The 57,671-nt window shown below is 43.8% G+C and carries 50 protein-coding genes and 2 pseudogenes (1 of these 52 running past the window's edge); 27 read left to right on the forward strand and 25 right to left on the reverse strand.

All coding sequences use genetic code 11. The annotated features are described in order from the left end of the window. Positions 1–218, forward strand: a 218-nt coding sequence (locus tag LEP1GSC058_RS20280; RefSeq protein WP_198014384.1) for a DUF5360 family protein, incomplete at its 5' end; no start/stop codon positions are given. A 205-nt stretch (positions 219–423) separates the two neighbouring features. Here the strand turns inward: LEP1GSC058_RS20280 and LEP1GSC058_RS20285 are convergent. From LEP1GSC058_RS20285 to LEP1GSC058_RS06285, 7 genes and pseudogenes are all read right to left on the reverse strand, one after another. Beyond that, positions 424–1,177: pseudogene (locus LEP1GSC058_RS20285) on the reverse strand (transposase). A gap of 444 nt (positions 1,178–1,621) precedes the next feature. Continuing rightward, positions 1,622–1,927, reverse strand: a pseudogene (locus LEP1GSC058_RS20450) (transposase); the annotation flags it as partial. Between the two features lie 265 nt (positions 1,928–2,192). Next, positions 2,193–3,503 (reverse strand): UDP-glucose dehydrogenase family protein, encoded by a 1,311-nt coding sequence (locus tag LEP1GSC058_RS06265; protein ID WP_016548879.1) that lies wholly within the window; start codon positions 3,501–3,503, stop codon positions 2,193–2,195. Between the two features lie 46 nt (positions 3,504–3,549). Then, the gene (locus LEP1GSC058_RS06270; RefSeq protein ID WP_016548798.1) at positions 3,550–4,749 is read right to left on the reverse strand and encodes an ABC transporter ATP-binding protein; all 1,200 of its coding nucleotides are present in this window, start codon (positions 4,747–4,749) and stop codon (positions 3,550–3,552) included. Next, entirely contained in the window at positions 4,746–5,489 is a 744-nt protein-coding gene (locus LEP1GSC058_RS06275; protein WP_016548864.1) for an ABC transporter permease, read from the reverse strand. Before LEP1GSC058_RS06275 ends, LEP1GSC058_RS06270 begins: the two co-directional genes overlap by 4 nt. Positions 5,490–5,552: 63 nt before the next feature. Next, positions 5,553–6,230, reverse strand: coding sequence for a JAB domain-containing protein (locus LEP1GSC058_RS06280; protein WP_039948116.1), 678 nt, complete (start codon positions 6,228–6,230; stop codon positions 5,553–5,555). Beyond that, positions 6,227–6,451 carry an LIC12298 family protein gene (locus LEP1GSC058_RS06285; protein ID WP_016548862.1) on the reverse strand — a complete coding sequence of 75 codons (225 nt, stop codon included), beginning with the start codon at positions 6,449–6,451 and terminating at the stop codon, positions 6,227–6,229. Before LEP1GSC058_RS06285 ends, LEP1GSC058_RS06280 begins: the two co-directional genes overlap by 4 nt. A gap of 282 nt (positions 6,452–6,733) precedes the next feature. On the opposite strand from LEP1GSC058_RS06285, the gene LEP1GSC058_RS06290 reads away from it, so the two are divergent. Continuing rightward, positions 6,734–7,612, forward strand: a complete 879-nt coding sequence (locus tag LEP1GSC058_RS06290) for a P-loop NTPase family protein (protein WP_016548761.1) — start codon at positions 6,734–6,736, stop codon at positions 7,610–7,612. After that, positions 7,609–8,931, forward strand: a complete 1,323-nt coding sequence (locus LEP1GSC058_RS06295) for a hypothetical protein (RefSeq protein ID WP_016548763.1) — start codon at positions 7,609–7,611, stop codon at positions 8,929–8,931. The genes LEP1GSC058_RS06290 and LEP1GSC058_RS06295 overlap by 4 nt, the downstream gene beginning before the upstream one ends. Positions 8,932–8,951: 20 nt before the next feature. On the opposite strand, the gene pssA is transcribed toward LEP1GSC058_RS06295, so the two are convergent. The 9 genes from pssA to LEP1GSC058_RS06345 all read right to left on the reverse strand — a co-directional run bounded on the left by pssA (position 8,952) and on the right by LEP1GSC058_RS06345 (position 18,405). Beyond that, the gene (gene pssA / locus LEP1GSC058_RS06300) at positions 8,952–9,707 is read right to left on the reverse strand and encodes a CDP-diacylglycerol--serine O-phosphatidyltransferase (RefSeq protein WP_016548827.1); all 756 of its coding nucleotides are present in this window, start codon (positions 9,705–9,707) and stop codon (positions 8,952–8,954) included. Next, entirely contained in the window at positions 9,704–10,720 is a 1,017-nt protein-coding gene (tsaD, locus tag LEP1GSC058_RS20455) for a tRNA (adenosine(37)-N6)-threonylcarbamoyltransferase complex transferase subunit TsaD (protein ID WP_016548804.1), read from the reverse strand. Before tsaD ends, pssA begins: the two co-directional genes overlap by 4 nt. Positions 10,721–10,729: 9 nt before the next feature. After that, on the reverse strand, positions 10,730–12,100 hold the full coding sequence (locus LEP1GSC058_RS20460; protein WP_016548861.1) for a S41 family peptidase: 1,371 nt from the start codon (positions 12,098–12,100) through the stop codon (positions 10,730–10,732). Next, positions 12,090–12,392 (reverse strand): LA_1448 family UV-C exposure upregulated protein, encoded by a 303-nt coding sequence (locus LEP1GSC058_RS06315; protein WP_039948118.1) that lies wholly within the window; start codon positions 12,390–12,392, stop codon positions 12,090–12,092. Before LEP1GSC058_RS06315 ends, LEP1GSC058_RS20460 begins: the two co-directional genes overlap by 11 nt. A 57-nt stretch (positions 12,393–12,449) precedes the next feature. After that, a complete protein-coding gene (gene lexA, locus LEP1GSC058_RS06320; protein ID WP_010568852.1) occupies positions 12,450–13,058 on the reverse strand; it encodes a transcriptional repressor LexA in 609 nt (202 codons plus the stop codon). Between the two features lie 329 nt (positions 13,059–13,387). Continuing rightward, the gene (locus LEP1GSC058_RS06330; protein ID WP_016548850.1) at positions 13,388–14,566 is read right to left on the reverse strand and encodes an efflux RND transporter periplasmic adaptor subunit; all 1,179 of its coding nucleotides are present in this window, start codon (positions 14,564–14,566) and stop codon (positions 13,388–13,390) included. Beyond that, positions 14,563–16,014: a TolC family protein gene (locus LEP1GSC058_RS06335; protein ID WP_039948120.1), complete on the reverse strand. Its 1,452-nt coding sequence runs from the start codon at positions 16,012–16,014 to the stop codon at positions 14,563–14,565. Before LEP1GSC058_RS06335 ends, LEP1GSC058_RS06330 begins: the two co-directional genes overlap by 4 nt. Before the next feature lie 77 nt (positions 16,015–16,091). After that, positions 16,092–16,703: a hypothetical protein gene (locus tag LEP1GSC058_RS06340; protein ID WP_016548891.1), complete on the reverse strand. Its 612-nt coding sequence runs from the start codon at positions 16,701–16,703 to the stop codon at positions 16,092–16,094. A gap of 139 nt (positions 16,704–16,842) precedes the next feature. Then, positions 16,843–18,405, reverse strand: a complete 1,563-nt coding sequence (locus LEP1GSC058_RS06345; RefSeq protein ID WP_016548740.1) for a tetratricopeptide repeat protein — start codon at positions 18,403–18,405, stop codon at positions 16,843–16,845. 70 nt (positions 18,406–18,475) lie between these two features. On the opposite strand from LEP1GSC058_RS06345, the gene LEP1GSC058_RS19920 reads away from it, so the two are divergent. The 6 genes from LEP1GSC058_RS19920 (at position 18,476) to LEP1GSC058_RS06375 (ending at position 22,606) form a co-directional block, all read left to right on the forward strand. Beyond that, positions 18,476–19,000, forward strand: a complete 525-nt coding sequence (locus tag LEP1GSC058_RS19920) for a hypothetical protein (RefSeq protein ID WP_016548910.1) — start codon at positions 18,476–18,478, stop codon at positions 18,998–19,000. Beyond that, positions 18,997–19,662 (forward strand): ABC transporter ATP-binding protein, encoded by a 666-nt coding sequence (locus LEP1GSC058_RS06355; RefSeq protein ID WP_016548807.1) that lies wholly within the window; start codon positions 18,997–18,999, stop codon positions 19,660–19,662. Before LEP1GSC058_RS19920 ends, LEP1GSC058_RS06355 begins: the two co-directional genes overlap by 4 nt. After that, positions 19,659–20,564, forward strand: coding sequence for an ROK family protein (locus tag LEP1GSC058_RS06360; protein ID WP_016548882.1), 906 nt, complete (start codon positions 19,659–19,661; stop codon positions 20,562–20,564). The genes LEP1GSC058_RS06355 and LEP1GSC058_RS06360 overlap by 4 nt, the downstream gene beginning before the upstream one ends. Further along, entirely contained in the window at positions 20,561–20,911 is a 351-nt protein-coding gene (locus tag LEP1GSC058_RS06365; protein WP_016548782.1) for a histidine triad nucleotide-binding protein, read from the forward strand. The genes LEP1GSC058_RS06360 and LEP1GSC058_RS06365 overlap by 4 nt, the downstream gene beginning before the upstream one ends. Before the next feature lie 19 nt (positions 20,912–20,930). Further along, positions 20,931–21,899, forward strand: a complete 969-nt coding sequence (locus LEP1GSC058_RS06370) for a lysylphosphatidylglycerol synthase transmembrane domain-containing protein (protein ID WP_016548849.1) — start codon at positions 20,931–20,933, stop codon at positions 21,897–21,899. Between the two features lie 275 nt (positions 21,900–22,174). Beyond that, the gene (locus LEP1GSC058_RS06375) at positions 22,175–22,606 is read left to right on the forward strand and encodes an SRPBCC family protein (protein WP_016548840.1); all 432 of its coding nucleotides are present in this window, start codon (positions 22,175–22,177) and stop codon (positions 22,604–22,606) included. A 93-nt stretch (positions 22,607–22,699) separates the two neighbouring features. Here the strand turns inward: LEP1GSC058_RS06375 and LEP1GSC058_RS06380 are convergent, their stop codons facing one another. Continuing rightward, entirely contained in the window at positions 22,700–23,119 is a 420-nt protein-coding gene (locus LEP1GSC058_RS06380; protein WP_016548743.1) for an LA_2478/LA_2722/LA_4182 family protein, read from the reverse strand. Positions 23,120–23,260: 141 nt separating this feature from the next. Then, the gene (locus tag LEP1GSC058_RS06385; protein WP_016548899.1) at positions 23,261–24,715 is read right to left on the reverse strand and encodes an adenylate/guanylate cyclase domain-containing protein; all 1,455 of its coding nucleotides are present in this window, start codon (positions 24,713–24,715) and stop codon (positions 23,261–23,263) included. Positions 24,716–24,964: 249 nt separating this feature from the next. Between LEP1GSC058_RS06385 and LEP1GSC058_RS06390 the strand changes: the two genes are divergently transcribed. Further along, entirely contained in the window at positions 24,965–26,251 is a 1,287-nt protein-coding gene (locus LEP1GSC058_RS06390; protein WP_016548885.1) for a beta-ketoacyl-[acyl-carrier-protein] synthase family protein, read from the forward strand. An 8-nt stretch (positions 26,252–26,259) separates the two neighbouring features. After that, positions 26,260–26,811, forward strand: coding sequence for a SiaB family protein kinase (locus LEP1GSC058_RS06395; protein WP_016548834.1), 552 nt, complete (start codon positions 26,260–26,262; stop codon positions 26,809–26,811). A gap of 27 nt (positions 26,812–26,838) precedes the next feature. Here the strand turns inward: LEP1GSC058_RS06395 and LEP1GSC058_RS06400 are convergent, their stop codons facing one another. The 4 genes from LEP1GSC058_RS06400 to LEP1GSC058_RS06415 all read right to left on the reverse strand — a co-directional run bounded on the left by LEP1GSC058_RS06400 (position 26,839) and on the right by LEP1GSC058_RS06415 (position 30,006). Then, positions 26,839–27,603, reverse strand: coding sequence for a PP2C family protein-serine/threonine phosphatase (locus LEP1GSC058_RS06400; protein WP_016548779.1), 765 nt, complete (start codon positions 27,601–27,603; stop codon positions 26,839–26,841). A gap of 146 nt (positions 27,604–27,749) precedes the next feature. After that, on the reverse strand, positions 27,750–28,511 hold the full coding sequence (locus LEP1GSC058_RS06405; RefSeq protein WP_016548764.1) for a glucose 1-dehydrogenase: 762 nt from the start codon (positions 28,509–28,511) through the stop codon (positions 27,750–27,752). A gap of 170 nt (positions 28,512–28,681) precedes the next feature. After that, positions 28,682–29,566 (reverse strand): four helix bundle protein, encoded by an 885-nt coding sequence (locus LEP1GSC058_RS06410; protein ID WP_016548838.1) that lies wholly within the window; start codon positions 29,564–29,566, stop codon positions 28,682–28,684. Beyond that, a complete protein-coding gene (locus LEP1GSC058_RS06415; protein WP_016548745.1) occupies positions 29,563–30,006 on the reverse strand; it encodes an acyl-CoA thioesterase in 444 nt (147 codons plus the stop codon). The genes LEP1GSC058_RS06410 and LEP1GSC058_RS06415 overlap by 4 nt, the downstream gene beginning before the upstream one ends. Positions 30,007–30,324: 318 nt before the next feature. Here LEP1GSC058_RS06415 and LEP1GSC058_RS06425 point away from each other — a divergent pair, with 318 nt between their 5' ends. From LEP1GSC058_RS06425 to LEP1GSC058_RS06450, 6 genes are all read left to right on the forward strand, one after another. Beyond that, entirely contained in the window at positions 30,325–32,139 is a 1,815-nt protein-coding gene (locus LEP1GSC058_RS06425; RefSeq protein WP_039948122.1) for a CoA-transferase, read from the forward strand. Between the two features lie 71 nt (positions 32,140–32,210). Continuing rightward, complete coding sequence (locus tag LEP1GSC058_RS06430) at positions 32,211–33,188, forward strand: ketoacyl-ACP synthase III (protein ID WP_016548909.1); 978 nt, start codon at positions 32,211–32,213, stop codon at positions 33,186–33,188. 73 nt (positions 33,189–33,261) lie between these two features. Further along, positions 33,262–38,637 carry an AAA family ATPase gene (locus tag LEP1GSC058_RS06435; protein ID WP_016548852.1) on the forward strand — a complete coding sequence of 1,792 codons (5,376 nt, stop codon included), beginning with the start codon at positions 33,262–33,264 and terminating at the stop codon, positions 38,635–38,637. A 28-nt stretch (positions 38,638–38,665) separates the two neighbouring features. After that, positions 38,666–39,220, forward strand: a complete 555-nt coding sequence (locus tag LEP1GSC058_RS06440; protein WP_016548851.1) for a SiaB family protein kinase — start codon at positions 38,666–38,668, stop codon at positions 39,218–39,220. A gap of 2 nt (positions 39,221–39,222) precedes the next feature. Next, on the forward strand, positions 39,223–39,597 hold the full coding sequence (locus tag LEP1GSC058_RS06445; protein ID WP_016548906.1) for a DUF1987 domain-containing protein: 375 nt from the start codon (positions 39,223–39,225) through the stop codon (positions 39,595–39,597). A gap of 24 nt (positions 39,598–39,621) precedes the next feature. Further along, entirely contained in the window at positions 39,622–41,088 is a 1,467-nt protein-coding gene (locus LEP1GSC058_RS06450) for an adenylate/guanylate cyclase domain-containing protein (protein ID WP_016548855.1), read from the forward strand. An 18-nt stretch (positions 41,089–41,106) separates the two neighbouring features. Here LEP1GSC058_RS06450 and LEP1GSC058_RS06455 read toward each other — a convergent pair whose 3' ends face one another. Both LEP1GSC058_RS06455 and LEP1GSC058_RS06460 read right to left on the reverse strand, forming a co-directional pair. Then, a complete protein-coding gene (locus LEP1GSC058_RS06455; protein ID WP_016548878.1) occupies positions 41,107–41,565 on the reverse strand; it encodes a VOC family protein in 459 nt (152 codons plus the stop codon). Positions 41,566–41,734: 169 nt separating this feature from the next. Continuing rightward, positions 41,735–42,817 (reverse strand): endonuclease/exonuclease/phosphatase family protein, encoded by a 1,083-nt coding sequence (locus LEP1GSC058_RS06460; RefSeq protein ID WP_016548742.1) that lies wholly within the window; start codon positions 42,815–42,817, stop codon positions 41,735–41,737. Between the two features lie 167 nt (positions 42,818–42,984). On the opposite strand from LEP1GSC058_RS06460, the gene LEP1GSC058_RS06465 reads away from it, so the two are divergent. Both LEP1GSC058_RS06465 and LEP1GSC058_RS06470 read left to right on the forward strand, forming a co-directional pair. Further along, entirely contained in the window at positions 42,985–44,004 is a 1,020-nt protein-coding gene (locus LEP1GSC058_RS06465) for a hypothetical protein (RefSeq protein ID WP_016548829.1), read from the forward strand. Between the two features lie 250 nt (positions 44,005–44,254). Continuing rightward, positions 44,255–45,094, forward strand: coding sequence for an amidohydrolase family protein (locus LEP1GSC058_RS06470; protein ID WP_016548845.1), 840 nt, complete (start codon positions 44,255–44,257; stop codon positions 45,092–45,094). 201 nt (positions 45,095–45,295) lie between these two features. Here the strand turns inward: LEP1GSC058_RS06470 and LEP1GSC058_RS06475 are convergent, their stop codons facing one another. Beyond that, the gene (locus LEP1GSC058_RS06475; protein WP_016548814.1) at positions 45,296–46,177 is read right to left on the reverse strand and encodes an alpha/beta hydrolase; all 882 of its coding nucleotides are present in this window, start codon (positions 46,175–46,177) and stop codon (positions 45,296–45,298) included. Between the two features lie 398 nt (positions 46,178–46,575). On the opposite strand from LEP1GSC058_RS06475, the gene LEP1GSC058_RS06480 reads away from it, so the two are divergent. The 8 genes from LEP1GSC058_RS06480 to LEP1GSC058_RS06520 form a co-directional block, all read left to right on the forward strand. Further along, the gene (locus LEP1GSC058_RS06480; protein WP_016548781.1) at positions 46,576–47,961 is read left to right on the forward strand and encodes an MFS transporter; all 1,386 of its coding nucleotides are present in this window, start codon (positions 46,576–46,578) and stop codon (positions 47,959–47,961) included. Then, positions 47,961–48,674, forward strand: a complete 714-nt coding sequence (gene mtnC / locus LEP1GSC058_RS06485) for an acireductone synthase (protein ID WP_016548859.1) — start codon at positions 47,961–47,963, stop codon at positions 48,672–48,674. The genes LEP1GSC058_RS06480 and mtnC overlap by 1 nt, the downstream gene beginning before the upstream one ends. Before the next feature lie 44 nt (positions 48,675–48,718). Beyond that, positions 48,719–50,005 carry a tetratricopeptide repeat protein gene (locus tag LEP1GSC058_RS06490; RefSeq protein WP_039948123.1) on the forward strand — a complete coding sequence of 429 codons (1,287 nt, stop codon included), beginning with the start codon at positions 48,719–48,721 and terminating at the stop codon, positions 50,003–50,005. A 534-nt stretch (positions 50,006–50,539) separates the two neighbouring features. Then, positions 50,540–51,346 (forward strand): SGNH/GDSL hydrolase family protein, encoded by an 807-nt coding sequence (locus LEP1GSC058_RS06495; RefSeq protein ID WP_016548778.1) that lies wholly within the window; start codon positions 50,540–50,542, stop codon positions 51,344–51,346. Between the two features lie 187 nt (positions 51,347–51,533). Then, positions 51,534–52,415: an alpha/beta hydrolase family protein gene (locus LEP1GSC058_RS06505; RefSeq protein ID WP_039948142.1), complete on the forward strand. Its 882-nt coding sequence runs from the start codon at positions 51,534–51,536 to the stop codon at positions 52,413–52,415. A gap of 469 nt (positions 52,416–52,884) precedes the next feature. Further along, positions 52,885–54,444 (forward strand): SAM-dependent methyltransferase, encoded by a 1,560-nt coding sequence (locus tag LEP1GSC058_RS06510; protein ID WP_016548875.1) that lies wholly within the window; start codon positions 52,885–52,887, stop codon positions 54,442–54,444. A gap of 12 nt (positions 54,445–54,456) precedes the next feature. Beyond that, the gene (locus LEP1GSC058_RS06515) at positions 54,457–56,901 is read left to right on the forward strand and encodes a hypothetical protein (protein WP_016548830.1); all 2,445 of its coding nucleotides are present in this window, start codon (positions 54,457–54,459) and stop codon (positions 56,899–56,901) included. Between the two features lie 128 nt (positions 56,902–57,029). Continuing rightward, on the forward strand, positions 57,030–57,671 hold the beginning of the coding sequence (locus LEP1GSC058_RS06520; RefSeq protein WP_016548841.1) for a hypothetical protein. 1,878 nt of this gene lie beyond the right edge of the window; 642 of the gene's 2,520 nt are visible here — the first part of the coding sequence; its start codon is at positions 57,030–57,032; the stop codon falls past the right edge of the window.

Genomic DNA, 57,671 nt, shown 5'->3' on the forward strand with positions numbered 1-57,671 from the left:
TCTCGTTTACAGGATTAGGAAGTTTATACTTATTTAATAAACGAATTTCAGCTTGGAAAAATCTTGCGATCCTATCCTTAGGGTTCACGATCGCGTCCGGGGTCCAGGCCATTTCGTTTTGGGTTATCCGTGGAGATGTTTCGCTTCTGTGGTGGGCGCCCAATTTATATTTAATTCTTTATCCATTGCTCTACGTTCGATTCCTCTTAAAAAATTGAATTTCGGCCAGGACTCTTTTGGAACCGGAATTCCAAAAGTAATTTTTGCGTTTCCATGACTTACTTTTCAGGTGGTTCGATATTGAAAATCCCCACCCGTCTTGGGCGGGGGGCCTGTTGAAAAAGAGGCCTGGTTTGTCTGAAAATTCTTCTTCCTCTTTAAAGCGAATGGCAAAAAGAAGAAGGGACTGCCGTAGCAGATCGTTTAAATATACCGAAATCCGCAAATTTTTCCTATGTTGTGAGCGGAGCATCTTTCGGACCATTCAAGAGAAACTTTTTCCAATCCTTTTGTCATGAATCTATTTCCTGCACGAGATCCTTTCATTGCACCAAAGACGCCTTCAATCGAAGAAAACCGTTTGGCATAAATTTTTCTCGATTTCGGGTTTTGTAACTTTTTGCGCATTTCCATCGTGTAGAAATTATTCAGCTCGCTCGGATGGTAGTTTTCCTTGGACTTAAATGAATGTAGTTTCTTCTCAAGTTATTAGAATTCACCAAAATGGATTTAGATCGACCTTTTGTGCAGAAATGTTTCAACTTACAGCCGTTGCAACCCGTCGATCTGTAATCCGAATAACTGTATTGTCCATGAAGATACTTTTCGGATCGGAATTTAAGTGTTCTGCCCGATGGACAGACGAAGTTGTTGGCTTTCTTTTCATAGATAAATTTGATGAACGGAGGCCTTCGTTTGGAGAAATCGGTAACTTTTGGGATCTTCCCTGCTTGAAATAACCTTGTTACTTTTTGATCGGGACAATAAAGATCGAAGTCTTTTAATCTCTGGAAATTACTTTCGCTTGCATAACCGGCATCTAAGACATATTGAATTCTATTTAAATCTTGTTTTTCCGTATCTTAAGAATTCGTAGCAAGATTCGACTTTTCGTAATCATTTTCTTCCGCAAACTTAGTATCGGATTGTTCGTTTCCACACTGTGAGAAATGATCATGTTGGATTTGCAATCGACCGCCGCTTGAGCATTGTAACCTACCAGGAATACGTTTCCTTTTTTCTGTAGATCGCAATCTCTCTCATAGAGATGGACTCTACGACGGTCTTTGTGCTTTTTTAGGAATTTTACCGCATCCTGAAGCTTTTCTGCCTTTAGTTCTAATTCTTTTCTTTTGTCTCGAATTTGAGAACGATCCATATCGGCAGACTTTTCCCATTCTTGAAATTTGACCTTACTTACCTTTTCGATTTGTTCAAGTCTAAGCTCGAATTTTTCCAGGTCCCCTATATCATCGGGATTCGCATTCGCCTTTATCTTAGTGCCATCTATGGAAACGGTTTCAAAATCTATATAACCGCTTTCGTAACCGAGAAATACCGTTTGAGAAAATAGATCTTCGATTTCAGTTCTGTGAGTCTTTCTGAACTTTGAGATAAAACTATGATCCAGCTCTTCTCCATCCAGAAGATAGATCAATTCAGCTCTGAGTTTGGATAACCTACAGAGTTCCCGCATCGAGATATTGCCGATTAAAATGGGATAAAAAAGAGCCGAAATAACTTTCTTCGGTGAAATTGCAGGTCTTCCAGTCTCATCATTCTGGTAATTCTTTTCGAAATCTTCGAAATCTAACCGATCAATGACTTTCTTAAAACCGTGAATCGGATGTTCTTCCCCGAACAATTCCTTGAACTCTAAAACGTACATTCTAAGCTGATTCGGATCCGTATTCTTGAACTTTGCCATTCCGTAAATCTAGCAAGTTCCCTAAAATTGCATCCCTTTTTCAACAGGCTCGTGGGGGATGGCGGCGGTTTTACGGAGAAACCTGATATCAGAAATTATCCGAACTGTCGACTATTCTTTCGAAGAAAAATTCTGTTGGAGCTCACACAAAGAATTTCGAAACAAAATTGCTTGCGAAATAGGAGATTTTCTGATACTCCAACCCGGTACTTCCACCGGGCCGGCCCCCGCCCAGGAAGGGTGGGGATACCCGAATCCCGATCAATTAAACCGGTTGTTTCCCGATGGAAAAATACTGAAACCCTTCTTTTTTGAGGAGTGCAGGCCTGTACTGATTTCTTCCGTCAAAGATAACCGATTGTTTTAGCAGCTGCTTCATCCGAGGGAAGTCCGGTTCGCGAAATTCCCGCCATTCCGTCAAAAGTAGTAAAGCATCCGCTCCTTTTAGCGCCGAATACGCATCTTCAGAATATTCGATCTTACCCTTAAAATAATTTTCCGAAGTTTCTTTAGCGACAGGATCGAATGCTTGTATCTTTGCTCCTTCCGAATGTAACTTTAAAAGAAGTGGTATAGACGGAGCTTCTCTCATATCGTCAGTACCCGGCTTGAATGCAAGACCCCAGACCGCGAATGTCTTACCTTTAACTCCACCTTTTCCGAAGAAAGCTTCGATCTTTTCATACAATCGAACTTTTTGATCCTCGTTCACAGATTCGACTTCTTGAATAATTCTTAACGGTTTTCCATATTGTTCAGAGGTGCGAATCAGCGCCCTAACGTCTTTTGGGAAGCAAGAACCGCCGTAGCCGATACCTGCATATAAAAATTGGCGGCCAATTCGAGAATCTGTCCCCATTCCTTTTCGAACATCTTCGTAGTCCGCGCCGACCGATTCGCAGAGATTCGCGATCTCATTCGCAAACGAAATCTTTGTGGCAAGAAATGCGTTACATGCGTACTTAGTTAGCTCCGCTGAAACGGTCCCCATTCTCAAAATAGGATTCCCGTTCAATACGAAAGGAGCATACAATTGCGCGACCAGATCTCCTGCGCGATCATTATCCGATCCGATCACGACTCGTTCCGGTCGCATAAAATCGTCGATCGCCGCCCCTTCCTTTAAAAATTCGGGATTGGATACCACATCGTATTCGTATTTGGTATGCTTGCCGATAAACTCTTTTACCTTTGCGGCAGTACCGACCGGAACCGTAGATTTATCGACGATAACTTTGTATCCGTTAATCGATTTTCCGATTTCCTCTGCGACAGCAAAAACTGCAGAAAGATCGGCAGATCCGTCCGAAGATGTGGGAGTTCCTACCGCGATAAAAATCAGATCCGACTTTTCCACTCCCTCCTTTAGGGAAGTCGAAAATTCGAGTCTCTTTTCTTTCCAGGTGTTTTGAACAAGCTCGGATAAACCCGGTTCATAAATAGGGATAATACCGTTTTTAAGATCTTCGATCTTTTTGGCGTCCTTGTCCACGCAAATGACTTGGTTGCCGTATTCTGCAAAGCAAGCTCCTGCTACTAATCCGACGTAGCCGCTACCGATAACGCATACTTTCATACGAAGACCAAGTTAGGGAGCAAAGTCGAAGTGGGAAGGAATTTATCTATGAGTTCGGCCCTTTTTTCGTCTCGATTTCGACCGGAATCCAGGCGACTCCTTCGAACTTGGATATATCTAAACGCTCTAGCTCAAATTCTAAAATGCCGTCCTGCCATAGATATGATCCTTCTGCATGACTATCTCCGGAATGCAATGCGATCCCTAAGGAATATTTTCCTGCGGAAAAATTCAGAGGAAATTTGAACTTAGCATGAATCCATTCACCTGTGATAACGTCGAATAACTCGCTACCCAGATGAAAAGTATTCGTACCGAACGAACGAATACCCCGACTATCATCTATATGAAATCCCACCGTTAAGCGTTTCAAATCCTCCTTGAATTTAGCCGAAACGAGTAATTCGACATCCGCTCCCACGGGCAATAAGCCCGGATTAATTCGATTCCCGTGTGATAAGCGAATTTGGACGGATTCTAGGATCGATTCATGCGGGGTAAGCTGAGCCCCTTCTTCGGCGGACGAGGCGGCAATAATTTGCATATACTCTCTAAATCCGTGAATGGGATCCCCATCGTAAACTAACTTACCTTTTTCTAATATTAGAATTCTAGTACAGATGGATTTTAATAGCTCGAGATCATGGCTGACGATCAAGGTGAGGGTTCCTTCCTCGGAGAATTTTCGGAAACGACTTAAGCACTTCTGCTGAAAACTGGCATCGCCGACAGCGAGAGCTTCGTCCACGATTAAGATATCCGGGCGCTTTGCAGTCGCCAATGCAAAGCCTAATCTCATCGTCATTCCGGAGGAATAATTTTTTAACGGGTTCTTTTTGAATTCACTAAGTCCGGAAAAACGAAAAATCTCATCCATCGATGATGTCAATTCGGTCGGATCTAACCCCCAAACTAATCCATTATAGTAAAGATTTTCCTCCCCGGAAAGCTCCGGATTAAAACCGACACCTAATTCTAAAATCGATCGGACGGAGCCTTTCTTTTCTAATCTCCCGGAATCGGGATGGGACACGCCCGTTAATAGTTTCAAAAGGGTGGATTTGCCGGCACCGTTCCGACCGATAATCCCTAAAATTTCTCCCTTATTTGCTTCGAAAGAAATTCCATCGACAGCCTTAAATTTGATATCGGAGCCGAAATACCCGAATGTCAGTGCATTCCAAAGTCTATGCCAGGGACGACTATAACCGGAATAAATCTTAGTAATGCCTTCTACACGTATCAAAGGTGATCCAACACGACCTGATTTAATTTAGCGCGACTTAAAAAGAAAATTACGAAAAACAAAGCGAGGAAAGGTAGGAAATCCATGAAATTCGCTTTCGATTCGTAGTCGGACAATATAAAGGATCGAAAAAGCTCCAACGGAAAGAAAAACGGATTCCATATATTCAATTTTCCTAAAATCCCTGTCGACTGGTAAAGAACCGGCAATCCCCAAAAAAGAAATTGCGAACAAAGGCGAACTAAAGGGGAAATGTCCCTCAAAATAATATTGATCCTAGCGAAGTAATTGACGATGCAGGCAAGAAATAAGCCCGTCGCGAAGATTGCCAAGAATCCTGGCACTATGCCGGACCAATTTGCTTTCCCGAACCATAATAGGAAGATTATCACCGGCACGGCAGTAATCAGCCAATGCAATACATACTGAAAAAAAGGAATCCATAGGAAGATTTCCGGGCCCAGCGGCGATCGTTTAATCAAATGCCGGTTGTCGGTTAAAATTCCGGTCCCTCGAATCAGGTATTCTTGTAGGGGAATCCAAAAAAGTAAACCGCTCAGCACATAAGAAAAATAATCGATCGGATCTTCTCCGTTCGTACGAATTCCTATAAAATAAAATACGACGGTATAAATCAGAATCAAACTCAGATTTTGCAAAAACATCCAAGTTAATCCTAAAGCCGATCCTGCATATTGAAGAGCATAATCTCTTCTTACCAGAACGGATAGAATTCGCATGTTTCGAAAAAATTTGGATTGGGTCACCTAATACCTGAAGCCTGGAAAAGAAAACGAAAAGAGTTACTCTTCGTCTAGGCGAGTAGAATGTTTGCAAGAAAAGATCCCGTCAATTCCAAAAATCCAATGATCTAATAGGTTCACATCTAGTTCCGATAGAATGGAACTAAGGCGCGTATAGACATCCCAATCTTCCGGACTCGGATCGGAGGTCATTCCGGGGTGATTATGGGCGAGAATTGCTTCCGAGGCCTCGTCATTAAGAACAAGTCGAACTAAGTCACGTGGATGCACTCCGACTTCCTCTAAACTTCCTTTGGAAACAACTTCTGCGCGGAGTAGATTTCCTGCCGGGGAAATAGTGGCCAACACAAAGCATTCTCTTCGCATAGGAAGAAATAAGGTTCGCATGTATCTGGACAAGGATACTGGGTCGAAAATGGCGCCTTGTAAGGATTTGTATTTTAAACGCCTTGCCAGCTCTACAGCGGCCATTAATACGGAAGCTTTCGCGGCTCCAAGACCGCCTACTCGTAAGTTACGGGACACATCTATGGAAAGAAGCCCGCTCAGTCCTTTCGTAACTCTCAGAATCTCTCGGCTGAGATCCTCTATAGAACGATTACGATCCCCTTTCCCCAAAAGGACTGCAATCAATTCCCAATCATCTAAGGCATCCGCTTCATATCTGATGCGTGTCCTCGGATCAGGGAGAGTTCCGCTAAACCGATTCAGAATCAGATCTTTCTTAGATTCTTTTTACTCAGCTCGGAAAGTGTTTCCGAAAACCAATTCCCATCTTGAACGAGATCGCCTTGGAAGGATTCTTCCAAATAGTCCGCGAAGGTTTTTGAACCAGGCTCAATTGCTCGGCTCCTTTCCCTCCAGTCGAACCCGGCACCCGCTAAACCCTTACGGTTTCTTTCATATGTTCCAGTATCTTGTAGAGATCGAATCATCATACTTTCTCTCCCTGTCTAGTTAGACGACATAAATTAGGAAAAACACACCTATAATCTACTAAACGGATAGGTACATACTAAACTAAATTATAGTAGTCGTCAAGCGTTTACTAAAAATTTTCTATAGGGATCACAGCCTCGTAGAGCCGCTTCTCTTTCCTTATGAAAATAATTCTACGGAGAGGCCGGACAAATAAGGCTCCCAAAAGTTACGAAATTCAAAAAAAAGACATTCCTTAGAATTTTCCGCGTGCCGAACCCGATTTCCAACCCGTTCCTTTCGTGCGCCGACTCTTATATTTCGGAACCCTACTTCTACCGATCAGCGCTTCTCCGGCCCCTCCGCTTCCTATAGAATGGATTGCACGCTCTTGGAATCAAGAGGGGGAGATTTCACTCTTAGGTCGGAGCGAATCCGGAACCAAATCGACCCGAGGAATGTTAGCACAGGCGCCATTCTCGGCCGGATCGAAAGGACAGGTGCGTCTTCTCGGAATTTGGCTGAACTCTCGAGATTTAAATGCGTCTCAGCTTAGGTCGATTGATATCGGCTATCAATCTCCGGCTTTCGAATCGTTTCGATTAACGTTCCAAGTCGGCGGTTCCCGCGAAGTCTTGCATTCCGTTTTGGGACTTTCTCATCGATCAGGAAGTTTAGAATTCTTCCTTCGAAAAAGTTCCGAAGAAAAAGGATACGGCAGCATACTAAGAAGTAGCTCATCATCAAATACACGCGTAAGCCTGAGCATCGAGTTCACTCAAGAAAGAGAAAGAACTTCCGAAACAAGATTCACTATCGGCTTTGCCTGGAGTTGGGAGGGAATAACCGGCGATGTACTTCTCCGTGAAGAAAGCGGAGAGCTCGACGGAGCCGGATCCTTCGGAATTACAAAGGAACTATTTAAAAACCGGGAATCGAACGACAAGCCGCCAATCCCGGTCGTTAAATCCGAAAGCAAACGGCTTCCCGTGTCGCCCCTAACGGTCGATGAACTCGTAAAAGCGGGCTTTTCGATAACTGATTCGTTACAGCTTTCGAAATGGTCTCGTTCGGATGAACAAGCTTTTCGTGAAAAGATAAATTCTTTCAAGCCTGCGGAACGAAAGAAAATCTTTCGTTTACTCTTTCAAAAAAAGCAAAAATCGGACGGCCGGTATTGAAAGCCGTCATATTTTTATTATTCAGCATTGTTGCCATCGGACGGATTCAGGCCAAGGAAAATGATATGCCTATTCTTTCTTCAGGCGGCTCTTTTTCGACCTATGAGTCTCGTTTTTATAGAAAATCCCAGGATACAATCTGGCTTCGTGGAGATTTTTGCGGTTCTGCAAATATCTTCTCGCATCGAGAAAAGGAAAACTGCCTAAACTCGAAGATCTTTTTAGAAAAACGAAACGAGACTTTATTGGCATCCGTCGCATTCGAAACAAATCGATTTTATCTATCCTACGGAAATCGATTCAAGCCTTCGCGACATTTCTTTTTTTTACGAGAATCGTTCGAATTTTCCTCCTTCTGGTTTTTGGAACAGCCATCCGTTCGCTCTGCTTTTGCAGGAACCAATATCGGCGAATCTTTCTTAAGCCTGTATTACTCGGAACAAGGTGCATCAAAAAGACCTGGGATCTTCCTTAAACCGTTTCGCGATTATCTTGAGTTAGCATATTCTCCGGAATCGAAAGAGGGTTTTCTTTTGTTGGAATTCCCCTCTTACAAGGAAAGAGGATTACGGAAAAATCCGTTCGGATTACGTCTGGAGGCGTTCGGATCTAAGGAATATCCGTCCGGAATTTTTTCGCTCTATTGGCAAAATTACGAATCGGATCAGAGATTGCTTTTCTCGGGTTACCAGGGGAAATCATCGCAGTTATTCAGTTTGTCTTCTCCGGCGGACAATCGAGATCGAGCGCGACTTCTTAGGATCCTTTGGGAACCGGGGATTTACAATCGACTCGAGGCGGTACAGTTTGAACGATTCGCCAGTCCTCTTGAGAATGAAACCGGCATCACGAATTCCAAAGCAATTTGGGGAAGAGTCGCGTTTTTCCAAACCGGCTGGGGAGCAGTCCTGGCTCAAATTAGAACCTATAAATTCGAAAATTCTAATTTATGGACGAGCGGGAGAGGGTTGTACTACGGTTTCCAGAAAAAAGGCTGGAGGTGGGAAATAGGTCAGGAATGGAGAAGGAACGGAGATCGTCTATCGGAAGCGGCGATGCATTTAACCGTCTTCGAGAACTGGAAACTTCAATCTTCGCTTTTATTCGCAAAAGAAGGGAATAGACTTCCGGCTTTTGTGGAAGAATCGCTTACATCGGAAGAGACAGGTTTGCGCGTCGTAGATAAATCCGTTTATTTATTTTTACGGATCTATCATCCTTACTTCGCGATTACCCTTCGGCATTCTCGAGGGGGAGAAGCAAAGGGCGACGGCGTTAGCGCAAGATTTCAAATATTTCTACCTTTATTAGAAAAATAGAAATCGATAGTCGAGGGCAGCTAATCTAATTTTACACGAAAATCCTGCAGAACATGTATCATGAAGGTGATTAAGCCTGAGAATATATATAGAAAAATAAGACCGTAAATCAACCAAGGCCAACGGTTGAACCCTACGAAAACGAGCAAAATTACGGCGGCGAGAAGCATCAAAGCGGCCTTTCCGGGCGTTAACTTGGATCGGATCGCCACCTGCGGCTTACCATACCGAACGTTGGAAACCATCAATATGGCAATCAGTAGAAATAAGGGAATCGTAATCCAGTGGGGGATATGATCGCGATTAAGAAAGATAGGGAGGAATCCGATCGTCACCCCGGCGACAGGCGAAGGCAATCCGGTAAAAGAACTCGGATCGTGAGCGACATTGAATCTCGCAAGACGATAAGCTGCGCAAATCGGGAACACTGCGGCGAGGAGCATTCCGATGGGAAAGAGATCTTCTTTCCCGAATACATCGATTTTATATTCGCTTAATACCATATTATAAAAAAGGAATCCGGGTGCGATGCCGAAGGCGGTAAGATCGGCCAAACTATCCAGATCGGCTCCCAATTCGCTGGTGGCGTCCAGAGCGCGAGCTACCATACCGTCGAGCCCGTCGCATATAGCGGCTAATAATATAAAAAAGCCGCTTAAGATATAAGCCTGAGGACCGTTTCCGGTCGCTTCTGCCGCGATGAGAATGGACACAAATCCCATGGTTAAATTTCCGAGCGTGATCGTATTCGGGATCCAACTTAGCTTACGGTTCATACGTACGTCTCCTGTCTCACGGGACTAACCGTGAACTCCAAACTTTTAGAATAGCCTTTTTGAAATAGATAATAACCCAGAGCCGCTACCATCGCACCATTATCCGTGCAGTAGATCTTTTTCCGGGGAGAAAAAAATTCCAGGGAATTTTTTTCCGCTAGGTTCTCCAATCGAAGCCTCAGCGTAGTATTGGCCAAGACCCCCCCTGCAGCAAGAATCCTCTTGATTCCCGTAATTTCCACGGCTCGCTTGATATTGCGCTCCACTAATTCAAACGCGGTCTTTTGAAAATAGTGGCAGACTTTGGAAACGGGCAAGTCAGGTTGTTTAGCGATCAAATGCGCCACTGCCGTTTTCAAACCCGAAAAAGAAAAAGCGACTCGCGAATGTTCTAAATTCCGTAATAGAGGAGGAAGTAAATCCTTTTCACCTTTTTCAGGCCGATAGGAACAGGCATACTCCTCTATTATCGGTCCTCCAGGATACGGCAACCCAAGTAGCCCGGCGACCTTATCAAACGCCTCGCCTAACGCATCGTCCATCGTATCACCGATCGTCTCCATCCTACCGAATTCGGGAATACGATAAATTGCGGAGTTTCCACCGGAAAGAAGTAAGCCGAGACTTGGAAAAATCGGTTCCACGCCTTCCAATTGAAGGACCGCAAAATGAGCTTGTAAATGACAAAGAGGAATAATAGGGGTGTTATAAATCGCGTGAATACAACGCGCCAATTGCGCGCCGATCATTAAAGAACCGGTTAATCCCGGTGATCGAGTAACCGCAACATAATCCAGATCCTTAAGCTCAAGACCGGATTCTTCCAAGACTTCCGAAAGCAAAACGTTGATTTTTTCCAAATGCGCGCGAGAGGCTATTTCGGGGACAATTCCACGAAACGGTCTATGTAGATCGATCTGACTAAAAATTTTTAAGGACAAAAGCTCTTTTCCGTCCTTGACAATTCCTAGACTAGTTTCATCACAACTGCTTTCTATTCCGAGCCCGATCATCTAAGTAGATTAGGATTTTTTTTCCGAAAGTATTTCGATAGCCTTACGAAGTTGAGGATCCAATTCCAAATCCGTAGTAGTTCGTTCCTTTTCGGATTGAGTGCGATTCTTAAAAAGAATACGAGCCACGTCGGAGGAAAGCTTGATTCCCTGTTCTTTCAAAGCCTTTTCGAACGATTGGAAGTTTTGTTCGCTATAATCCGGAAATTTTAAGATTAACTGATCGAGGAGTTTTTTTTCTCCCATTTTACGAAGATAGAATCGATCGTCTTCGGTAGGTTCGATCGCCTTTACGACTATATCAGGTTGGATTCCTTTTCCATGTAAAGAGCGGCCAGACGGTGTGTAGTATTTTTGAACAGTCAGTTTTACCGCATTACCGTATGAAAGAGAATACACGAACTGAACCGAGCCCTTCCCGTACGAAGTTGTCCCCAAAATTTTCGCTCTCGCATGGTCCTGCATAGCTCCCGCAAAAATTTCGGATGCGGATGCGGAGCCTTCGTTTATCAGAACTACCATGGGAATTTTAGTGAACTTATCGGTGGAATTGGAAGATTTTGCGGTGTCCGCTAACTCTCCTCCCCTTCCCTTGACTGAAACGATATCCAGACCGGGAGGAAGAAAAAGATCCGAGAGCGCAGACGCGAGAGGCAAAAGACCGCCCGGGTTCATTCGCAAATCCACAATGAGTCCATCCGCTTTCTTATCCACAAGAGCTCTAAGCTGTTTCTTAAATTCATCCTGCGTGTTCTCGCCCATAAATTGATTTAAGCGAATATAACCCACTTTTTCTTTGTTAAAGAAGTGAGATCGAACGTAACGAATTTGAATATTCTCGCGAACTAACGTAAGTTGAATCGGCTCCTTTTGATTCTTGCGTTCCAACTTGATCGACACTGAGGAGCCGGGCTTACCTCTCATAAGTTTAATCCCTTCGGAATAACCTAGATTTGCAGTGCTTTTTCCATCGATCTCGACGATTCTATCTTGCGGTAATATTCCCGCGCGCATCGCAGGGGTATCTTCAATGGGAGAAACAACGACGATAGCGCCGTCTGCAAATGCGACTTCCATTCCGAGTCCGCCGAAACTTCCTCGAGTTTCTTCCTTCATTTGTCTATATTCTTCCTCGTCCAGGAAGGTAGAGTGAGGATCACCTAAGGAAGCGATAAGGCCTTTGATGGCCCCGATAAAAACTTTCTCTTCGTCAACGGGCTCTACGTACCCGTTTTGCACTAGTCCTAAGACTTCGTGAAATAATTGCAGGTATTTCTCGGAGGTTTCCGAGATCGCCTTAACCGGAGTCGGACGAAATAATAAGGCAAAGAGTAGGACCAGTACGACGCTAGCCCAAGCCAGCCTTTCTTTAATTTTCATAAGACTTGACCAGACTAGAATAAATCTGCGGTTTTTTGACTTTTAAAATCTCTAAAACAGCATCCGAATTAAGCATATAGCGTTCGCATGCGGTTAAGAAAATTTGTTTATCGTTCGGTATAGGTTTTTCGGATATGGACGATAACCTTTCGCCGAATCTTGCCTCGGCAAGATAATCCAGAACCAATTTTAATTCTGCATCTCCGATTTCTTTCTTAGGAGAAGCGCAAAATGCAAGTAGGAGAAAGAGGAGGGAAACCGCGAATTTGCGGTACGCTGACGGGGAATTCACTCTTTCAGAATTTTTTTCCCGTCAGAAGAAAGTGTCAACCAGGAATTCTTTCTTAAATCAATAGACCCGATAAAGTCCGATGAGTTTACCGATAATCACGGCCTTCTTAGTTTTAATGGGTTTGTATTTTGCATTTCTGGCTTCGAGGCGAACGTGATCCGCTTCCTTGTAATAAACTTTAAGCGTCGCCTCATCGTCAATTAGGGCCACTACGATCTCTCCATTACGAGCAATATCTCGCTTCTGGATAATCGCGATGTCTCCGTCGCTAATTCCTGCTTCAACCATGGAATCCCCTTGCACCTTTAGGGCGAAAGTCATTCCTTTGGAGGCGAGTTCTTCAGGAACCGGAATATAGGATTCGATATTTTCTTCGGCTAGAATCGGAAGCCCGGCCGCCACTCTCCCTATCAATGGAATACTAGGAGTCGGAACGTTAAGAGTCTCGAACGGACTCTGCCTCATCAATTCAATCGCTCTAGATTGATTTTTCGAAGTTTTTAAATATCCCTTCTTTTCAATCGCTTTAAGATGATCGTAAGCGCCTTTGGCGGTAATACCGAATTCGTCTCCAATTTCCCGGATTGTAGGAGGAAACCCACGTTCTTTGATTACGTTTGTGATAAAATGGAGTACTGCGAGTTGCTTTTCCGTCAAATCCTTCATGCTTAACAAGTTATTAGTGAATGGATGTTGTGCAAGTACTTTTTTGGGTTACGGTCGATTCAATCTATACGGGACAATTTTCGCGTCCCCCTTGGATGAAATCAGACTATCGATCGACTCGCCGGGGACTTCGAAAAAAAGGCCGCCGCCGCTTCCGAGTTAGGAAGGAAATAGCCAAGAATCACAAAAATGTTGCTTTGACCAACAAGATTCAAAAGAAAAAACCGCGGGAATTCCTACATAAATGAAAGAAAAACGATAACCGATTCGCCGAAAAAGGTAATTTAGGCAGCGATAGTCGGAAGAAAAACCTTCCTGATGGTTTTTAACTAATATTTGAGATACTCGCTTTTTAATACGAAAGAACCTTTTGAAACGACTTGTATTCCATCCTGTAATCCGCTTAAGATAATCACATCCTCGCCGATCGTATCTCCAGTAACGACGTCCAATGCCTCGAAAGTGCCGTCGTCATGATGAACGAATACTACCGACCTGCCTTCGATTTCATGAACCGCCTCCAATGGCAACATTTTTCGTTTACCTTCGCCCTTACTGACCACCAATCCGGCTACTTTGGCGGTAACCGTTTGTCCCGGTTTCAACTTACCTCCGCGATTCGATACCATGATTCTAATTTTGGCGGTTCGCTTAACACTGTCCAAAATCGCTCCGACGTAGGCGACTCTGCCTTGTATTTTGGTACTTTCTTCGTTTCCGAAGGGATAAATTGTGGCCTGTGCGCCCTCTCTCACACCTTCAAGATCTTTTTCATAAACATCTAAGAGGACCCAGAGATTATTTAAATTTGCCACCGTAAACAATTCCTCGTTCCTCGAAGTTTGTTGCCCGATAATCGCTTTTCTTTCGGTAACTTCTCCGTTGATCGGACTTCTTAAAACCAGATTGGAAGAGACGTAGACTCCTCGTTCGATTCCTTCTATTTCCGAAGGAGTCAATCCATAGTTCTCCAATTTAATACGAGTCGTTTCCACCTCTGTCTTTGCGGTCTTATACTGCATAGTGGCGAGTTCATATTCCTTAGCGGATGTGACTTTCATTTCAAAGAGCTCTTTAGCCCTATCGGCCTGGAGTTTTAAGGCTTCGAGAGAAGCTCTCGCTTTCACATAAGCGGCTTCCACCTCTCCTAACTGCACTGAGGAAAGAATCGCAAGAGGAGAACCTTGATTCACTCGATCTCCTTCTCGGACTAGAACTTTCTTAATCTTAGCCTCGACAGTGGAACCGACCCTTGCCATACTCTCAGGATCATACGTGATCCGACCCGGTAGGGCAAGTTCTTCGAATTGAGAAACTTCTTTTAGGCTGACAAACGTTAACGGATGTCGCTTTAAGATCTCTTCCGGCACGGAAAAAAAATTCCGCGACTCCGCCGTTATTTTTTTATCCGGCTTCTTTTTATAATATTGTTTGTAACCGTAAGCCGCTCCCGAGACGAGAACGATCATAAAAACCAGAAGTTTGTATCTTTGCAAAATAGCTTTCATCGCTCGTCTCCTTTGCTTTGAACGCTGGATTGAATATCGGAATTTTTTCCGGTCGCGGCCTTAAAAGCTTCTACGGCATTGAAATAGAGATAAAGAAGATCGTAATATTCCCGAAGGATAGTGAGATAATTTTTTTCGGCCTGAAGGAACGTCACTTGATCGGATGCGCCTCGCACGTACGCGATTCTCGATTTCTCTTCCAATTGTTTATTTTTTTGTAATAAATTAATCCGTTCGTATTTAGTAAGCAATTCTTCCCGAGCGAGTAATTCCTTTTTAGCCGCTTCTATTTCCGCGTCGACTTCCCTTTTTTTAGCGTCGAGTGCGAGTTCGAATTTGCGATATTCTTCCTTGGCCGCGAACACTTTTCCCTGCCCTCGGTCGTTGATAGGAATCGGAATAGTTGCGAACACGCCTCCGTAATTCTCGCCTCCTTTAATCCGCCATTCCCCACCCACCTGAAGCCAGCCTAAAGCCTCCTTTCTCTGGAGTTCGATATTCATCTTTTTTTCTTGAAGCCTTTGCTCCAAAGCGACGATATCCGGACGATCGCTCACTATGTATTCGTCCCGCAAACGGAGTCCTAATTCTTCCAGCGATCGAAATCGCATGGAATCCACTTTAAATGCGAAGACGCCTTCTTTCTCGGAAAGCCCGCTTAGAATCCGTAGATCTTTTTCGATCGATTGCCTACGCACGATCGCGTCCCTATAGTATTTCTCGACCTGGATTCTTTCCAGCTCCAACCTTTCGAATTCAAGCGGGGAAATATCGCCTTTCTGAACTCGAAATTTCGTAAGTTCCAATAAGTCGCTGTAATTCTCATAAAATTCCTTATTCGTATCTACGAGCAGTGTAAGGAAAACGAAGGCCCAATAATTTTGTCGAAGGCGCATCCGGAAGGCACGATCGAAGTTCTTAAAATCGGCGATAGAAGCTTCGAAAGATTTCTTTGCTACTCTAGTTCGAAGCGGAACCACACCATAAACGTCTAAATCCTGGTAAACGGCAGGAGCCGTCTCAGGACTGCCGCCCTGAGTATTCGGATTTCCCCCGATGAATTGTTGCTGGAATTGTAATATCGGATTTCGATACAGGGAAGCCGTGATCACGGCGCCTCTAGATATGCCCATATTTTGCCGTTCGGCAAGATACAGAGGATTATTGGAAACGGCGTATTCCGTTAAACGATCGATGTCCCAATCGATTAATCGAATCGAATTTCCTGCGGATATTGCGGGGTTCTCGGAAACGGAAACCGGATTAAACTTTGGAATCAAGATTCCTTTTTTTTCTTCGGAAGAAGTTTCGAACGGAATCGTTTCCGAGAAAAGGAGACTCGTCGAAATCGGCAAAAGAGAAAGAGTCGAAACCAGTGGAATACCGGCTCGATGTATAGCATTCAAGATGCGATTCTTATGTTGTATTAACAATGATTTGGATCGCATTCTCCGGCCTTATTTACTATTTCCGCATTTCCTATCGTTGCCCGCAAGTAGGTTTGTCTATGTCGTTCGCTAGATTTTTAGAATAGCCGATGAACGTACCATTTTCCCCGTAGCTTGCTAAAGTAAGGATTTATAAGTTCCGATTCCAACTTTCGATTTTCCTTAAATCGAAGTTTCACTTCGCAAGCGGAAGGAGTCTCGAAGTAAAAATCGACTTCGATTCCTTCCGAAGAAAGCAAGAGATCTCGGACCGTTCTGACGTTCGAATTTTTCTTCTCCCGCTCCAGCGCATCTCGATCGAAAAAATAGGTTCGGAAATAATTGTCCTCCGCGAAAAGTTCCTCGACCAGCCTCTTTCGACTCCAATGGCCTTTTATGTCCAGATAGATCCCTTCTTCCTCCGACACGAATTCCGGTAGAATGCTCAGATTCTTTTGAACGGTTCCTGCTATAAGTTTTCGCAAAATAGATAGAATTTCATCGCTATCTTTCGAGTATTCACCGGTATGACCTGCTACGAAAATTTTGGATTTTTCGACGGACGGAGAATGTTCAACGGAAGAGTTACGTAAAAGCGACTCCCTTGAGCAATTCAAGATTGCAATAATACCGATTAGCAACGCCGCAAAAAAAATGGAGCTCCGTTTGTAAGGCCCTCTGCGGTTTTGGATAAATCTGCCGATTTTCAAAGTACCGTTCTCCTTCATCCGATTTTAGAAACCTTCTTTGAAACCGAGAATAGTTATGTAAAAAATGAAATGCAACGATGGGACCGAATAAAGGAATGCTAAAAAATTAGAACCGATCCGCACTGCTGTAGTTCCCGGTTTAGACGGGGGTTTTCAAGGCTTTTTTCAGAAGTTCTTCCAGATCTTTCCCGTAGAGAACCGAGAGTCGTGAGGAATTATCCGCCAAGAAACGTCTCGCGCCGTCGGTAAATTCTGCGTCTCCGACGATGAAGGCCTTGTCCAAACTTAAATCCTTCACTTGACTCAGCGTATCTCTTAGAAAAATATCCGAGACTTTTGCGTCTTTCCATCTTCGGAATTTAAACAAGGCGCGGGTTTCCTTATCCGACTTGCTTAAGCCCATAAAGTTCAAGCCGTCTCCTTCCTTATTCGGGATCTCTCGACTAATCGTATAATTTAAGGCGAGTACTACTTTAACGCAGAGATTCTTGAATTCCACTCCCTTTAAGGCGCGGAAATGATCCAACGCACTGATACCGATCTTATTAATATCGGCGATGATTTTTCCGCCCTCTTCGTCAATGATCCCTTTGATATGAAACGACTTGGAGGATTTTAATCCCGAGATTTCATAATATCTTTCCACCGGAAAAAGTTCGGGGAAGAGTCGGCCTATCTCTTCGTCGGGTGTGTATCCGCTCTTCGCAGGTTTGCCCGCTTCAAGACGTTTTGTTTCCAATTGATACTTATAATTTGCCAACTCGATGATTCTATCGTCGTCGACCCTTTCCGACTCGGCCTCGATGAGATACTCGCTGGCTTCTTCCAAACGACCCATTTTGACGGCGATTAAGGCGAAATGAAAATCGGAATCTATTAGTTCCTGTTTCCAGCCGTTATTTCTGGCGATCTCCATGCAAAGTCTAGAATGCTTAAGAGCCTCGTTCAAGTCTCCTTTCTGCAAAAACTCCAGCATAATGAATTGGAATAATGTGAATCTAACGTATTCGTCCGTAACTACATCGACTACCGAATTAGCGATCCTGATCGCTTCGTCGTGCTCGCCGGAACGGGCAAGAGTTAAGGAATACAAGAATCCCGCAACCGCCGAACTCGGTTCTTCGTCAAAGGCTTGCTTGAAGAAATGCTTCGCGTCCCCTTTTCTTAAGGTAGCGGCCACGACTCCCTTCGCGATAAAAAGGGCTGTCATTTTCACCTTATCGTCCGGAACACGTGAAAGAAATTTATCGGCAATCCCGAACTCTTTTTGACCCAGAGCCATAAAAGCTATCCGTATATTCGCCTCGAGATTTTCCGGATCCACCGAAAGGGTATCCACGTAATGAAAGACCGCTTCTTCGAATAAATCTTGTTGATAGTAAATATCCGCAATCCGGTTCGAAACCGCAACTTCCGAAATATCCTTATCATACGTCCCGATTTTCTTAATTTTCTCTAAATGCCTAGCCTCGTTGACGTGATCCCCTTCCATCGCGTAAATCTTAGCCATGATATAATGGGCTCTCACGTTCGAGGGATTCGCATCCAAAATATCTCGGATTAAAATTCGGGAATCCACATAATTTCCCATAGCAGCAAGGGCAAGAGCCTTTTCAAACGAGTCCTTCTTGGACTGGATCAAAAAGGACCCTGCTGCTACGATCAGGATGATTCCTGCTGCGATAAGAATTACAAAGATCATGTTTCGGAATTTCTATTATTTACCAAATAAATGTTGGATAAAATCAAACCTTTTCAGTATCGTGCTTTCGATGGGAAGAATCACCTACCTGCGGTTCGCTTTCTCCCTTTTCTTTCGGGACACAACGACAAGTCTGCTCCATATCTTCTTTTCCCTATTTTTTGCTTACAGTCTAGTTCTGAGTTTTTTTTCCATTCGGACCGACAAACTCTTATCCGATGTTTCTAGTATCGATCTCTTCCGGAATTCTCCCTACTTGGTTTTAACGCTTTCGAGCGTCGCTTTGATTTTTATGGCGATTGTTCGGACTTCCAGTCGATCGGGAGATACCGGCATTATGATGGCAGTAGGCGGAAATCGCTTCGGTTGCGTCCTATTGGAAACGATGGAACTCTGGATCATTCATTCTTTCGGCTTTCTATTCGCAAGCGTAGCCAGTATTTTTCAACCGCCGGGAAATCCAGCGTTAGTATCTCTCCTTGATTATGCCGGAGCCTACATTTATGAACTCGCCGTTCTAGGATTAGCCGGGGGTACAACCGCATTCATTCACACTCTCGTCGATCCGTACAAATCCATTCGGAGGGGCAAATGATCCTTCGGATCAACAATCTTTCCCGAACGTACGGTTCAATGAAAGCAGTTAATTCCGTTTCATTCGACGTAAACCAATCCGATTATGTCGCTATTGTCGGGCCCTCCGGTTCCGGAAAAACCACTCTACTCTCGATGATAACCGGAATGCTTACAAGCACCGAGGGAGAGATTTATTTTGATACTCTGAAACTATCCAGTATGAGCAAAGGGCAATTGGCCAATTTCCGAGCTCGCTATATAGGATTGATTTTTCAATTTTCCGAACTTGTCTCCCATTTGACGGTCGAGGAGAATATTCTCCTGCCTGCCTTATTGGTCGGAAAGTTCGGCGAACAAGAATATAAGGAAAAATGCGAATACCTTATTTCTAGCCTAAACTTGAATGCGATCCGTAATCAATTGCCGACACGCCTCTCGGGCGGACAAATTCAAATGACCGCCATCGCGAGAGCTTTGATAAACGAACCGGAAATTCTGCTGGCCGACGAACCTTCCGGAGATTTGGACCCGGAAAATAGCGAACTAGTGCGAAAATTGCTTTCGGACTTTAATTCAAGGGGCTTGACCGTACTTCTCGTCACCCACGATATGAATCTTGCCTTCGACGCAAAGACAATCTATGAAATGAGAGAAGGAAGCTTTACTCGAGTCGTGAAATGAAGTCCTTCCTCGGAGTGGACATCGGCGCACAAAGCGTCAAAGCATGTAGAACCGACGAGCACGGGACGCTCTTGTCACAATCCTCGATTTCCACGGGTGCTGACATTGACTCCGACTCCTTTCTCTCTTCATTAAAAACGATCATTCAAGAATTAATGGAGGAAGGGAATTCTCCGGTTTCCGGAATCGGACTGGGAAGCCCCGGCCCGCTCGATAAGGATGCGGGAATTCTTATATCTTCGGCTAACCTTCCAAAGCTAAAGAATGTTCCCATCGTTTCGTACTTAAAAGATTCTTTCGGAATACCGGTCTACTATGATAACGATGCGAATTGCGCAGCTCTCGGAGAATATTGGTACGGGGTAGGCAAAGGATCTCGGAACCTAGTCGTTATCACGTTAGGTACCGGCATCGGAGGGGGCTGGGTATATGAAGGTTCACTCTTTGACGGCTATAAGGGAAACAGTATGGAAGTCGGACACAACACGATACGTCCAGGCGGAACGCTCTGCGGCTGTGGGCATCGTGGATGCGCCGAAGCTTACTTCAGTACTAGCGGATTCTCTACTCGGTATCGGGAGCTTACCGGCAGAAATTTTAGCGATGCGAAGGAATTCTTCTCTTTAGTGAAAAAAGGAGAACAGGAGGCCAACTTGATTTTAGAAGAAGGCATTGAAATTCTATCCGAATTAATCCGAAATTTGATCCATATTTTGAATCCGGAATGCGTTGTTCTTTCGGGCGGTCTAGTTAAATCCTATTCTCTATTCGGAAAACAGCTTGAAAAGCGAGTTCGAGAAATCATCTTTCCGGTATTCAGAAACTATACCAGAATTCTCGCAGGAGGCTCGGTAACGGGCGCTTTAGGCGCTGCGAGCCTTTGCTTAGGACGGATCCCATGAACGAGCCGAATTGCCTTTTTTGCAGAATTATCCGAAAGGAAATTCCCTCAAAAATCGCCTATGAAGACGAAGAAATATTAGCTTTTCATGATGTTTCTCCCCAAGCTCCGATTCATGTACTGGTCATCCCAAAGAAGCATTTCGTATCCTTGGACGATATCGGACCGGAGGAAAAAAAACTAGCGGGAGAAATTCTTTTCCGAATTCGAGAAGTGGCCCGATCTCTTGGGCTGGAAAAGGACGGTTATCGTGTCGTAAACAACAAAGGTCCGCTTGGCGGTCAAACGGTGTTTCACCTGCACTTCCATCTATTGGGTGGTCGGCACATGACTTGGCCGCCCGGTTGAAATCCTCGGAGTATACGACTTGAAAAAATTCTTCATTGGAATCATCATTAGTGTTTTTGCCCTTGGCTTTCTATTCTGGAAGTTAGATCTTTCAGGTTTTTATAATATTCAAGAAAGATGGCAGCCGATATATCTAATTCCGTTCTTTATGGCCGTAATTTGGGGTTTATTTCTTTTTTCCTGGCGATGGTATCTACTTTTAGGAAAAAAAATCTCCTTCAAAACCTCGGTTTTATCGGCGTATATAGGCGTCGGAGCCAACCAATTTCTGCCGGCGAGAGGGGGAGATATCTTTCGACTCTATTTATGTAAAAAGGATTCGGATTCCAGTTACGGATCTTTGGTGAGCAGTCTTTTTCTAGAAAAGGTTTTGGATTTTGCGTTTATTTTCAGTGCGGGACTTGGCGCCTTCTTCTTACTCGGGATTCATCAGGATTTCGTTCGTTTCGTTTTACCCTTATTGGGAATTCTTTCGATCGTTTTCACTCTGATTTTTGTACGACTTTTTTATATAAAGCTTGCTCGATTCGGAGAAAACGTTTTCGCCAAATTCGGAAAAAGAAATTTCTTTCAGGATAAACTCACACCCCTAATCACAGAGCTTGGCGAGTTCTTAACTTTGAAAAACGCGGGAAAGCATGGCGCTTTAACTGCGGCAACTTGGTTAGTGGGTTACGGGATTCATTATACTCTGCTGCAGTATTTAGTCGGAATTCATCTCAGTCCGTTAGAAACGATTTTCATTATGTTTTGCGGTGCAGTGGGCGTCATGGTCCCTTCGGCGCCTTCCGGAGCGGGAGTTTATCACGCATCCATTACTTCCGGCTTCGTGTTGCTGGGGCGGGAAAGTTCGGAAGGATTAGTGTACGCCACGACCGTTCATCTCGGTCAAATGATGGCGTTAGGAATTATAACGGTAATTTTATATTCATACTGGTCGTTTACAGGCGGTAGCGATCGTTCAAAAGCCGATCCAAGAACGATCTAAGACTTTATCCGATCCGATCCTTAAAGATTGCGGCAATACTAAAGTATTTCAATCAGCTTTATTCCCGAAGATCAAGACCGGAATTCTAAATCTCAAGGCACAATTTTCGGATTCCGCGATTAGGAATTTTAAAACTAAATATGACAGCCTTTGTCAGGCCCGAAATTTTCGGCGGTCAACTTCATCTCTAAGAGATATTTCTTTTTACAAGATTGGGAATCTTTTCGTTTGCTTTTATCGGGCTTTCTTGTATACGAATCTTCTAAGAGACAATCATGAAAAACCAATTTACAGCTTCCGCAAGCGTCCAAATTCACGCGAGTCCCGCAAAAGTCTGGCAAGGACTAACAGATCCGAATTTAATTAAGAAGTATTTCTTCGGAACGGAAGCGATTTCCGATTGGAAGGTGGGAAGTCCTTTGCATTTTAAAGGGGTATGGGAAGGAAAGGAATATCTTGATAAAGGAACGATTTTGCAAGTCGTGCCCGAGAAATTGTTTCGTTACAATTATTTAAGTTCCTTCTCCAACATGGAAGATGTCCCCGAAAATTATGCCAATGTCACTTACGAACTTTCTCATCAGAACGGGGAAACCTCGCTCGTTGTAACACAAGACAATATACTTTCGGACGATGCTCGAAAGCATTCCGAGCAAAACTGGCTTTTTATCCTGAATGAATTAAAGAAACTTTTAGAAGGAGCCTAAGAGTTACAAAGAACAGTCCTTGATTCGACGAGGCAGATTCCTATGAAAAAGAATTTCACCGGAATCCACCCTAAAGTCTTACGAAGCTTTCGCTCAGTTTTTAGAAAACTTCTCCAAACCTTCGCAACCGGGAATCGTATGCTTTCCTTTTCCCTTATATAGATCACAATTCGATTTTTCGACAGCGTCGACGCAAGTTTCGAAAGCTGTTACCATATCAGGAGTGACTTCCTGCTTTTTCTCCTGACGTTCCTTTCTGGATTTTTCAAAGCTTTCTTTGAAATGAGCGATACAAGCTTCTTCGGATTGCATAAACGCAGGAATCATATTTCGATATTGAGCCGGTACCTTAGCGATCTCATCCTTAGTACATTCGATCGATTTCGAGCACATCGCTTTTTGAAATCTTGGAGCTAACTCCATTAATTTCTCCTCCGGTGATTTCGAGGACTTGCAATCTCCGAGGAAAGAAATACACAATGCGGATAATAGAGATAGGATTAAAAATCTCATCAAAATAATCTCCGGTAAATAAATTTCAGACAAACCTAACGGGAAGAGTTTGCCGGGAAATTCTTTTTCCTAAGAGCAATAAGAAATTTCTTTCGAATATCCGCTTTAATGGAGGATATCGGACAGTCGTTTAACGGTATGCTACGCGACTTTAGGAGAAAGTTTATGAACGACCGCCTTTTGCCCGACCCCTTTCAAGGAAGCTTCGGAGGTTTCCCAATTATACCCTTTTTCGTGCAGTAATTCGTTAACCCCGGGCGTGTTTAAAACCGAATTAGTCACCCAAATTTCTCCGGCTTTCGCTAAGCCTTGTACTCGAGCCGCTATATTCACGCTATGCCCGAAATAATCCAATCGCTCGTCGTTAATGACTGCGAGCGAAGGACCTTCGTTTAAACCGACTTTCAATCCGATTTCAAAATCCTTCGTATGAGATCCCTGGTTCATTTGATCGATCATCGTCATCATCTCTAACGAAGAAAGCAACCCTTCCAACGGAGAGGAAAAAGCCGCCATGATCGCGTCGCCCATCGTCTTTACGATCGCCCCGTTATGTTTTTTTACAGCATCCATTAGCAGGTGGAAATGCTCCTTAACCAAACGATAAGCGACCATGTCCCCCGCTTTATCGTACATTTCCGTCGATCCCCTTAAATCGGTAAACATGATCGTTAAACTTTTAACGTTCAGGTTTAAGTTCTGTCTTAATTGCTGAACGCGAAAAAGATCCCTAAAGGTTTGATTATTCAATAGATTCTTAGCAGTCAGAAATTTTTCTATTTTCGTCGGATGTTCTTTTATTATCGCCGAAATTCGATTCATACTTGGCGTTAAATGAATTCCTCCCGTTCTAGCGATAGTATTGTTCGTCACTTTAATATCGTATTTCCCTTTCGGAAGGTGCAATTCGGATGGAGTAAATCCGCCGGGAAGCAGATTTAGTTCGATCGAATTCGGTTTTTGTGATTCTTCCTTATCAAAATAAAGAAATACGGCAGAATTATTTTCCACGGAAGTAAATTGGTAAGCCTTAAGTTCTTCCGCATTTAAATTTATTACGGTCGACTCGTTTGGATCCAATCGAACTAGCCCGTGCATATTGGAACTAATGAATCGAAGCAGTTGCGGAGACTTTTGATAGTTGGCGGAAAAATGATACCGGTAATAGGATTCGATATCTTGCAGAGAGAGCGAGGTAACGTCTATACGTTTAACGGATGGATGAATCGAGAAAGTCACCTCGACTTGGTCGTCGAGTGTCGTAGGAACGTCTATATTACAGATATAACAATGAAAATATTCTTCGTCGATTTCATCCAACGATTTATGACTTGCAGTCACCCCCCCGCAAGCGGGACAAATCATATTATAAGCGATATCGAATAAACCGATTTTCGCTCCATGCAAAAAGAGGTCTAACGCGACATTCGGCTTGAAATCGGATTTCGAAGCGAATCGAAACGGGTTGATTCTAATCAAGTCCCAATCCCCCGCTTTGCGTAATACTCCTATAAACTTACCGATATCGGATTTGTTCAATGTGGGAAATCCTTCTAACGATTTCTCTTTTTGCTCTAAGTTAGCTTCCTGGAACATGAGATTCTCCTTTCAAAGAAACTTACAAATGAATGCGGCGCTTTTCGGACACGGATACAATTGTAACGAAAATAATTACAATTAGTTGGACGTTCGGTGAACGTATAGTTTGCGATAGAATCCGGAATTTTCTTCATTATGGGTGGCGAGAAAAGAATTTTTCCCTTTTTTTCCGTCGAAAAGTTGCAGGAATAATTTTTTTATTCCAATTTCGAGCAGATAAGCCATTCTTACGTCCCAACTCTTGATATGGAAAAGATTAAAAATGGAAAGAACTCGAGAGTCGTAGTCACCGGTATCGGAGTTATTCTCCCGAATACGTTCAGCGTTCCCGATTTTTGGACGAACATTTCCGAAGGAAAGTCCCAGCTTCAATTCATTACTCGGTTTCCCGTCGATGATTTTCCGGTAAAAGTAGCCGGAGAAATGAATACTTTCGATTGGAAGCGACACCTTCCAGATTTAAACGAAAAATACGCTAAAAATTATAACACGGAAACCTTTGCCTTAATGGCAGCGATGGAAGAGGCAAATAGAGACGCCAAAATCGAAAAAGGGACGTTAGATCCTTCTCGCGTAGGTTTTATAGACTCTTCTTCAAGAGCGTCTCTATCATGGTGGGATTTTGCCTGGCGAAAATACATAGAGGAAAAGGATCAAAGCATCTTTGACCGATATTCCGTGCTAACTTCGATGGCTTCCAACCCGACGAATCTGACCGCAATCAATTCCAATATTCAAGGTTTCGTAACCACCATCTCCGCCGCTTGCGTTGGCGGACATCACGCAATCAGCTTATGTTATCAGGCTATCCGAAAAGGACGTGCAGAAATCATGTATGCTGGCGGTCATGAGTTCCCGCTCTTGAAACCGTTGATGATGATGTACTCCGATCCTGTAAGTCGAGTTATGTCCTTAGAAAAGGAGGACCCAAAACGGGGTATCCGTCCTTACGATAAAAACCGGGACGGCTTTTTATTAGGCGAAGGTGCAGTCGTCCTCGTATTGGAAAGATTGGATCGCGCATTGAATAGGGGCGCAAAAATCTACGCGGAAGTCATAGGCACTTACAGCTATAACGAAGCCGATCACGCGATGAGAATGGATTTAACCGGTAAAAAGGCGGCAAACGGATTAAAGCATTTAATGAAAATTAGTAATATCCATTTAGGAGATATCGACTATTTTTGCGGCCATGGAACCGCTACTTATAATAACGATCTCGCGGAAAGCAGAGCGATCTCAATATTGTATGATGGAAAACCTAAATTCCACTGGGCGCCCGTCGGGTCCATTAAGCCGATTTTCGGACATACGTTCGGCGCGGCAGGGATCATAAACGTGGCCGCGACTTCCCTAATGCTAAAAAACCAAACCGTTTGTCCGACAATCAATTTAACGGATCCGGATCCGGAATGCGATCACGACCATGCCGCCGAAGGTCCCCGCAAAACGCGACTGAGGTACGCGATTTCTATGGCCTTTGCGATCGGCAGCCAATCTTCCTTTGTCAGCTTGGCCGCGCCCGATTTTTGAGGAAAAATATGCAACTGTCAAAACAATATAACATTCTAAGAAAGACCGGTGTTGCTTTACTTTATAAAGGTCCTTTTTCCGAAACGACGATCGCTTCCTTAAACGAGCTGCTAAAGGAAAAGCTTATCGGGGAAAAAAAACGAAATCGGATTCTCACGGTCTTCGTTGAGATGGCTCAGAACGTCGCCCATTATTCGCTGGAAAGGGATGAAAAAAGCGGAATCGGAATTTTAGTGTTGAGAAGAAAAGCTCACAATTGGGAATTGAACTGCGGGAACTCCATCAATCCCGAAAAAATATCGTATTTAAAGGAAAGACTGGAAGAAACCAAACATTTATCCCCTGAAGAATTAAAAGAAAAATATAATATTCAAATTCGCTCGGATAGACCGCAGGATAGCAAAGGTGCAGGATTAGGATTTTATGAAATAGCCAGGAAATCGGATCTTCCGCTAGTTTTTCAATTTGAAAAAGGGGAAGACGGAGGCGTCTTTTTCAGGTTAACGGCAAGATTCCTTTTGATCGATAAGGAAGAATTCTCAAAAGGCGATGGGATTTGATTTTTCCTCTTCGAAATTACGGGTCGTTTATAAACTATCCACTCGTATCACCAGAACGGTATGATTGTCGCGGGTCATTCCGAGATTAGCTTCCTCCGAGAGAATAGAGCAGATTTCCTTTAAATCGTCATGCTCCTTGATTACTTTTTCGATCGCATCGATATTTAAAACTTCCGTGAGACCGTCCGTGCATAGCAACAAATGATCTCCTGCGGAAAGCTTTCCCGTAAAATCGAAAAGATCCGCCTGCATATCCTTCGATCCGGCGCCGATGCAACTTGTCAAAAGATTTCTACCGATTCCTGTTCCCAATTCCTCGCCTATATTATGATCGACCGTGACTTTGCTTAAGCCTTCCTTATTCATATGATACAATCGACTGTCCCCTACGTTGAAAACCCAGGATTTCTTTTTGCCTAGAAGACAACCGACTAAAGTAGTTCCCATATTCGGCTTTCCGATGGATTGACCGTAAAAGTTAACTTCGGTATTGATTTTCCGAAGTAGATTTTTCCACCCTAACGAAGGTAACTCTTCCAATGGCTGAATGGCTCTTGCCATCCAGGACAATTTCTCCAGGGCGGTCCTGCTCGCAATTTCGCCGGCTTCATGTCCGCCTAAGCCGTCAGCTAAAGCGAATAGCGCGGGAGATTCGTCGGTATTCGCGTTTCGAACATTCACCAACCCCTCATGAACTTGACCGCATATAAGTTCCCCGTTTGCAAGAAACGAGTCTTCATTATGGGATCGAAAGTTTCCCTTATCCGTGATTGCGTAATAATGAATGTTCATTTTTAGAAAATAAGAATATAGCCTTTCGGTATTCTTCCGGATTATCGCTAAGATGACTAAGATTAGCTATTCTACAAGAAAAAAGAAATATTCTTTATCTTATAAGAAAATCATTCCTTGGCGGCAATCAGACGGTCGAGCGCGCTTTATTTAGCCGTATATCCGCCATCGACAGGTAGCGCCGCACCGGTAATAAACGAAGCTTCGTTGGAACAAAGCCAGATTGCCGCCTTCGCGACTTCTTCCGGTTCGGGGAGTCTATTTGCAGGATGTAACCGAGTGATTCTGCGTTCTGCCTCTGCAGGATCGGAAGAACTTCGAAAAAGGGCTTCCAACATTTCTGTGCGAATGAAACCGGGACAAACCGCGTTGACTCGAATGTTTTGTTCCGCATATTCTAGAGCGGCGGATTTGGTTAAGCCGATAATGCCGTGCTTTGCCGCGGAATAAGGTGCGACCTTCCAATCCGCTCCCACGATTCCAGCTATCGAAGATATATTCACAATCGCACCTTTTCCTCTCTTCAATAATAAAGGAATCTCGTACTTCATGCAAAGCCAAGCCCCTTTTAAGTTTACGTTTACGACCTTATCCCAGACTTTTTCAGGATAATCGTGAAGCGGTAGAGAGAGTCCGCCGACACCCGCATTGTTTACTGCAAAGTCCAATCCTCCGTAAACGGCTTCGGCCTTATCGATGAAATCTTTTACTTGAACGTCGCTGGACACATCGCACGGAAAAAATTTTGCCTCTCCGCCAGAACGACGAACTTCATCCTCCACTTTTTTTCCTTCTTCTTCGCGCCTTCCGCAAAATAAGACTTTGGCTCCTCGAGCGGCAAATTCCAAAACAAGAGATCTTCCGATCCCTGCGTTTCCGCCGGTGACTATTGCTATTTTATTTTTCATGTTTAATTGAATGAATCGAGCAGGCCGAATTGCCTTTGCGGGTGATTTTACCGAGTTGATTGAATACCATGAGATCCGGAAAGCGTCAACTAAAAACTTTAGGAATCACATAAGCGCGGTTCGAGTCTAGGAAACTCAACTAGAAGAAGCTTTAATTGAGCGGAGAAATTTTACTTAATCTTCCTAGCTTCCCCCGAGCGAACTCTATTTAAGTATTTCTTTAAGTGCGAATTGATTTCGACTAAATCGGTTAGTTCTTTCTTAGGATCGACTAGGCCCAAATCGGAAATAAGAACCAATAAATATCGAAGTTCCTCAAGATGAACTTTCGCCTTTAAAATATTACGAATCTTCTCGGAGCGGATTCTCGCTCCCCACGCGCCGGCAATTCGGATGGGCAATAAGGATGCGACGGATCGAATATGCTCGATCAATTTTGCCTCGATTTGAGGTTTCCAAATATCGCAAAGGTTAAATAATCGTAATACAAATTCGTGAGAAAGCTTCCAAACCTCCAGTTTACGGAAACCGATCTCTCCACCGTAAGAATCGGCTGCCTTTACGATGATGCCCCCCTCCCCTACATCGGGGCTTAATCGAGCAGGCACTTTACCGGTTTCGAATTTGTCCCGAAAAGCGATCGGAATCGGAATCACTTTTCTTTGCTCGTAATTGAAGAATAAAACCCGAATTTTAACTAGAGAGACTTTCTGTCTCCGGCGATCCTTGGATAGGCGAAAATACAAATCGAAAGACTTTTCTCCCATATTATCAAGAGAAACGTCGATGACGACCCGATCCTTGAAAAGCAATTCCCCTTGATAAAGAATCACCGCATTCGCGAATATAATGCTATTCCCGTGAATATCGGTTACCGAGTAGCCGAGAAATTGAAAGAATTGGAGATGAGCCTCCATAACCAGATCCAGCACGCTTGCGAACGAAACATGCAAATCTAGACTCAGATCGATTTTACGAATCGGAATCTCCGTCGAAAAAAAATACTTTTTCGGAAATTCCACCTCAGGTCCGTTCGAAGATTTGTCGGATTTCATTCGGCGAACCTGCTTCGAAAACCTTCCGGAATTTCTAACGTCTTACGCGAAACATAGTCGTAAAATACCAAGGAGATTTTAACCGTCGCAACCTCTTCCCAATTCGGCTTCTTAGTAACTTGGAAAACGAGATCGCAGGACTTCCTACCAAGATTGGAAACCGCGATCTCGAATTTTAGAGTATCACCTGCCTTCGCCTCGGATTTATAGTCGGCTTCCAACTTCGGGATAATGATATTCGCCCCAGCAATGCTCGCCTTTGACCAAGAATAATTCTCGAGAAACGCGTCAAAAGCTTCGTTAATTAAAGGAATTAATGTCTCGTAAGTTAGATGGGAAACGAATAATCCTCCCACGACGGTTGCACTCCGTGTATCGGATCTCCGAACCGGAATTTCGATCCGGTAGGCGAAGTTTGACGGAACGGGAATTTGGGACATTCTGCTTCTCTTGGGACGGGACGTCTTTTTACCTATCGGACTTCCCATTGCGATTCTTGAAATTTTGAAAGAATCGAAAAGCTTTAGAATAGACTTGCTCCCGAATCCCAAACGATCCCTGTTCGTTAGGCGGGATCAAAATAATATTTCCTGGGATCATATTTGCAAAAGTTAGGATCATAATTGGAACAGGATTTTTCACTGGATTTCCGAACGACTTCGTATGAATTTTCCTTTTTTTCCGTCGAAATAACATAAAATCTGTTGGGAGTTTGCCGTGATCCTTCCCACGGCTAAAACTTTCTACGCGATAGTGCAATGCTTAGAGAGTCGTACCATCCAGAACCAACAAGAATTCTTCCGGACCCGGATAGCCTCGTCCGCGAGTTCATTAAGCCTGGAATGTATCTCCATTTAGCTACGACAATGTCGCGTCCAAACGCGTTAATATATTCTTTAGCCCGTAACTTCAAAGGCAAAAATCCCGAGTTCACTATCAGTGTGGCCGGAATTCACTCTAGCGCTCATGCTCTTGCACTCTCCGGGATCGTGAAAAAAATCATCACGGGATTTGCGGGCGATAATTATCCAAAACCTAGCCCGAATTCTTTATATAAGGATTTGCTGGAAGGTAAACCGTTTGAATTAGAGCTCTGGTCCCTTCTGACGATCGTGCAAAGACTTATGGCTGGCGCAATGCATCTTCCCGGTTTCATTACGAATTCCTTAATCGGTTCGGATATGATCCTAGATAAATTGGGAACGAGCGCATTTCTTTACAACAAACCTACTCAGGGAAATCCATTCGGAGAAGCCGCAAAACACCACCTAACAAGCGAAAGTCGGGGGACCCGTGAGAAAGACCTGGTTTTCATCACGCCCTTAACACCCGATATAACCCTCGTACACGGCGTGGTCGCCGACGAGGACGGAAACATTGTCCTTTGTCCTCCTGCCGGCGAAGGGGCCTGGGGTGCATTAGCCGCGACAAAAGGTGTAGTTGCAACCGTGGAGAAAATTGTGCCGAGAGGCATGATTCCTCCGGAATTAGTGAGCATTCCCGGTGGAAAGGTTCTCGGATTGGCGATGGCAAAATATGGAGCGCATCCGCAATCCTTACGCGTTCATGGACTCCCGGATGTCCCCGCATTTGAAGGAATCGAAACCTACTTGGACGATTACGAATTTCAAGTGGAAGCAAACGAGTCTGCTGCGGTTCCAAGTAAAGCGGATCGCTGGTTCAAGCAGTTCGTCGATTTGCCGGGCGGACACGACGATTATCTGGAGGAGATCGGGGATGTCAAATTACGAAGACTGAAAATGATTCCTCCTGAGCACCACTTAACGCAACCGGAAGATCCTAAAACCGTAAATGATTCCGAACAGATGATCATTCTTGCGGCGAGAGCCATCGTCGAGAGAATAAAACAAAACGGATATAAGACGATTCTAGCGGGAATCGGCGCCGCTCATATGGCTGCATGGACTGCTTCAAAATTATTAGAGAAGGAAGGAGTTCGTATTCGAATTATTACGGAACTCGGATTTTATGGCATGCGTCCCTTTCGAGGCGACGTTTTTCTTTTTAGTCAGTTACACGCGAAACAATGTTCGATGTTATCCGACACGACCAATATTCTCGGAACGGTCGTACCGGATAATTGCTTAGGAGTGATCGGGGCAGCCGAAATAGATTGGTTTGGAAATATCAATTCCGTAATGGACGGCAAAGGTAAATTCTTGGTCGGTTCCGGCGGCGCGAACGATATCGTTTCTTCCGCCGACACTATCGTGGTCGCTAAAGCCAACCGGTACCGATTCGTTAGAAAAGTTAAACATATCACTTCTCCAGGGGAAAGAGTCGTGGAAGCAGTATGCCAGTTCGGCCGTTTCAAACGACCGGCTTTTTCCAACCATCCATTCGAACTTTCGTCCTGGATTCCGCCCGCCTCCGATGACGAAATGGAGGCTTTGGAAGCGGTGCTTAGGTATACGCTTTGGCTTCCTCCGGATGAAGATCTTAATATTTCTGAAGAACCTTCCATCAATTCGGAAGAACTTACGATACTTCGCGAATTAGATCCTGAAAGAATCTATACGGAGCAGTTTATGGTTTACACGCGTTTGCCTTAATTTTGCAGCTGTGTAGCAAAAGAATGGAATTATGACTGGAAATTTATTATTCAACGGGAGAACTTAGAAGAATGGTTACTAATAAAGTCCCCTCGTCCAATGGGGTCCGTATAACCGGCTTTGGACATTATCTGCCAGAAAGAGTGGTAACCAACCAAGAAATTCAGAGCAGGCTCAAATACCCGGAAATGCATCCTGCAGAAAAAGCGGTCATAGGAGATATCGGAGTAACAAAGAGACATAGAGCCTCCGAAACAGATACTGTGATGTTCATGGCGGCTAAAGTTGCCGAAATGGCACTGAAGGATGCCGGTAAAAAGCCTGAAGACGTGGATCTGTTTATTTTAGCCAACTGGACAGACCGCTATTTTCTTCCCGATCTTGCACCGCAAGCATCGGTATTAGCGGGAACCAAAAACGCTTTAGCTTTTGACATAAGTACAGCTTGCACCGGCTTCGTTCACGGCGTTCAAATGGCATCCGCCTATTTAGGAACAGGAAAATTTAAAACAGCATTAGTAATCGGTAGTGAACGTTTTTCGATACGGACTAGAATAGGCGGCTACGGAGAATTTACTGCCGGAGATGGCGCTGCGGGAGTGTTATTGGAGTTTACGGGAGAAAAAGAATTCGGAATTATTGATTCCTTTTTGAAAGACGATGGGGATCTTTCCGGCATTATTATTACGGGTCCGCCTCCACAAAGCTACGTGAAAAGTTTTCCGGAATTGGTCACGAAGGCAGCGGACTTGACCCTTTCAACGATGGATGATCTCCTACAACGAAACGGTTTGACGCCGGAGGATATCGACTGGGTCATCCCCCATCCGGGTACGGACGTCGTGGTGCAAAGTGTTCTTAAGAGAACTAAGTTTCCTAAGGAAAAAATTCTTATGAATTTTGACCGAGTCGGTAATACTTCAGCCGCGTCTATACCGATCGTTCTTTCAGAATTTTATCATAAAGGTACCTTCAAAAAAGGTGATCTTTTTTTAACTCCCGCGGTGGGCGGTGGTTTCTATTGGGGAGGGCTTCTTTTCCGACTTTAAGGGATTAGGGGAGAAGCAAATCATAGGGAATGGATTCCCTATGATAAGATAAAAGAAAGGTGAAGTTGAATAAATGATCGTTACTGGATTCGAACTACGAGAAAGACTTAACGCTGAATCCGCTTCGGAGGTGTACAAGGCGGTACGCAAAGAAGACGGAAAATCAATCATCATAAAATATCTCCCGGTGCTCGACGAACTGCACCCTTCCATCGTCAATCTACGAAACGAGTATGAAATTTTGGGCCTTCTCGACTCGGGAAAATTCGTAAAAGCGATAAAATTCGAAAAGCTCCAAGACGGATATGCGCTTTTCATGGATTATATACCGGGGGGTTCTCTAAAGCAGTACATAACCAAGAAGCCGCTCGCGCTTACCGAATTTTTTCCGATCGCAATCCAGCTCGCCGAAAGATTGGGCGAGATTCATGCCAAAAAAGTAATACATAAAGATCTTAAGCCGGAAAATATCATTTATAATCAAGAGGCTAAGGAAATTCGGATCATCGATTTCGGGATATCGACTCGATTGAATAAAGAGGAGACGTCTTGGTCTTCTCCTAATATTTTAGAAGGTTCGATTCATTATGTTTCTCCGGAACAAACCGGAAGAATGAATCGTTCAATGGATTATAGGAGCGATTTTTATTCTTTAGGCGTTTCTTTTTACGAAATGCTGACCGGAAAACTTCCGTTCGAAGGCGAGGATCTGTTACAATTAGTCCACTCTCATTTGCCTAAAAACCCGGTTCCGCCTAAACAGATTCGAACTGAAATCCCTACCGTCATTTCCAATATCGTAATGAAGCTTCTGGCAAAAACCGCCGAAGATCGTTATCAAACAGCTAGAGGCTTGCAAGCGGACCTGGAGAAAGTGTATTCTCTTTGGAAGGAAAACGCCGAAATACCCGATTTCCCTCTGGCTCAAAACGATTACTCTCAGGAATTCAAAGTTCCCCAAAAACTATACGGACGAGGAGAATACATAACCACTCTTCTCAATGAGTTTAAGGATGTTGCGGCGAACGGACGGACAAGAATGGTCCTTATCGGCGGCTATTCGGGCGTAGGAAAGTCCTCTTTGGTTCGAGAAATTAACAAACCGTTAACCGAATCAAAAGGGTATTTCGTTTCGGGAAAATTCGATCAGTACAATAGGAATCTCCCGTTTTCCGCCGTCATCCAAGTCTTTTCGAGCTTAGTCGAATTGATTTTAACCGAACCTCCTGAAAAAATCGAATCTTGGAAATCCAAGATTCGTAAATCGCTCGGAGCAAACGGAAAAGTAATAACGGACGTAATTCCCGAACTGGAGATAATCATCGGCAAACAGGAACCGATTCCGGAATTGGGACCCCAAGAAAATGCAAACCGTTTCTATGTAGTATTTCAAAATTTCATCAAAGTCTTTGCCGGATCGGAACACCCGCTTGCGATTTTCCTCGACGATATGCAATGGGCGGATACCGCTTCTCTGGAATTATTGAAAAACCTAATGGAAGACGTAACGGTAAATTACCTTTTCCTAATGTTAGCGTATAGAGACAACGAAGTTGACGACTCCCATCCTTTTCGAGTCCTAATTGACGCGTTGGATAAGGAGGGATTAGAGCCGCACAAGATCGTTTTACATCCGCTCCTTGTCTCGGACGTGAACGAACTGCTCTCGGATAGCTTACGCACACCGCGAGAGCAAACGAAAGAATTTGCGGAAATACTGCATGCTAAGACCGGCGGAAATCCGTTCTTTATCGGCGAACTCTTAAAGCAATTATCCAAGGAGGATGCAGTTTATTTCGACCTCCGATCCGGAAATACCGGCGAGGCTCGTTGGAAATGGGATCTCCCCAAAATTAAGAATACGAAAATATCCGATAACGTCGTCGAACTTTTGATCAACAGGATCCGGAAGTTGTCTCCCGTTGTTCAAGAAACTCTTAAAATGGCATCCTGTATCGGAAGTAATTTCGACTTATCGTTATTATCTAGAATTTTAGGTGGAAGCTTCAAGGAAACTCTAGCTTCTCTACAGGAATGTATAAATGAAGAGTTGATCGTTCCGATCGGGGAAAATTATCGAGTTGCCGAATCCTTTCAAGAAACGGCAGTCAATAAGGATAAAAACGAGCAGACTGCAAAAACCGTATTGTTCCGCTTCCAACATGACCGAGTGCAGCAGGCGGCGTACGAAATCATCGACGAGGAAAAGAAAAAGGAAATCCGCCTTAAAATTGGAAGATTCCTCTTGGAAGGCATCGAAGGAAAGCAGCTTGAAGATGCGATCTTTGATATCGTAAATCACCTCAATACTGGTTCTTCTCTTATCATTGATCCCGTTGAGAAAAAAAGATTAGCCGAACTTAATTTACTGGCCGGAAAAAAAGCAAAAAACTCGACCGCATACAAACCGGCATCCGTCTATATCGCAAAAGGCAGGGATCTCCTGTTTACCCTCCCTGAAGGAACACAAGGAGACGATAAACTTTGGGCGACTTACTATGACCTCTGTTATTCAATTCACAAAGAACTTGCGGAGACTCAGTATCTTACCGGTAACTTCGAGGATTCTCAGAAGACGATCGACCTGCTGCTCAAGCACGGCAAGACAGCGGTGGAAAAAGCGGAAACTTATAATCTTTTGATCATACAGTATTCTGCTCTGGGAAAATACGATCTGGCTCTCCCGACGATTATCAAAGCCCTGAAACCTCTGGGGGTCGATATTCCCGAAAAGGATTTTGATAAGGTTCTAACCGAAGAAATCGAAATCGCGAATAAAGCCTTGGAAGGAAAAACGATCGAGTCCTTATTGGAACTGCCGCTTATTCAACAACCCGAACAAATCATGGCAGTAAATTTACTCATCGGCGCCATTCCGACAGCGTATAATTTTGCCTTAGCATTGTTTCCAGTTATCTGTCTGAAAATGGTTAACCTTTTTCTAAAATACGGAAACCTTTCCGACCCTTACGGATATTCGGCCTACGGGATCGTTCTATCCTCGGGATTCCAGCAATATAGGAAAGGTTTTGAATTTGCCGAACTTGCCGTCAAGGTTAGCGAGAAGCATAAGAACCCGAGCGGAACTACGAAAGCGGCGAATATTTTAGCCAATTATACGACTCCTTTCGTAAAACACCTGAAAATTTCGGAAGAGATTAATCAAAAAGGCATTCAATCCAGTCTAGAGTCCGGAGAATTTTTGCATGGCGGATACTGCGCGATGAACGACGCAGTCAATGTGGTTTTGCAGTCCAAGAATATAGAATTAGCTAAAACTAAAGTAGACGCATTGCTCAAATTTTCCCGAAAGGTAAAAAATAACTTAGCTATCGATACGGTCCTAGGCGCCGCGCTTATCGTTTCCAATTTAAGAGGTAAAACGGCATCTCACCTGGAATTTTCCACCGAGGAGATGAACGAAGAGGAATTTTTAGAACTTTGTAATGCTCATCAAAGCCCGTTCCCGGTTTGCCTCTTTAAAATCATGAAATCCAAACTTCTGATGGCATACGGAGAATTTGCCGCAGCGTTAAAGGAACTCGACGAAGCGGAAGGGCTATTAGCATACATTTCGGGACAAATTTCGGTGGAAGAGCACGCGTATCTTCATGCTCTAGCGATGGCCGCAAATTATAAAGTTTCTTCCCAAGAACAAAAAGCGAAGTTTATGGAACGAATTAAAAAGAATTTGGCGAAGTTAAAGCTTCTCTCCGAAAGCGCACCCGAAAACTTCGAACATAAATATTTATTGGTGGAAGCGGAACTTTCTCGTTTGGAATATAAGAACTGGAAAGCCGCGAAAACGTACGAACTCGCGATTCAGTTGGCAAGTAGAAACGATTTTTCAAACGATGAAGCGCTTGCTTGCGAGTTCGCCGGGAGATTCTGGCTGGCAAAAGGCAGCGTTAAAATCTCTTCACAATACGTTAGCGACGCGTATCACCGATATGGAAAATGGGGAGCGATCAAAAAGCAGGAACTCCTTCGCGCGAAGCATCCCGAATTCCTTCGTGAGAAAAGTCGAGATACCTTCCGTACCACCTATACGATCGGCACGATGGGAACTCATACTGCCGCTGCAACGGAAGTTTACACCGGTCAGACCTTGGATTTCCAATCCATTCTCAAGAGTTCGACCGCCATTTCCGGCGAAATCAAACTTGAAGCCTTGTTGGATAAGCTAATGCAAATCTCCATAGAAAACGTGGGCGCGCAAAAAGGGATATTGATTCTTCGTAGAGACGGGAAGTTATCCGTCGAAGCCGAAGGAAGTATCTGGGACAATGAAGTCCGAGTTCTACAAGGCATACCGATTCAGGAAAGCAGAAATATTCCGATCAGCGTCATCTACTATGTGGAACGAACGAAAGAGGATTTGGTCCTAAAAAATGCGCATGGAGACGAAAAGTTCAACAAGGATCCGTATATTAGGGAACAGAAAACAAAGTCCGTCTTATGTTCTCCGATCATTAAACAGGGAGAATTAATCGGAATACTGTATTTGGAAAATAATCTTTCGGAAGCGGCTTTTACGTCGGACCGGCTACAGACGATTTCAATCCTCTCTTCTCAAGCGGCAATTTCCATCGATAATGCCCTACTCTATGCCAATTTGGAAGAAAAAGTCGCCGAGCGGACCAAAGAGTTAGCGAAAGCGAACGACGATTTAGCTTTAAAAAACCAGCATATTACCGATAGTATTACGTATTCTTTAAATATCCAGCAGGCGATTCTCCCGGCGCCCGAGGTGCTAAGCAAATCTCTGCCGGAGTATTTCGTTCTTTTCCGTCCTAAAGACATCGTTTCGGGAGATTTCTATTGGTTTTCCAAACAGGAAGATTCTATCTTCATTGCTGCCGTGGATTGCACGGGACACGGCGTTCCCGGGGCTCTCATGTCCATGATCGGAAATACCCTTTTAAACCAAATTATCAACGAGGCGGGGATATCCGATCCGGGAACGACTTTAGAATATCTGCATAGAAGCGTCCGACAAGCCCTTAAACAGGACACCGAACAAACCAATTCACGAGATGGGATGGATATATGTCTGTTGAAGATCGATAAAAACAATTTATACTTTGCCGGAGCAAAACGTCCTATTTTTATTGGAAAAGCGGGAATCCTGTCTGAAATTAAGGGAGATAGAGCTTCCATCGGCGGCAGGCAAAAAGAAGAAACGCGAAAATTTACAACACACTCCATTCCTTTGGAATCAGGGGTTCGTACGAGTGTTTATTTGACTACGGACGGCTTTCTGGATCAACCGAACCCGGACCGTCAAAAAATAGGGACAAAAGGATTCGTTAATTTTCTCGAAGGTATAGAACACCTCTCTTGCGAAGAACAAAAGGAAAGGCTAGAGTCCTTCCTGTTGGCGCACCAAGACAGCGAGGCGCAGCGGGACGACATAACACTGATCGGAGTAGTCCTGGATGGACAATAGGAGAAGTTTCTGAAAAAGGAAGATGCTAATGATGGACAATGAAGTCATAAATTTATTCAAAAGCTATAAGGATGCCAGCGAGTACAACCTGCTCGTGTCGTTCAAAGGCAGGCTGTCACAGGAGGTGCTCACGGAACTTGGTTCCATGATTCGGACCTCCTTGAGTTCCGAATCCAAGATTAAAAAAATCTTCGCAGTATTTATCGAACTCGCGCAGAATATGCTACATTATTCTGCGGAGCGCCAAGTGAACGAAGAGATGAAGGAAGCAGGTGTCGGGATTCTCATTGTGAGGGAAAATTCGGTTGGCTATCATGTTGGATCGGGAAATCTGGTCCAGAACGAGAAGCTCGAGTTCCTCTCGGAAAGGATCCAAAAGATCAACTCCATGAACAAGGATGAACTGAAGTCCTTTTACCAGCAACAGCTCAGGTCGGAAAGACCCGAGGATAGTAAGGGAGCCGGGGTTGGATTAATAGATATTGCGCGGAAGTCAGACGGACCCCTTGTTTTCCATTTCGACTCGGTGGACAACAAAAACTCTTTCTTTACTATCTCCGCATTCTTTACGAAGGAAAACTAAGAATGGAATCCTTACATATACAACAAACTAAAACTTCACCGGAAGTTATTCTAGACTCAACGAAAGGCGTTGCCGAGATCATAGGCGAATCTTACCCGGAAAACGCGATGGCCTTTTATAAGCCGGTTTTCGAATGGTTGACCGCGATGCAAGTAGCAGGAAAGCACATCCAATTTAGATTTCAGATGGATTATTTCAATACTAGCTCTTCGAAAGTGATCATGGACATTCTTGATAACCTTCAAAAATTTCATGAGAAGGGCGGAAAAGTCGAAGTGGAATGGCTATACAAAGAAGACGATGAGGATATGCAAGAGACCGGTGAAGAATTTTCTTCCGATCTTAGCCTTTCGTTCCGGATGAAGTCTTACAAATAGAGTCCCGGGCGGAACAATCCGGTAATGGAAAAAAACGACTCGCAAAAGGAAGTCAATACTTTCTTCGAACATGAGTATCAACTTCTGTCCGATGCTCAATCTTTCCTGAGTAATTCTTCCAGCAAAGAACAGGCAAAGGATAAGCTTCGAGCGCTCTCAAATTCGTACGAATCTCTGCTCAAACAATCTTCTAAGATTATGAGAATAGGAGATTCAACTCAGCATCGGTTGCTTAAAACTCAAGAAGAACTTACGAGTTCCAACTTAATGTTGGAAGCCGCCTATATGGACTTAAAGTTGGTCACCGAGGTCGGTAGAATCATCACTTCTTCACTCGAACCCAAAGTCATCATTCAATCGGTGTATGAAAACACCAAATCGATGGTTCCAATGGATATCCTCGCATTCGGAATTTACGAAGAGGATAGGCACGCAATCAAGTATAAGTTTTGCGTAATCGACGGAAGGTACACGCCCGCTCCTTCGGTCGACTCCCTTGATGAAGATAACCCCTCTTCATTTTGCTTTAAGGAAGGCTCCGAATTAATAACGCCGGATATCGATGAGGATTACCCTCAATATGTCGACGAAATCCGTAAACATTTCGGCGAAAATACCAGATCGGCGGTTTATCTCCCGCTAAAGGTCGAGGAACGGTTCATAGGAATACTTACCGTTCATAGTTATACGAAGAGCGCCTTCGCTTCGAACCAATTGAATATTCTTAGAACCCTGGCCAACTATGTTGCAATCGGCGTGGATAACGCGGACGCTTATCGCGCTCTTTCCAAACGAAACAGGGAATTGAAGGAATCGCTGGAGAAGATCGAAGTCTTGAATAGAGGCATCGAAGAAGAAAGGCAAAAGTCCGAAAATCTCCTACTCAATATCCTACCTCGCAGTATCGCGGATCGTTTAAAAAGAGGAGAAGGGGTTATAGCCGATTATTTCTCTTCCTCGACCGTGTTATTTGCGGACATCGTAGGGTTTTCGAAACTTACTACTAAAATCTCGACACCAACAAGACTGGTCGAGATTCTGAATCGAATCTTTACCGAATTCGACGTAATCGCGGATAAATACCAGCTCGAGAAAATTAAGACGATCGGCGACTGTTATATGATGGCGGGAGGTATCCCGGTTCCGGACGAAGACCATGCCAACAAAACGGCGGAAGCCGCTTTAGAGATGTTGGAACGATTGGAAAAACTGAAACCCGATTTGGAGTATGAATTCAATGTGCGTATCGGACTTCATACGGGCGAGGTCGTTGCAGGCGTGATCGGTAAAAACAAATTCGTATACGATCTTTGGGGAGATTCGGTGAATACCGCTTCGAGAATGGAATCGCACGGATCTACCGGCAGAATCCATGTCTCCGAATCCGTTTATCTGACTTTAAAGGATAAATATGATTTCGAAGACAGAGGGACCATCGAAGTGAAGGGAAAAGGCGCGATGCATACCTATTTTCTTTTAGGTAAGAAATAGGTCGAATCGTCCATTAAATTAACTTAATGCTGTAATTACGTCCGCCGGGGCTTGAACGAGTTCGATCAAAACCCCCTCCGCACAAAGGGGAAATTCTTCGTTTCCTTTCGGATGAATAAAAGTCACATCGTGACCGCCCGCTCCCTTTCGAATTCCACCGGGTGTAAAACGAACTCCCTGCGAAGTTAGCCATTCCACCGCCTTATGAATATCGTCCACCCAAAGCCCGATATGATTCAATTTCGGATCGTGAACTTTAGGACTTTTTGAAGGATCAACGGGTTCCATAATGTCCACTTCGACAGCATACGGACCTTTCCCCATTCTTAGAATATCTTCGTTTACATTTTCTTTTTCGCTACGATATGTTCCGGTGTTTTCCAGGCCGAGGATATCCACCCAGAAGTTCCTTAACTTATCCTTACTATCTCCACCGACGGCTACTTGCTGGATTCCGAGAATCTTAAACGGTCTCATAATAAACCTTTCTGTGTTTTTTCCTAATTTTCTTCTTAGAAATAGAATGGCAAATCATTTGAGGTACAGGTAAACGTTCGCACCTGCGGATAAAAATCAGTCTCGTGTTCCCGAAAAAATACGAAAATCGGCAAACTAAACTCACAAAACTACGTTCAATAGAATCCGATTATTCGATAAATCGAAAGACGGCTTCCAACGGAAAATGATCGCTAGCTTCGGCTGCATCTCCCGATCGAATCACGGAATAGAAAATCTTAACCAATCCTTTGGAAAAGAAAATATAGTCGATCGTTCTATCCGGTTTCGCAATCAAGGGATCGTTCGGATAGTAAGTGAAGAACTTTTCCCTATCGGGTCCGTTCAATTCTTCAACCGTTGCCGCAGGCGACCATCTATCAAAAAGAGGTTTTATCTCTTCGTCGTCGCTGTAATAGAACGCTCCATTCGGATGCAAAGAGGAACGCTTGAATTCCGGAGGAAGAAGATTAAAATCCCCCGCTAAAATCCAATCGGCCTTCTCTTCATCCAATCTGGATAGCAATCCTGCGAGAAAGTTTACTTGCTTTTGCATCGTGTCCGTTCCCATCGAAAACGCATCCAAATGGGTATTCAATGCCACGAATCGCCCGCCTCCCGCGATGGGTAGATCCACTTGTAAAACGGCTCTTTTTAATCGAAACTGATTACTAATCGGATCAAGCTCAGTGAGCGGTAGTTGATGGCGAAGTGCGGCGCCGATTTTGTACTTACTCAGAGTTACGAGTTTCATTCCGACGGATCCGAGAATTTTCGGATGTGGAACGAATCCCGCCTTCCAATAAAATGTTTCCGCGCGACAAGGATACAAATCGGAGAGCAATGGAAGGAGCCGTTCAGACTGATTTTCTCCATGAGTTCTTCGTGCTCCGTCATCTACTTCTTGAAGCAAAATAATATCCGGACTTTTTTCTAGAATTACGTTCGCTACTTTTTTAAGCGTAGATTGAATCTCCTCCGATGTCGGCGCGGTATCCGGTCCGGATTCATCCGGCACATCATACCAAAAGACCTTCTCCTTTCCCGCAAAATACTGGACATTCCAAGAAAATATCTTTAATTCTTTCGCCTTTTGCAACGTAGGCGGATTCGATTCGCAAATGACTTCCGCCTCCTCCACGGCTTTAGGATGGAATGTTGAAAAATAAACCACGATCAGCAACAAGGCGAATGCGATGAGCGCCGTGTATAAAGCATTTTTCAGGATTTTCAAGATCCCTCCTTGGGGCACAACATGAAGCGCCTATTCCTTTCGGTGAGGCATCCTTTCTAAATATCTAGCGGGTTTCGTCCACAATTTTCGAAACGGATTTTCACCTTCGCAGGCAGCCGTAAAGACTTTCCCTTTTTCGGGGGATTCGAGAGAATGGAACCGATCTCATGTACAAACTCACGATATCATCTTTTTTCTTAGTTTTAAGCCTATTTACCGCAACACTTTCGGCGGAAGAAGTTGAGCTACAGGTCACGTTAAAAAACGGTACGACAGGCGGCGTTGGATCCGCAGAGAAAATCAAACTATTCGCGCTGGAAAGACAGATGATTCCTCTATCCATCGGAGATATCGGTCCCGTTACGGGAAGTTTCCGCCTACCGAAAGTGGAGGCTCCGGATGGTCTGCCCATACTTTTGCAGGTAACATACGGAGGAGTGAATTATAATAAAATTGTTCCGCCGGTTCCGGTAATGAGAACGCAACCGCAGGAAGTCACAGTCTTCGAAAAGACCCAAGATCGCTCCCTGATCAAAGCAAAATCGCTGCTACAGATCACTAGATCGAAAGACTCGCTGATTATATTTAAGGTTTTCATACTACAGAATAATACGATTCCTCCACGAAGTTTCCAAAACGAATCGGACCCCATAGAAATCTTCACTCCTGCGGAAGCTTCCGACGTCTCCGCGCAACTTACGCAGGGAGCCGGTATGGGAATCCCGTTGCAGCTAAGACCCGGAAAGCAAGGTCTAGCGTTGGATCGTCCGATCCTTCCCGGTTCCTCTCAATTATATATTTCCTATTCCATTCCGGCAAACAATCTTGCGCCAGCCACATTCAAGGATAAGCTTCTATTCGAAAAAAATGATGGAGAACGGGTAGTGTTCGCAAAGCCGAAGGATATGGAGTTATCGTTCGGGGGAGCAAGGAACGTAAAGAAATTAGAAGCGGACGTACCCGAGGACGTAAAAGCTTATTCGATTTCATATTCCGCGCCACAACATGAAATAACGATTTCCGTCAAAGGAGGTCAAGCTGTGGAGACTTCCTTGGCCGACCAGGAAAGGGTTATCGAGAACGGTAAATTTTTCGTTTCAACGGAAAAGACGGCTTTAGGAGTGGTGGCGATATTAGGCCTCTTATTCACTCTCTCTTTCCTGTTTGTCTACCGCAAATTTGCATAGACGATCAAATAGAACGAATCCACTCTAGTTTGTGGGGATTGCAAACTATACATTTTAATGAACTAAAAAACGATTCTTCGTTAAACGACATGAAGTTTCCCAAAACCTGATTTTCCAATTCGATCATTTTTTCCGAAATACCTCCATTTCTTCCGGGAATTTTGCGATTTCGAAGATACATTTAGTTTGACATAAAACTAAATGTATCTATCATTCCGGTATGGAGGCGGACAATCAGTTCGATTAAACCATGAAAGAAAATCAATATAGAGGCCACATCATCGATGCATGGGCTCAACCGGCCTTGGTTTCAATGTATCAAAAACTGCCGGAAGTCGCAGCCCTATTCAAGCGCTCCGGTTCGGGGGGCTATGCCCGAAAAAATCTTTCGCCAAAAGACACCGTCGAACTCCTAGATGAAGCCGGAGTAGAGAAAGTACTATTACGGGCATGGTGTCGCCCAGGCCAGTGGGTTTGCACGAACGATCAAATTTATGAATACACGAATCGATTTCCCGACCGCTTTGTCGGAATCGCCGCCGTGGATCTGGCAAAACCGGTGGAAGCCGTCAAAGAATTGAGGCGCGCAATCAAAGACTTAGGTTTTAAAGGACTATTTGTTCTTCCGTGGCTTTGGCAACTCCCGCCCAATCATAAATTATACTATCCCCTTTATGTGGAATGTATAGAATTAGGAATTCCTTATTGTACGCAAGTTGGACAAACCGGTCCGCTGATGCCTTCCGAAACGGGAAGGCCTGTCCCGTATTTGGACGAGGTCGCCTTAACCTTCCCTACGTTGAAGATCGTAGGCGGTCATCTGGGTTTTCCCTGGACTGACGAGATGATCGGACTATGCATGAAACACGAGAACGTTTACATAGACACGTCCGCATACTTACCTTCTTATTATCCGAAACAATTGCTGGATTATATGAAAACATCCGGAAGAAGTAAGGTTTTATTCGGTACGAATTTTCCTCATCTAGAATTCAAAAAATGCGTAAATCAAGCGGCCGATTTGGATTTACCGGAGGCGTCCCTAAAGAGATTTTTTTATGCGAATGCTAAGAGAGTCTTTCAAATCTAAGAAAAAGGAAAGTTATTTTTTTAAGGAGAAATCAACGTCGATTAGTTGGATAAGTAATTTGGTTCGGTTTTCATCGTAGTCGGTACGAATTGCCATGCGCTCCGTGAAGCTTTCGGTAACGGTACCTCGGAACTTCATCTGACTTTCTTTTTGGTTATAGGTCGCTTTTGGGCCGATTTTTTTTTCGAAATTATGCCGGTCTTAATTTTTTTTTTGACCGGCCTTTTCGGGAACCAGTGAATCCAAAAATTCTTTAATGTCTTTTAACACCGTTTCCTTATCAGGGGAAAGCTCGTTCATTATCTCATGATAAAAGCCCGGATACGTTTTAATTCTCTTATTCTTATAGACTAAATGATTGTAAAACTCGAGACTTCCCGCCGGATCAGCGATCCTATCTCCGAGACCGTGTAAAATCAGAATCGGAGTCCTCAGGATGGCAGCTTTTTTATTGGCGATTGCGCCTTGCTGAAAGAGCTCATGTCCCATTGAAAAAGATATCTTTCCGTGAACAAGCGGATCCGCCGCGTAAGCGCTTACCACTTCCGGATCATGGCTAAGCAGGTTGATATCTAAATTTGCGTCTAGGGTGGTAGCGGGAGATAATTTGCGTAAAAAACCCGCTGCCGCAATTTGGAATTTCTGGAACGCATTAGCGGGAATCTTTAATGCAGGAGCCGAAGCTACGACTGCATGCAGATAATCCTGATTAATCCCTTCCAATGCGTAGCGAATTACGACGACTCCACCCATGGAATGACCCAAAAGTAAAATCTTATCCTTCTTTTCTCTACGGCGAACTTCCTGGACAAAATCGGCCAAATCATCCACGAATAATTCGAAGCTGTCAGCGTGACCCCTCTTGCCGTCCGATTTGCCGTGGCCTCGCATATCTAAACCGTAAAAACTTACGTCGCTATCTTTGAAATAATTTATTAGATTGCCGTATCTTCCGCTATGCTCCCCAAATCCATGGTTAAACACAAGTACCCTATTTGCATCGGGTTTAATCCAAGCCTGACAATAAAGTTTGGTATTGTCTCGGGAAGATTGGATATAGAATTCCTTATGTTGGTAGGCCATGTGTGAAGACTCCGAAGAAGGGGCGATTCCGATCGAAGCTATCGATACTTTAACAAAGGGTCAAGCCTTTATTGATAATAACAACGGTAACAAAGCCGATCGAATAGATTATCTAAAAATTAGATAAACAAAATCGGTGAAAGCGGTTCTAATTTCGAAGGATAGAGGATCATTCAGGTATGTCGCCTTCCCCCCTTCCGGTCGAAAGTATTCGTTGACGATTCGGATTCTCCATGTTACAGAGTTCAAGCTTGTAAACTTTACCATCGAATCCTCGGCAAGCAAACGGCTCCTCACTCCTTATCGGGATTTTTGAATCGGTTACTAATGAATAGCCGCCGAAAACAGTCGGATCACGAAATGTGCAGGATTAAATAATCAAAGGTTGGAGAAATCGGATGTCCCAGTCATCTTCCAAAAAAAGCTTATTACAATACATCGGGTTAAGCGAACTCGCCTCCTGCGGAGGTAACGCAGTTCTCGCCTTCTGGATGATTCTGGGGATGGCTTTTTTTCTTTTTGCCGACCAAAATCTAATCGCACCCAACCTTCGCAATATAGCGCGTTCGTTCGGAATAACCGAACAAAAGGAAATCGATTGGAAGATGGGGGGAGAAATTCCGATTTTCTTTTTCGTGTTAGGAGGATTAGTCTCCGTAAACATGGGCTACCTAACCCAAAGGTTTTCTCGGAAGGCCTTAGTGGTCGGAACAGTTTTGTTAGGTGAAATCCCTTGTCTACTTTCAGGATTCGCGCAGACTTATAATGAATTCTTGCTACTTAGAACTTTAACCGGCTTTGGGTTAGGTGGAAGTTTTCCTTTATTGTTCTCCATTTTAGGGGACTATTTTTCGGATAAGTACCGATCCATAGCCTCGGGTTATCTTTCGCTTGCTATGGGATTAGGAGTCGGCGTTGGTCAACTCTTCGGAGGCGTGATAGGCCAAGCGGATCTAGAGAACGGCTGGCGGATGAGTTTCATTTATATGGCGGCTCCCTCGTTTCTCTTTATGATCGTGTATGCCATTTTTTGTAATGAACCCGCTAGAGGCAGAACCGAGAAAGAATTCACAGAAATAACGAATATGACCAGCGAGGCGGATGTTCGTTTAACATGGAAGGATTTGAGAATATTATTTGCGAACAAGACCAATATCGGAATCTTTTTACAAGGAATTCCGGGATGCGTGCCCTGGGGAGTATTCTTTACGTTTTTAGCGGATTACTATGAGAACGATTATGGAATCCCGAAAGCTAGCGCCGCCGGTCTTATGACGTTCGCGGCGATCGGAATTTTCATAGGAACATTCTTAGGCGGAATCATCGGACAGAAACTTTATAATTGGAATAAACAATATATGCCGATCTTCTGCGCGGTTATGGTTTTATTGGGAACGGCGCCGAGCGTCTATCTGCTGCACGCTGGTTCGGAAGCCCTTCAACCCGCGTTTATTTTGATAAACTTAATTACCGGATTCATTATCGCAGTAACAGGACCAAACGTGCGAGCACTGATCCTGAACGTGAATACTCCCAAAAATAGAGCCGCAATGTTTTCACTCTATAATCTCACCGATGACCTGGGCAAAGGATTAGGACCTGCTATGGCGGCCATCATTCTCGGATTTGTCGCCGATCGATCGACCGCCTTTACCATCGCCGTTCTTTTTTGGATTCCTTGCGGTTTATTTTGGTGGATCATTTTAAAGAATTTCCGGCAGGACGAAGCGAATGTGCATAAAATCCTGTCCGAAGAAGCGCAAAGATTGCGGAGGACGGCTTAGTGTTTTTAGAAGATGCAAAAGTGTTTTTATTCGATATAGAAGGAACAACTACGCCTATCGAATTCGTTCATAAAGTTTTATTCCCTTACTCCGTACGAAATTTTCTCCCTTTCTTTCAAACCGTTTCTGTGGAAAAACGACTGATAGACGAATTGATCGTCGCCTCAAAGCAGGAATCGGAGTACGGAAAAACTGTAGATTCTCAACCCGAATCCTTGGCTGATTTTTGTACGTATCTCGTTTCTAAAGATAGAAAATTGGGAGCCTTGAAGGAAATTCAGGGCAGGATTTGGAAGCAAGGCTATGAAACGGGAGAACTCAAAAGTACGATCTTCCCGGACGTCCCGAAATTTTTACGACGCATTCAAAAGTCGGGAAAGGCGTCGGCAGTATATTCCTCCGGAAGCGTGGAAGCGCAAATTTTAATTTTTCAATATTGTGAGGCCGGGGACCTCACACCGAATTTTCGGGCGTATTTTGATACCGCTATGGGTGGCAAACGGGAGGCTGAAAGTTATCATCGTATAACCGAAAAGTTAGGAGTGGAACCTTCTAATGTGGTGTTCTTTACCGATATCAAGGAAGAAGCGGAAGCGGCTCAGGCAGCCGGATTGCATCCTTATATTTTAGAACGTCCGGGAAACAACGTTCAGAAAGAACATTCTTTCCCTGTTTTATCCTCTTTCGACGGCTTATTGTCCGAATTTGGCTAAATTCGAGACTAGGGAGATCCTTGGTTTCGACCGAAATTCGTAGTATGGCCGTCCTACGCGTTCTGATTCTTCTTATTATTTCCTATAATTTTTTTCCTCCGAAAATCCATGCTAAAGAAGTCATATACGCCTTCCGCGACCCCGGAATGCCCAAGAGTACAAAAAAAGACGATAAACCAAGAAAGGAGAAAATGATACTGATCGGAGAAACCATGATGTTCGATAAGGTAAAGCCGATCGAATATGAAGGTCAGTACAAGAATCTAGAATTAGGTTACGATATTCGTCCCGATATCGTAACAGTAAAAGTTCATTACGATCCCGGGATTCGGCCCGGTCAAATTCTCTATCTGATCGAAAAAGACTTCGATCATGAAACCTTTAAAGACGGGAATATCGTAGGGCAAATCGAAGTAAAATCCGTTTTTCAAACCGCGTTTATCGGAAAACAATTACGGGGAGTCGGATACTTAGGAATAGCAAAAGAAAAAGTACTATCCGTCGCCTACCCCTTATCGTCGGAACAAGCCGGTCCGGCATTAGTGGAACGTAAAAAGGGAGATTATCACTTTACGAGAAACGAGATCCCGGAAGCGATTCAAGCTTATCGGAAGGCAATTCGATTAGATCCGTCGTCTCCGACGGCTCATTATCGCCTGGGCCTACTTTATTTAAGCGAAGCCAATTCCGACTCTAAGGACTCTTCCTGTTCGGGAATTTTACCGATGAGCGCCGGCGCCGAGTTTGCATCCGCTTGGAAAAAAAGAGGACGATTCGATTCCGATCAGGATGCCGTCAGATTTACTCGGGAATATATTTCCTTTTTAAACTGTAAATCCGAACAGTCTCCAACCTTCGCGAAAGGTAGCGCCGTCCCCGAAGAATTGGATAGGGCGCAGGATGCCGCAAGAGTCGGTTTTGAGATTTCCAAATCGGATTATGAACTTCTAGTTCGGAGCGCCGAAACCTACTATAGATTCTATCTCGCATATTCTCCGAAGAAGCTTCCGCCTAGTATGCAAAATACCGAGGAGTCGGCAAAACTCAGAAAACGTCAGGACAAGGCCTGGGAAATCTCGGAAAGACTATTGAAGGAAGCCGGACTCGATAATATTACCGATTACCGGATTCATCGCTTAACAGGATTATTATACGCAAAACGGTTTTTAGAAATTTCAGGCGGATTGCAATCTGCTACCATCAGCCCGGAAGCAGGTTTCCTTCGAGCAAAGGCTTTAGAAGCAATCCAAGCGTATAAACAACACAAGCCTAAGACCGTAGTCGGTGATAAGGAAATCATTACTCTTGAAAAAGATTTAGGTGGAGTTTAATTTTTCTGGATTTGCTCTTCGAAAAATTTCACGAGCTAAATAGACTCCCGTTCAATATCAAAACATATTCGAAAAGTCGCAAAATCGATTTTGCGGAAGAGCTTTGACACTTACAAACTCCAGAATCACTTTAAAGTTTAGACTCAAGCCTAAATTCTATCTTCAATAACGTGATGAACTTCGGTCGGAAGTTCAATGATCACAATTTCTATTTAAATTTTTAATAATACGTTTGTGGCCGCAATTGATTCCCTGTCAATTCGCCGTTACTCCTCTGATTTTGCAGTTCACCCTAGCTGCCATTGACCTTTTATCCGAAAAATGTTACCTTCGTTTTAGCAGGTCGTCTAAATAAAAGAGATAAAAAATGTCGGAGGGTTGAATGCAAAAGAATAAGAACTCTTTTCTTTTCAAAGTAAGTGATCGAGTCGGGATGAGATCTGCAAATTTCCAAACAAACAAATTGGAGAGTCAGTCTAATTATCGTAGTTTTGCGAGTTTCATCGAGGTAGACAAGATTGAGGAGGTGCGATAATGAAACCTCGACAATCTATTCGAAGATATTTTTTTTCCGTTTTGATTTTTATCAATTTATTCGCGTGTCAAAACATCGCCTTTCAATATAACTTAAGTAACTCCAGTTCGAAAGCCGGAATTTCAGCTATGGATCCGGCTCATTCTCTTCTTCTCGCCGATTTGCTTCTCGATCAAATGGAATTAACGCCTGACGAATGCATGAGCACCTACATAACGATGAATCTGGATTGGCCGTTGCCCGATTATTATCCGAGAATTTCGTCTGACACTCGAGATTATGCGAATATTATCGGAATCGATTCCACAATGGATATATCCAGGCAATACAACGGTTTCTTAAATCCGAATCAATCTTTGTCCGTCGCCATTATCGGAAATACCGCTTGCGATGCGATTACTCAATTGGGTGCGATCAAAACGCCGAATCCTCAGAATTTCATCATTTCCACCGCTGATGCAAACGGAATTCTTCATGGGATAAATAACGATTACATAGTCTTTACCGTTAAACGATTGATTTCTAAAATTCGAGATCGCTGGCCGACAATTCGAATCGCAGTAATCGGAGTGCACCCTACTCGCAATGCGGCGATCAATACTCACAAAGGTTATACGAACTCACAAATTGCAGCTTACGTGCAAACTCTAAATAATGCCTGTTATTACGATCCGATGCCTTTGTTCGGAGTCGGCCCTGGGGAATCGGCTCCGACATCTTTGATGTTGGATACGGTTCATTACAATGCCGCAATTTCTTTCCAGATCAAAGATATATTACAAACCGTCTGCGGCATCTCTATTTGATTCAAAATAGGGATTCTTTACAGGATCCTTTATCGCAATTTCGGGACAAAATTCCCCATGCACGAAATAAGTTGACGTCGAAAAGAAGGTTCAAAGAATTAAAATCGAAGCGAGGCGTTAATCTAATCACGGAAATGAATCGGAGTCCGATTTGCGAATCAAACCTGCAAATGAAATAAAACAAAAAATGAACGATAAATATTCGAAAAATTTTGTAGGCAGCATCGAAATAAAAGTTAAAGACGAAACAAAGGACGTCTCCTTTCCGGCTTTAATCCATTATCCGACTCTAGAACCTTCAACTTTAACGGCCTTCGGTCCCTACACGATGGATGTCAGCCGCGAAGCGAGTATAACCGAAGGGCAGTTTCCTCTCGTCATAATTTCGCATGGTAACGGAGGGTCTCATCTTCTCTATCGAACGATCAGCACTTACTTAGCGAAGAACGGTTACGTAGTCGCTATGTTGGAACATTACGGAAATAACCGTAACGATAATATATTAGAAAATACGAATGAAAACCTCGTAAATCGGCCGACACACGTAAGTTTAACGATCGATGCCTTACTTTCCGAACGAAGGCTCGGTAAGAGTATACTCACGGATAGCATCGCTGTGATAGGACATTCGATGGGCGGCTACACCGCCTTAGCATTGGCCGGGGGTGTTCCTTGGACAAAACAAGGAGAAAAAATTGAAGTTCCTTCCGACTCAAGAGTTCAAGCTATCGTTTTAATGGCGCCAGGTGCAGGTTGGTTCATGAATTCCTTATCGAAAGTAACGGTCCCGATTCTTCTCTTAATCGCGGAACATGACCCAATTACTCCTCGCTGGAATGCGGAAGTTGTGTTAGATAGTGTTCCGGATAGATCGCTGGTTACATTTCGAATGATTGAAAATGCGGGACATTTCTCTTTCCTAAGTCCGTTCCCGACTGCGATGAAAAATCCCGGCTTTCCACCATCGACCGATCCGGCAGGATTCGATCGAGAACGGTTTCATAAGAATCTTCCGAACGATATATTAAACTTCCTGAATGATAAACTTAAAGTTAATCGTTCAGGATGAAAATTTGCGGCTGATTAGAGCGCGATATACTCGATCCGAATACTTCCGTAACTCCCTGAGAACTAAAAATTCGCATCAGCCGCGCAAACGATCCCGCATTTATCCCCTTAACGAGGGGAAAGGTGGACGCGAGGTACTTCGTTTGTAATTAGAGTCCGAGAGCATACTTCTCATCTGCCTCGCATCAACTTCCCTCGAAATCCAGGGAGCAAATCTATCCATTAGAAAAACTATCACCTTCCGAATTTCCGATATAATGGAAGATTTTTGCTACCCGTCCTTTTCACTGATTAAGAAAGCTAAGATCGGGAATCAGGATGATGGACAATGGAAAGTTCGTTTAACAGCAATACCGATAGACACAAAAGAAGGATTTTTAGACGAAATAAATAAAAATATTTACATTTATCCTTATTTACCGCATTGGTGACTCCACTGCGACCCGCTATCTGAAACGAAGTCGACCGAAATGGAAAAAGAGACATATACAATTCTCGAAAAAAATGTCCGTCTTTCGGAATCGAAGATATGGGGATACCAGCGAAACTATTTCGAACAAAGAGGACAGAAGGCTTGGTTAGACGGGGAGGTCCCCTTTTACGGAACTTCCAATTCTTTTGCTGCAAACACTCAAGCCGAGTTAGTGATTTCGTTACTAGATGATCTACCTACCCCGAAACGCAAAGTAAGAATTATTGAACTGGGTGCGGGCACCGGTAAATTCGCTCACCTATTCCTTAGCGCGTTAAAGCGGATCCGTCCTGAACTAATCGATAACGACGATCTCCTATATATCCTAACCGATTTTACGCGTTCTAATATTCGGGAATACCCTATACATCCCGCTCTCCGGCCGTGGTTCAAAAAAGGAATCTTAGATTCCGCATTATATGATCTCGAAAATCCCGAGGATATCCGTTTGCAATCAAACGGTTCGCCACTTTCGGAAGAGCCCGATTGTCTATACGTTATCATCGCAAACTACGTGTTCGACGGTGTTCCCCAGGATCTCTTTGAAATCGGAAACGATCGTCTTCACGAAGTCAGGGTTTTCACCACACATTCCGAATCTTTTTGGATCGAAGAGGATCCGTACAACCTGAGCAGGATCAAAATTCGGCTGGAAGAGAGAATTTGGAACGAGGAGCCTTATAAGGACCCGAGCTGGAATCAAATTCTGAGAGCTTATGGAACGGCAGGCAAAGATCTTCTTCTCTCTTTTCCTACGGCAGCGTTGCAATGCATAGCGACGCTTTCCGACCTATTTCGCGAAAGTATATTCTTTATTTGTGATAAAGGAATTTCCACGCTTGAAGATTTGACTCCGACTCGAGCGCAGGGCCCTGTGGAACATGGAAGCATCTCGACGCCCGTGAACTTCCATGCAATAGGCCGATGGGCAAGCAATAAAGGCTGGCAAGTCTGGGAAGACACGGAAGAGAGAGATTATTTGAGATTGAACGTTTATACTCCGCTCGGATCCAAATTAGTTAACTTTAACCGAGAATACGGAAGAATAAATCGGACACTTTCGTTGGATGATTACGTTTATCTTAGGAGAAGCTGGAACAAACTGACCGATAACGTCCCATTGCGCGAATTAATCTCTTGCTTAAAGATTAGCTGCTGGGATCCGACGGTTTTCCTAATGTTTTATGAGAAAATTATAAATCAGTTGGATACCGACCCGTTGGACGTCTCGCAAATCGAGGCGCTTAAACAAGGTCTTTCTCTCGTTCGACAAAGGAATTTCTTCGATACCGAAGAGGACCTATCATTTGCGCTCGGAACCGTCTACGGTAAGATCGGAGAATCTTCGGAGGCTGCCTCCGCTTATCGCGAATCTTTGGAGAGGTATGGAGATAATCTCCATACGAAATTCAATCTAGCCTTATGTCTGATCGACTCGGGAGAGCCCGATGAGGGAGTCAACCTTTTGAACGAGCTTCGCGCAAAGCACCCCGATCTTCCAATGCCCTCGCTGGCGCCGGTACGAAATGGAAACGAAAAGGGAAACGTTTTTCAATAAGGAAGATTACGAATGGCTACTTTCTTTCGCCCCTATTATATTGATGCAAACGATCAAAAGGTAATTTTAACGACCGATGAGTCGGTATTGCAGGCGGCAACGACTGCGCTTATCAATCAATTTCCGCAAATTGTTAGCGTGGCAGAAGCGATAATTCTCACACAGCTGATAACTCCGCTTGCACAGGGAAATTTATCGCCGCTCCCATTCTTACAATTAGCTTCTGCGGCATATTTATCGATTCAAGACGACGAAAACCTACCCGAAGGAGATATGACAACCAAGCTGACGTTAACTTTCTCCGGAGCCGATCAGGATCCTTGTATCATTACGATAACTGAAAGTTTACCGGATTCTATTTTAAGACTCGCTCAGCTAAAATACATTTTGACCCTCAGTGACCAGATAATGAATTTCTTTTCCTTCGAAGTTGTCGATTCGGCGGGGAAGAATCTCGTTTATGGACCTTCGCAAGACACGGTATTGGACTATTTGGTTATTTTCAATTTACTCAGCGCTTATAGCCTTTCGACCGATCCGAGCTTAATTAGGAAGATCGCGTCTCAAAATGTGAGATTCGCCGACGGTTTGAGACAATTTATCAATTTCTCCGATTTCAGCGGTGACGCGTCAAAATATACCATATTCAACATCACCAAAAACGGTGCGAACGTATTGTTTGTCGATCGAGCAAAACCGAGTAATTGGTATCCTGTCAGGCTCGAAAACAATTCGGTGATCGATCGAATCGATCTAATTGCGATAAAATCAGGCGCGCTGACTCAACAAGCACAGACCAAATTGAAAACCACGATCTTTTTCTCGAAAGGAAACGATTATTCGGCAGTATTAAACGCGATCGATTTTATCAATTCCAAAGACTTTTCCGTTAATAAAATACCGCCTCAGATCAGCGCGACTTCCGTTGACATTAGCCCTCTAACAAATCGAAGAGTTTACTATTTCAATTCTCAGGGAAACCTATCCGCCTATCTCGGGGAATATATACCGGAAACATCGGGTGGCGTCGGCGGAAGGGGAAGAGCGGATTCCCCGGACGAAAACGAATTCTTTTGGTCAGGAAATATCTTCACCGGCTATGCGATCGGATTGCCGATGAAGAATCATCTTAGATTCCTTAGTGCAAGCCTATCGGGATTTTTCACGACGAATACGCCGATTGAAAAACTTTTTACGCTAGGGAAATCGAAATCGACGTCTTCCATTGCTATAATCGCTTACCAAATCCTGGAAGAATTGGGCTATTATAAGAAACAAAACTTGGCAATTGCGAGAAAAAATTTACCCAAGGTTTATTCCAAGCCTCGAATTTTTGTGAATGCGCCTCCTCGAAAAAATTTCAAATATATCGAAGAGAATTCCAAGCGCCTTCCACTCCTCCGCAAGAAAATGAAAGGTCAGGTTGTTCTCGAAACGAAGGAGACGACAGGGTCCCCTCTAATGCATAGAGAATCGCAAGGGAGGGAAAATGCGGGATCCGTCATGAAAAAGTATTTATTCTCCACGAAATTCTCCGCAGGCATGCATGTAGACGGAGAAGATACGTTTTCAGCGAAGTACTCCGCATATTATAGCAAAAAGTATCCGAAGAAACCTTTTAAAGGTAATAGCTTAGCCGCAACCGAATTTACCGATTATGTGGCAAGTCAGGACGGAACGACGGCTGAAATTATTCAGAATTTTCCGACCGAGGTATCCTATCTAAAACAGAAAGAAAAGTATTACGAAGTCGTAACGGATCAGGAATGGTGCCATCTATTCGGCCATGGAGACGGAGGTCCGGATACCCCCGACAATTTCGTTTCCGGAAGCAAACATTGTAACACCGAACAACTGGCAATAGAAACCGGACAACGAAAAAGAAAGATCGACGGACTTACCGCTAAAATCACCGCGTATCTTCTCCCTGCCAGCAATATCTGGTATAACCCGGACGCGGACGCGAAAGACAATTATAAAAAGGATAATCTCCCTTTGGCCCACGTAATGCGATATAAAGTATACGGCGCTAAAAGAAAGAAGATATTCGATCACTGGTACGACGCTCAAGAACAAAGTTTTGATTATAATGAGTTCTTAATATTAGAAGAGTTTGTAGATCGAAAGACTTCTATCGGAGACGATGCGGGATTTTACGAATACAGAGGATCGCTTGTGGCAAGGTTCTTAGATCGACTGTTTAAAGACTGTAAGTCTTTCGATATCCCTTACGATGATGCCGCATATGAGCCGTTTCGCGATTTTCCTTCCGGATATAAGAACGCAAAATCCAGAAAAACCGACCGACAAAATACGCTGCTCCAATTTCTGCAAGGCGATGGAAAAACGGTTTTAGAGCAATTCAATTTCGACTCGAGTCTTTCCCTATTAACGAAAGACAGCCTTCCGCAGATAGTGCAGCTATTATTTTTGCAAATAATAGCTAAATCCTTTTAAACGTAAATGAAAAGCGAATTGATGATGGATAAAACACCTTTAAAGCATTTAATTCTTATTACGAACCATGGAAATTCCCTTCTTGGTTCGGAAAAGAAAACAACGAACGACCGGATTCGATAACCGACATGGCTTTTTCCGTATATCCTTATTATATCGACGCAAATTATTCCTCCGTTTATCTTTATGATGATGCGGACAAAATAACGACGGATTTTATGAACGCCTTTCCCGAGTTAGACGGCGTGGGAGGAATGAATGCGGCCAATATCAAAACGAATTTAATCCAGAAAATTGCAGCTAAATTCGTTCCTTCTTATTTTATCCAAATTGCATTAAACTATTATAAAAATACCAAAAATATAGACGACTTACCGGCAACAGACGATGCTACGAAACTGAATCTCGCCGCCTTTAATCCGGATGCAAATCCTTGTAAACTTACGATCGCTTCCGACGGAGCGAATCTTAACGAGTTAGAAGCAGCTCAGTTGGAATACATATTCGCGCTTACCGATCGATTAATGAATTTCTTCCTTTTTGAATTTTCTTTTGATGACGATCCGATCACGTATGGCAGTGTTGAAAATCAAATCCTCGGCAATCTTGCCATATTAAATTTAGGGAGCGCCTTTTCTTTAATTCAATTACCGAATCCTGAAATAGCTAATTTTAAGGATAGGTTAGCCGGATACCTCAACTTTTCGAATATAAAAGCCGTCGTCTTCGGCAACGAAACTCACCTGAATTTATTCAGCTCAGGCATCGAT

The organism is Leptospira fainei serovar Hurstbridge str. BUT 6, assembly GCF_000306235.2.
Classification (GTDB): domain Bacteria; phylum Spirochaetota; class Leptospiria; order Leptospirales; family Leptospiraceae; genus Leptospira_B; species Leptospira_B fainei.

Excerpts from the sequence above, each read along its gene's own strand:
- LEP1GSC058_RS06265 (WP_016548879.1), bottom strand. The coding sequence starts at position 3,503 with ATGAAAGTATGCGTTATCGGTAGCGGCTACGTCGGATTAGTAGCAGGA.
- LEP1GSC058_RS06275 (WP_016548864.1), bottom strand. The coding sequence starts at position 5,489 with ATGCGAATTCTATCCGTTCTGGTAAGAAGAGATTATGCTCTTCAATAT.
- LEP1GSC058_RS06285 (WP_016548862.1), bottom strand. The coding sequence starts at position 6,451 with ATGATGATTCGATCTCTACAAGATACTGGAACATATGAAAGAAACCGT.
- pssA (WP_016548827.1), bottom strand. The coding sequence starts at position 9,707 with ATGAACCGTAAGCTAAGTTGGATCCCGAATACGATCACGCTCGGAAAT.
- tsaD (WP_016548804.1), bottom strand. The coding sequence starts at position 10,720 with ATGATCGGGCTCGGAATAGAAAGCAGTTGTGATGAAACTAGTCTAGGA.
- LEP1GSC058_RS20460 (WP_016548861.1), bottom strand. The coding sequence starts at position 12,100 with ATGAAAATTAAAGAAAGGCTGGCTTGGGCTAGCGTCGTACTGGTCCTA.
- lexA (WP_010568852.1), bottom strand. The coding sequence starts at position 13,058 with ATGAAGGATTTGACGGAAAAGCAACTCGCAGTACTCCATTTTATCACA.
- LEP1GSC058_RS06330 (WP_016548850.1), bottom strand. The coding sequence starts at position 14,566 with ATGAAAGCTATTTTGCAAAGATACAAACTTCTGGTTTTTATGATCGTT.
- LEP1GSC058_RS06335 (WP_039948120.1), bottom strand. The coding sequence starts at position 16,014 with ATGCGATCCAAATCATTGTTAATACAACATAAGAATCGCATCTTGAAT.
- LEP1GSC058_RS06345 (WP_016548740.1), bottom strand. The coding sequence starts at position 18,405 with ATGATCTTTGTAATTCTTATCGCAGCAGGAATCATCCTGATCGTAGCA.
- LEP1GSC058_RS19920 (WP_016548910.1), top strand. The coding sequence starts at position 18,476 with ATGGGAAGAATCACCTACCTGCGGTTCGCTTTCTCCCTTTTCTTTCGG.
- LEP1GSC058_RS06355 (WP_016548807.1), top strand. The coding sequence starts at position 18,997 with ATGATCCTTCGGATCAACAATCTTTCCCGAACGTACGGTTCAATGAAA.
- LEP1GSC058_RS06360 (WP_016548882.1), top strand. The coding sequence starts at position 19,659 with ATGAAGTCCTTCCTCGGAGTGGACATCGGCGCACAAAGCGTCAAAGCA.
- LEP1GSC058_RS06365 (WP_016548782.1), top strand. The coding sequence starts at position 20,561 with ATGAACGAGCCGAATTGCCTTTTTTGCAGAATTATCCGAAAGGAAATT.
- LEP1GSC058_RS06375 (WP_016548840.1), top strand. The coding sequence starts at position 22,175 with ATGAAAAACCAATTTACAGCTTCCGCAAGCGTCCAAATTCACGCGAGT.
- LEP1GSC058_RS06380 (WP_016548743.1), bottom strand. The coding sequence starts at position 23,119 with ATGAGATTTTTAATCCTATCTCTATTATCCGCATTGTGTATTTCTTTC.
- LEP1GSC058_RS06385 (WP_016548899.1), bottom strand. The coding sequence starts at position 24,715 with ATGTTCCAGGAAGCTAACTTAGAGCAAAAAGAGAAATCGTTAGAAGGA.
- LEP1GSC058_RS06390 (WP_016548885.1), top strand. The coding sequence starts at position 24,965 with ATGGAAAAGATTAAAAATGGAAAGAACTCGAGAGTCGTAGTCACCGGT.
- LEP1GSC058_RS06395 (WP_016548834.1), top strand. The coding sequence starts at position 26,260 with ATGCAACTGTCAAAACAATATAACATTCTAAGAAAGACCGGTGTTGCT.
- LEP1GSC058_RS06400 (WP_016548779.1), bottom strand. The coding sequence starts at position 27,603 with ATGAACATTCATTATTACGCAATCACGGATAAGGGAAACTTTCGATCC.
- LEP1GSC058_RS06405 (WP_016548764.1), bottom strand. The coding sequence starts at position 28,511 with ATGAAAAATAAAATAGCAATAGTCACCGGCGGAAACGCAGGGATCGGA.
- LEP1GSC058_RS06410 (WP_016548838.1), bottom strand. The coding sequence starts at position 29,566 with ATGAAATCCGACAAATCTTCGAACGGACCTGAGGTGGAATTTCCGAAA.
- LEP1GSC058_RS06415 (WP_016548745.1), bottom strand. The coding sequence starts at position 30,006 with ATGTCCCAAATTCCCGTTCCGTCAAACTTCGCCTACCGGATCGAAATT.
- LEP1GSC058_RS06425 (WP_039948122.1), top strand. The coding sequence starts at position 30,325 with ATGCTTAGAGAGTCGTACCATCCAGAACCAACAAGAATTCTTCCGGAC.
- LEP1GSC058_RS06430 (WP_016548909.1), top strand. The coding sequence starts at position 32,211 with ATGGTTACTAATAAAGTCCCCTCGTCCAATGGGGTCCGTATAACCGGC.
- LEP1GSC058_RS06435 (WP_016548852.1), top strand. The coding sequence starts at position 33,262 with ATGATCGTTACTGGATTCGAACTACGAGAAAGACTTAACGCTGAATCC.
- LEP1GSC058_RS06440 (WP_016548851.1), top strand. The coding sequence starts at position 38,666 with ATGATGGACAATGAAGTCATAAATTTATTCAAAAGCTATAAGGATGCC.
- LEP1GSC058_RS06445 (WP_016548906.1), top strand. The coding sequence starts at position 39,223 with ATGGAATCCTTACATATACAACAAACTAAAACTTCACCGGAAGTTATT.
- LEP1GSC058_RS06450 (WP_016548855.1), top strand. The coding sequence starts at position 39,622 with ATGGAAAAAAACGACTCGCAAAAGGAAGTCAATACTTTCTTCGAACAT.
- LEP1GSC058_RS06455 (WP_016548878.1), bottom strand. The coding sequence starts at position 41,565 with ATGAGACCGTTTAAGATTCTCGGAATCCAGCAAGTAGCCGTCGGTGGA.
- LEP1GSC058_RS06465 (WP_016548829.1), top strand. The coding sequence starts at position 42,985 with ATGTACAAACTCACGATATCATCTTTTTTCTTAGTTTTAAGCCTATTT.
- LEP1GSC058_RS06470 (WP_016548845.1), top strand. The coding sequence starts at position 44,255 with ATGAAAGAAAATCAATATAGAGGCCACATCATCGATGCATGGGCTCAA.
- LEP1GSC058_RS06475 (WP_016548814.1), bottom strand. The coding sequence starts at position 46,177 with ATGGCCTACCAACATAAGGAATTCTATATCCAATCTTCCCGAGACAAT.
- LEP1GSC058_RS06480 (WP_016548781.1), top strand. The coding sequence starts at position 46,576 with ATGTCCCAGTCATCTTCCAAAAAAAGCTTATTACAATACATCGGGTTA.
- LEP1GSC058_RS06490 (WP_039948123.1), top strand. The coding sequence starts at position 48,719 with ATGGCCGTCCTACGCGTTCTGATTCTTCTTATTATTTCCTATAATTTT.
- LEP1GSC058_RS06495 (WP_016548778.1), top strand. The coding sequence starts at position 50,540 with ATGAAACCTCGACAATCTATTCGAAGATATTTTTTTTCCGTTTTGATT.
- LEP1GSC058_RS06505 (WP_039948142.1), top strand. The coding sequence starts at position 51,534 with ATGAACGATAAATATTCGAAAAATTTTGTAGGCAGCATCGAAATAAAA.
- LEP1GSC058_RS06510 (WP_016548875.1), top strand. The coding sequence starts at position 52,885 with ATGGAAAAAGAGACATATACAATTCTCGAAAAAAATGTCCGTCTTTCG.
- LEP1GSC058_RS06515 (WP_016548830.1), top strand. The coding sequence starts at position 54,457 with ATGGCTACTTTCTTTCGCCCCTATTATATTGATGCAAACGATCAAAAG.